54 protein-coding genes, 2 pseudogenes and 1 riboswitch (1 of these 57 running past the window's edge) are annotated in these 43,343 nt (G+C 51.8%); of the genes and pseudogenes, 24 read left to right on the top strand and 32 right to left on the bottom strand.

Annotated elements, in window-relative coordinates:
- The 3 genes from lysC to AC3RPL_RS26125 all read right to left on the bottom strand — a co-directional run.
- On the bottom strand, window positions 1-256 hold a 256-nt coding region (gene lysC / locus AC3RPL_RS26135), incomplete at its 3' end, for an Rz1-like lysis system protein LysC (RefSeq protein WP_490740821.1).
- A gap of 306 nt (window positions 257-562) precedes the next feature.
- The gene (locus AC3RPL_RS26130; protein WP_490740747.1) at window positions 563-979 is read right to left on the bottom strand and encodes a structural protein; all 417 of its coding nucleotides are present in this window, start codon (window positions 977-979) and stop codon (window positions 563-565) included.
- Entirely contained in the window at window positions 966-1,316 is a 351-nt protein-coding gene (locus tag AC3RPL_RS26125; RefSeq protein WP_261666908.1) for a phage holin, lambda family, read from the bottom strand. The genes AC3RPL_RS26130 and AC3RPL_RS26125 overlap by 14 nt, the downstream gene beginning before the upstream one ends.
- Before the next feature lie 194 nt (window positions 1,317-1,510).
- Here AC3RPL_RS26125 and AC3RPL_RS26120 point away from each other — a divergent pair, with 194 nt between their 5' ends.
- The 3 genes from AC3RPL_RS26120 to AC3RPL_RS26110 all read left to right on the top strand — a co-directional run bounded on the left by AC3RPL_RS26120 (window position 1,511) and on the right by AC3RPL_RS26110 (window position 3,723).
- Window positions 1,511-1,963, top strand: a complete 453-nt coding sequence (locus AC3RPL_RS26120; protein ID WP_490740746.1) for an AcrIF11 family anti-CRISPR ADP-ribosyltransferase — start codon at window positions 1,511-1,513, stop codon at window positions 1,961-1,963.
- A gap of 4 nt (window positions 1,964-1,967) precedes the next feature.
- A complete protein-coding gene (locus AC3RPL_RS26115) occupies window positions 1,968-2,126 on the top strand; it encodes a hypothetical protein (RefSeq protein WP_490740745.1) in 159 nt (52 codons plus the stop codon).
- Window positions 2,127-2,712: 586 nt separating this feature from the next.
- Window positions 2,713-3,723, top strand: coding sequence for a hypothetical protein (locus tag AC3RPL_RS26110; RefSeq protein WP_490740744.1), 1,011 nt, complete (start codon window positions 2,713-2,715; stop codon window positions 3,721-3,723).
- Between the two features lie 410 nt (window positions 3,724-4,133).
- On the opposite strand, the gene AC3RPL_RS26105 is transcribed toward AC3RPL_RS26110, so the two are convergent.
- The 14 genes from AC3RPL_RS26105 to AC3RPL_RS26040 form a co-directional block, all read right to left on the bottom strand.
- Window positions 4,134-4,505, bottom strand: a complete 372-nt coding sequence (locus AC3RPL_RS26105) for an antiterminator Q family protein (RefSeq protein WP_490740742.1) — start codon at window positions 4,503-4,505, stop codon at window positions 4,134-4,136.
- Entirely contained in the window at window positions 4,498-5,523 is a 1,026-nt protein-coding gene (locus AC3RPL_RS26100; protein WP_490740741.1) for a DUF968 domain-containing protein, read from the bottom strand. Before AC3RPL_RS26100 ends, AC3RPL_RS26105 begins: the two co-directional genes overlap by 8 nt.
- Before the next feature lie 9 nt (window positions 5,524-5,532).
- The gene (locus AC3RPL_RS26095) at window positions 5,533-6,336 is read right to left on the bottom strand and encodes a KilA-N domain-containing protein (RefSeq protein WP_490740740.1); all 804 of its coding nucleotides are present in this window, start codon (window positions 6,334-6,336) and stop codon (window positions 5,533-5,535) included.
- 80 nt (window positions 6,337-6,416) lie between these two features.
- Window positions 6,417-6,797, bottom strand: coding sequence for a RusA family crossover junction endodeoxyribonuclease (locus AC3RPL_RS26090; RefSeq protein ID WP_490740739.1), 381 nt, complete (start codon window positions 6,795-6,797; stop codon window positions 6,417-6,419).
- Window positions 6,794-7,420 (bottom strand): MT-A70 family methyltransferase, encoded by a 627-nt coding sequence (locus AC3RPL_RS26085; RefSeq protein WP_490740738.1) that lies wholly within the window; start codon window positions 7,418-7,420, stop codon window positions 6,794-6,796. Before AC3RPL_RS26085 ends, AC3RPL_RS26090 begins: the two co-directional genes overlap by 4 nt.
- A complete protein-coding gene (locus AC3RPL_RS26080) occupies window positions 7,417-8,244 on the bottom strand; it encodes a ParB/RepB/Spo0J family partition protein (protein WP_490740737.1) in 828 nt (275 codons plus the stop codon). The genes AC3RPL_RS26085 and AC3RPL_RS26080 overlap by 4 nt, the downstream gene beginning before the upstream one ends.
- Window positions 8,241-8,363, bottom strand: a complete 123-nt coding sequence (locus AC3RPL_RS26075) for a hypothetical protein (protein ID WP_490740736.1) — start codon at window positions 8,361-8,363, stop codon at window positions 8,241-8,243. Before AC3RPL_RS26075 ends, AC3RPL_RS26080 begins: the two co-directional genes overlap by 4 nt.
- The gene (locus AC3RPL_RS26070) at window positions 8,363-8,806 is read right to left on the bottom strand and encodes a PerC family transcriptional regulator (RefSeq protein ID WP_490740735.1); all 444 of its coding nucleotides are present in this window, start codon (window positions 8,804-8,806) and stop codon (window positions 8,363-8,365) included. Before AC3RPL_RS26070 ends, AC3RPL_RS26075 begins: the two co-directional genes overlap by 1 nt.
- On the bottom strand, window positions 8,803-9,864 hold the full coding sequence (locus tag AC3RPL_RS26065) for a conserved phage C-terminal domain-containing protein (RefSeq protein WP_490740734.1): 1,062 nt from the start codon (window positions 9,862-9,864) through the stop codon (window positions 8,803-8,805). Before AC3RPL_RS26065 ends, AC3RPL_RS26070 begins: the two co-directional genes overlap by 4 nt.
- Window positions 9,861-10,043 carry a DUF4222 domain-containing protein gene (locus AC3RPL_RS26060; protein WP_490740733.1) on the bottom strand — a complete coding sequence of 61 codons (183 nt, stop codon included), beginning with the start codon at window positions 10,041-10,043 and terminating at the stop codon, window positions 9,861-9,863. Before AC3RPL_RS26060 ends, AC3RPL_RS26065 begins: the two co-directional genes overlap by 4 nt.
- Complete coding sequence (locus AC3RPL_RS26055) at window positions 10,036-10,305, bottom strand: hypothetical protein (protein WP_490740732.1); 270 nt, start codon at window positions 10,303-10,305, stop codon at window positions 10,036-10,038. The genes AC3RPL_RS26060 and AC3RPL_RS26055 overlap by 8 nt, the downstream gene beginning before the upstream one ends.
- Window positions 10,302-10,487, bottom strand: a complete 186-nt coding sequence (locus AC3RPL_RS26050; protein ID WP_490740731.1) for a hypothetical protein — start codon at window positions 10,485-10,487, stop codon at window positions 10,302-10,304. The genes AC3RPL_RS26055 and AC3RPL_RS26050 overlap by 4 nt, the downstream gene beginning before the upstream one ends.
- 23 nt (window positions 10,488-10,510) lie before the next feature.
- Window positions 10,511-11,035, bottom strand: a complete 525-nt coding sequence (locus tag AC3RPL_RS26045; RefSeq protein WP_490740730.1) for a YmfL family putative regulatory protein — start codon at window positions 11,033-11,035, stop codon at window positions 10,511-10,513.
- A 22-nt stretch (window positions 11,036-11,057) separates the two neighbouring features.
- Window positions 11,058-11,261, bottom strand: coding sequence for a Cro/CI family transcriptional regulator (locus AC3RPL_RS26040; RefSeq protein ID WP_490740729.1), 204 nt, complete (start codon window positions 11,259-11,261; stop codon window positions 11,058-11,060).
- A gap of 92 nt (window positions 11,262-11,353) precedes the next feature.
- Between AC3RPL_RS26040 and AC3RPL_RS26035 the strand changes: the two genes are divergently transcribed.
- The 13 genes from AC3RPL_RS26035 to AC3RPL_RS25975 all read left to right on the top strand — a co-directional run bounded on the left by AC3RPL_RS26035 (window position 11,354) and on the right by AC3RPL_RS25975 (window position 18,709).
- The gene (locus AC3RPL_RS26035; RefSeq protein WP_490740776.1) at window positions 11,354-12,013 is read left to right on the top strand and encodes a LexA family protein; all 660 of its coding nucleotides are present in this window, start codon (window positions 11,354-11,356) and stop codon (window positions 12,011-12,013) included.
- A 479-nt stretch (window positions 12,014-12,492) separates the two neighbouring features.
- On the top strand, window positions 12,493-13,080 hold the full coding sequence (locus AC3RPL_RS26030; protein WP_490740728.1) for a 3'-5' exonuclease: 588 nt from the start codon (window positions 12,493-12,495) through the stop codon (window positions 13,078-13,080).
- The gene (locus AC3RPL_RS26025; RefSeq protein ID WP_490740727.1) at window positions 13,077-13,508 is read left to right on the top strand and encodes a LysR family transcriptional regulator; all 432 of its coding nucleotides are present in this window, start codon (window positions 13,077-13,079) and stop codon (window positions 13,506-13,508) included. Before AC3RPL_RS26030 ends, AC3RPL_RS26025 begins: the two co-directional genes overlap by 4 nt.
- Window positions 13,509-13,768: 260 nt before the next feature.
- Complete coding sequence (locus tag AC3RPL_RS26020) at window positions 13,769-14,206, top strand: hypothetical protein (protein WP_490740726.1); 438 nt, start codon at window positions 13,769-13,771, stop codon at window positions 14,204-14,206.
- Window positions 14,199-14,855, top strand: coding sequence for a hypothetical protein (locus AC3RPL_RS26015; RefSeq protein ID WP_490740725.1), 657 nt, complete (start codon window positions 14,199-14,201; stop codon window positions 14,853-14,855). Before AC3RPL_RS26020 ends, AC3RPL_RS26015 begins: the two co-directional genes overlap by 8 nt.
- Entirely contained in the window at window positions 14,852-15,043 is a 192-nt protein-coding gene (locus AC3RPL_RS26010) for a diguanylate phosphodiesterase (protein WP_490740724.1), read from the top strand. The genes AC3RPL_RS26015 and AC3RPL_RS26010 overlap by 4 nt, the downstream gene beginning before the upstream one ends.
- The gene (locus tag AC3RPL_RS26005; RefSeq protein WP_490740723.1) at window positions 15,040-15,522 is read left to right on the top strand and encodes a class I SAM-dependent methyltransferase; all 483 of its coding nucleotides are present in this window, start codon (window positions 15,040-15,042) and stop codon (window positions 15,520-15,522) included. The genes AC3RPL_RS26010 and AC3RPL_RS26005 overlap by 4 nt, the downstream gene beginning before the upstream one ends.
- Before the next feature lie 76 nt (window positions 15,523-15,598).
- Entirely contained in the window at window positions 15,599-16,147 is a 549-nt protein-coding gene (locus AC3RPL_RS26000; protein WP_490740722.1) for a YfdS family phage-associated protein, read from the top strand.
- Window positions 16,137-16,547: a hypothetical protein gene (locus tag AC3RPL_RS25995; RefSeq protein ID WP_490740721.1), complete on the top strand. Its 411-nt coding sequence runs from the start codon at window positions 16,137-16,139 to the stop codon at window positions 16,545-16,547. The genes AC3RPL_RS26000 and AC3RPL_RS25995 overlap by 11 nt, the downstream gene beginning before the upstream one ends.
- Window positions 16,540-16,956: a hypothetical protein gene (locus AC3RPL_RS25990; protein ID WP_490740720.1), complete on the top strand. Its 417-nt coding sequence runs from the start codon at window positions 16,540-16,542 to the stop codon at window positions 16,954-16,956. The genes AC3RPL_RS25995 and AC3RPL_RS25990 overlap by 8 nt, the downstream gene beginning before the upstream one ends.
- Window positions 16,949-17,287 (top strand): hypothetical protein, encoded by a 339-nt coding sequence (locus tag AC3RPL_RS25985; RefSeq protein ID WP_490740719.1) that lies wholly within the window; start codon window positions 16,949-16,951, stop codon window positions 17,285-17,287. The genes AC3RPL_RS25990 and AC3RPL_RS25985 overlap by 8 nt, the downstream gene beginning before the upstream one ends.
- Window positions 17,288-17,337: 50 nt before the next feature.
- Window positions 17,338-17,589, top strand: a complete 252-nt coding sequence (locus tag AC3RPL_RS25980) for a pyocin activator PrtN family protein (protein WP_490740718.1) — start codon at window positions 17,338-17,340, stop codon at window positions 17,587-17,589.
- A 79-nt stretch (window positions 17,590-17,668) separates the two neighbouring features.
- Complete coding sequence (locus tag AC3RPL_RS25975; protein WP_490742141.1) at window positions 17,669-18,709, top strand: sugar porter family MFS transporter; 1,041 nt, start codon at window positions 17,669-17,671, stop codon at window positions 18,707-18,709.
- A gap of 117 nt (window positions 18,710-18,826) precedes the next feature.
- On the opposite strand, the gene crcB is transcribed toward AC3RPL_RS25975, so the two are convergent.
- Entirely contained in the window at window positions 18,827-19,207 is a 381-nt protein-coding gene (gene crcB / locus AC3RPL_RS25970; RefSeq protein ID WP_490742066.1) for a fluoride efflux transporter CrcB, read from the bottom strand.
- An 81-nt stretch (window positions 19,208-19,288) separates the two neighbouring features.
- A riboswitch (Fluoride riboswitch) is annotated at window positions 19,289-19,361 on the bottom strand.
- A 233-nt stretch (window positions 19,362-19,594) separates the two neighbouring features.
- On the opposite strand from crcB, the gene AC3RPL_RS25965 reads away from it, so the two are divergent.
- The gene (locus AC3RPL_RS25965; RefSeq protein ID WP_490742065.1) at window positions 19,595-20,623 is read left to right on the top strand and encodes an FUSC family protein; all 1,029 of its coding nucleotides are present in this window, start codon (window positions 19,595-19,597) and stop codon (window positions 20,621-20,623) included.
- Window positions 20,624-20,656: 33 nt separating this feature from the next.
- Here AC3RPL_RS25965 and mdtI read toward each other — a convergent pair whose 3' ends face one another.
- From mdtI to AC3RPL_RS25950, 3 genes are all read right to left on the bottom strand, one after another.
- Window positions 20,657-20,986, bottom strand: a complete 330-nt coding sequence (gene mdtI / locus AC3RPL_RS25960) for a multidrug/spermidine efflux SMR transporter subunit MdtI (protein ID WP_034933745.1) — start codon at window positions 20,984-20,986, stop codon at window positions 20,657-20,659.
- The gene (gene mdtJ, locus AC3RPL_RS25955; RefSeq protein WP_490742064.1) at window positions 20,973-21,341 is read right to left on the bottom strand and encodes a multidrug/spermidine efflux SMR transporter subunit MdtJ; all 369 of its coding nucleotides are present in this window, start codon (window positions 21,339-21,341) and stop codon (window positions 20,973-20,975) included. The genes mdtI and mdtJ overlap by 14 nt, the downstream gene beginning before the upstream one ends.
- Before the next feature lie 401 nt (window positions 21,342-21,742).
- Complete coding sequence (locus tag AC3RPL_RS25950; RefSeq protein ID WP_490742063.1) at window positions 21,743-23,035, bottom strand: MFS transporter; 1,293 nt, start codon at window positions 23,033-23,035, stop codon at window positions 21,743-21,745.
- A gap of 722 nt (window positions 23,036-23,757) precedes the next feature.
- Here AC3RPL_RS25950 and AC3RPL_RS25945 point away from each other — a divergent pair.
- Window positions 23,758-24,587: pseudogene (locus AC3RPL_RS25945) on the top strand (aldo/keto reductase); the annotation flags it as partial.
- Here the strand turns inward: AC3RPL_RS25945 and AC3RPL_RS25940 are convergent.
- Together AC3RPL_RS25940 and uraH are read right to left on the bottom strand one after the other, a co-directional pair.
- A pseudogene (locus AC3RPL_RS25940) lies at window positions 24,566-24,670 on the bottom strand (LysR family transcriptional regulator); the annotation flags it as partial. The pseudogenes AC3RPL_RS25945 and AC3RPL_RS25940 sit on opposite strands and share 22 nt — an antisense overlap.
- A gap of 266 nt (window positions 24,671-24,936) precedes the next feature.
- Window positions 24,937-25,347: a hydroxyisourate hydrolase gene (uraH, locus tag AC3RPL_RS25935; RefSeq protein WP_490742062.1), complete on the bottom strand. Its 411-nt coding sequence runs from the start codon at window positions 25,345-25,347 to the stop codon at window positions 24,937-24,939.
- Window positions 25,348-25,773: 426 nt separating this feature from the next.
- On the opposite strand from uraH, the gene AC3RPL_RS25930 reads away from it, so the two are divergent.
- Both AC3RPL_RS25930 and dcuR read left to right on the top strand, forming a co-directional pair.
- Window positions 25,774-27,396 carry a sensor histidine kinase gene (locus tag AC3RPL_RS25930; RefSeq protein WP_490742061.1) on the top strand — a complete coding sequence of 541 codons (1,623 nt, stop codon included), beginning with the start codon at window positions 25,774-25,776 and terminating at the stop codon, window positions 27,394-27,396.
- Window positions 27,393-28,112, top strand: coding sequence for a two-component system response regulator DcuR (gene dcuR / locus AC3RPL_RS25925; protein WP_034933781.1), 720 nt, complete (start codon window positions 27,393-27,395; stop codon window positions 28,110-28,112). The genes AC3RPL_RS25930 and dcuR overlap by 4 nt, the downstream gene beginning before the upstream one ends.
- On the opposite strand, the gene AC3RPL_RS25920 is transcribed toward dcuR, so the two are convergent.
- Window positions 28,093-29,061, bottom strand: coding sequence for an FAD:protein FMN transferase (locus tag AC3RPL_RS25920; protein WP_490742060.1), 969 nt, complete (start codon window positions 29,059-29,061; stop codon window positions 28,093-28,095). The genes dcuR and AC3RPL_RS25920 overlap by 20 nt on opposite strands.
- 51 nt (window positions 29,062-29,112) lie before the next feature.
- On the bottom strand, window positions 29,113-31,890 hold the full coding sequence (locus AC3RPL_RS25915) for a flavocytochrome c (protein WP_490742059.1): 2,778 nt from the start codon (window positions 31,888-31,890) through the stop codon (window positions 29,113-29,115).
- A gap of 691 nt (window positions 31,891-32,581) precedes the next feature.
- Here AC3RPL_RS25915 and AC3RPL_RS25910 point away from each other — a divergent pair.
- Window positions 32,582-34,090, top strand: a complete 1,509-nt coding sequence (locus tag AC3RPL_RS25910; RefSeq protein ID WP_490742058.1) for a DASS family sodium-coupled anion symporter — start codon at window positions 32,582-32,584, stop codon at window positions 34,088-34,090.
- 55 nt (window positions 34,091-34,145) lie between these two features.
- Window positions 34,146-35,792, top strand: coding sequence for a class I fumarate hydratase FumA (fumA, locus tag AC3RPL_RS25905; protein ID WP_490742057.1), 1,647 nt, complete (start codon window positions 34,146-34,148; stop codon window positions 35,790-35,792).
- Window positions 35,793-35,956: 164 nt separating this feature from the next.
- Here fumA and AC3RPL_RS25900 read toward each other — a convergent pair whose 3' ends face one another.
- From AC3RPL_RS25900 to proB, 4 genes are all read right to left on the bottom strand, one after another.
- The gene (locus tag AC3RPL_RS25900) at window positions 35,957-36,142 is read right to left on the bottom strand and encodes a PIN domain-containing protein (protein ID WP_490742056.1); all 186 of its coding nucleotides are present in this window, start codon (window positions 36,140-36,142) and stop codon (window positions 35,957-35,959) included.
- A 64-nt stretch (window positions 36,143-36,206) separates the two neighbouring features.
- The gene (locus tag AC3RPL_RS25895; RefSeq protein WP_490742055.1) at window positions 36,207-36,836 is read right to left on the bottom strand and encodes a LysE family translocator; all 630 of its coding nucleotides are present in this window, start codon (window positions 36,834-36,836) and stop codon (window positions 36,207-36,209) included.
- An 87-nt stretch (window positions 36,837-36,923) separates the two neighbouring features.
- A complete protein-coding gene (proA, locus tag AC3RPL_RS25890) occupies window positions 36,924-38,177 on the bottom strand; it encodes a glutamate-5-semialdehyde dehydrogenase (protein WP_490742140.1) in 1,254 nt (417 codons plus the stop codon).
- A gap of 15 nt (window positions 38,178-38,192) precedes the next feature.
- The gene (gene proB, locus AC3RPL_RS25885; protein ID WP_034933803.1) at window positions 38,193-39,296 is read right to left on the bottom strand and encodes a glutamate 5-kinase; all 1,104 of its coding nucleotides are present in this window, start codon (window positions 39,294-39,296) and stop codon (window positions 38,193-38,195) included.
- A 243-nt stretch (window positions 39,297-39,539) separates the two neighbouring features.
- Here proB and ompC point away from each other — a divergent pair, with 243 nt between their 5' ends.
- Window positions 39,540-40,655 (top strand): porin OmpC, encoded by a 1,116-nt coding sequence (ompC, locus tag AC3RPL_RS25880; RefSeq protein WP_490742054.1) that lies wholly within the window; start codon window positions 39,540-39,542, stop codon window positions 40,653-40,655.
- 92 nt (window positions 40,656-40,747) lie between these two features.
- On the opposite strand, the gene crl is transcribed toward ompC, so the two are convergent.
- From crl to gpt, 3 genes are all read right to left on the bottom strand, one after another.
- Window positions 40,748-41,149 carry a sigma factor-binding protein Crl gene (crl, locus tag AC3RPL_RS25875; RefSeq protein ID WP_034933809.1) on the bottom strand — a complete coding sequence of 134 codons (402 nt, stop codon included), beginning with the start codon at window positions 41,147-41,149 and terminating at the stop codon, window positions 40,748-40,750.
- 98 nt (window positions 41,150-41,247) lie between these two features.
- Window positions 41,248-42,495: an esterase FrsA gene (frsA, locus tag AC3RPL_RS25870; RefSeq protein WP_490742053.1), complete on the bottom strand. Its 1,248-nt coding sequence runs from the start codon at window positions 42,493-42,495 to the stop codon at window positions 41,248-41,250.
- A gap of 116 nt (window positions 42,496-42,611) precedes the next feature.
- Window positions 42,612-43,070, bottom strand: a complete 459-nt coding sequence (gene gpt / locus AC3RPL_RS25865; protein WP_490742052.1) for a xanthine phosphoribosyltransferase — start codon at window positions 43,068-43,070, stop codon at window positions 42,612-42,614.
- Window positions 43,071-43,323: 253 nt separating this feature from the next.
- Between gpt and pepD the strand changes: the two genes are divergently transcribed.
- Window positions 43,324-43,343, top strand: the 5' portion of a protein-coding gene (gene pepD, locus AC3RPL_RS25860) for a beta-Ala-His dipeptidase (RefSeq protein ID WP_490742051.1). The gene runs 1,438 nt beyond the window's last position; the window shows 20 of its 1,458 coding nt (coding positions 1-20); its start codon is at window positions 43,324-43,326; the stop codon falls past the right edge of the window.

Here is a 43,343-nt window from a genome sequence, read left to right as displayed (position 1 = left end):
CCCTGTCAATATTGCACTGGCCCACCAGCGCGATCAGGTCAGCATTCAGTGCAACGCTGTCGCCGTATGTCAGGACGGGCGCAATCTCCGGTAAATCAATTGGGCTTGTCAGCTGGGCTGGCAGGCTGAGATGCGGCTGCTTTATTGTCCTGTACTCCACCTGCGGCTTTTGCTGCGTCCCGCAACCTGTCAACAGCATCAGCGGGAACAGGAGCAACAGCGCACTTGTCAGCCGCGAGATAACGCTTGATTTCATTCTGGAGCTTCCTGTTCTGCTGTGCTGTGACAGCCCGTTGTTCTGCAACCTGAGACATAACCCCGTTTTGCTGCTGCACTGCTTTGGCGAGGTCGTTGACGCTGTCGGCCAAACCGTCATTCTTTGAGCGCAGATCGTTTATCTGGTTGTCTTTACTGTCCGTCAGTTGTTCAAGCCTGTGATTTGTTGCCTCAAGCTGGAGATTTCTGGCATTCAGCATCCAGAGCGCTCCGCAGATAAGCGCTATAACAATGAGGTGTGAATAGTTTCTGAAGAAGTTGATAACAGCCATGACGCCTCCTGTTTTCAGACGAGGTCGAGCGCCCGCACAAATACGTCAAATGCGTAGGGCTGACTGCCGTTCTCGTGTTTGATAATCGCCTGTAAAAGCGGAAAGAGTTTTCGTGAGTCGGTCAGGTCGATTGGTTTATCAGCATCAGTGCCTGTCGCCGTAGCCACGCTTTTGATATAAGCCGGAGTGTCATTCTCATTCGGTGGTGCCCAGCGCGTAATGATGCCAGTGATAGTTTTCAGACCGTATTTGCTCTGGTAATTTCGCAAAATGATAATCATCGCCCTGATACCGTACTCAGGCTTTGTAAACTGGCAGAACGACTTATCTGTGCGCTGAGCCTGTGGGACTAAACCTTTCCAGTCATCGCCCCAGCGAATATTTCCTGGATTGTTGTTGCGGATCCCGCGAGTTTTATCACTGCCCGTCATTAGCATCTCCTGATTTGCGGCTGATCCAGCCACGCAATTTTTCACTGATATAGTCATTACCCACGTAGCCGATATACACAGCGAAAACCTGTGCGGCAGCGTCGGGAATTGTCCAGTTCATGAGAGCACCGATAACCTGAAGTGTTGGCGCTGCGAAAAAGGCAAGTGCGCTGCATGACACAGCGTCGAGAACTCGTTTTGACCAGGGGCTTTTTGCATAGGCACTGCGCAGTAATGAAAACATACCGGCTACTCCCGCATATCCCCATTCTGTTTTATGGGCATAGAGCCACAACACCACGCTGGCCCAAAAGCCCGGATCGTTATCTGAAGACATGCTGTTACCCCGCCACCGGGATGATGGCGGCTTGCTGTTGGAAAGAAATTGCGCCGTCCCGAAAAATGACAGGAGATATCTGAGTGTGATTCGGGGGCGCAAAAGAAAAAAATAAAGAATATATAGTAAAATGCTTTACACTAAGCATAAAGCGTTTTACTATACATACATCGACGACAAACTGGATAATCAACATGAAACTCTTTCACGGCTCACACAGCAAAGCAGCACCGGTTATCAAAGTTGGCGCTTTCGCAATGACTGGCGATAATGTTTTTGACGGCGTGTTTGCATCACAGGATAGTGAAATTGCTGGCTCTCACGGAGAGCATGTGCATTCTTATGATGTTTCGAGCATTGCTGACAACTCATCTCTCAACGAGCGAATTAATGATGTTGTTGAATTCCTGCGCACTGAATTAGAAATTGATGAGGTTGAAGATCTGGCTGAAGCCATCGTTGACGATAAATGCGACGATTCTTTTGCTGATATCCTTTCCCCTCGCTCTTGCACAAATGATGCAAGCTGGGAAATGCAGCGCTTACGCGGTCGTGTAGCTGCTCATCTCGGATTTGATGCGGTCGAAATGGAAGACGAACACGGCAGTTCATATCTGATCGTAAACCCAAAAATTATTGCGGAGTAATCCCATGCCGTTACTGCAATACATTGAAGAGAAGTTTGACGGCAATCAAGCCGAATTTGCCCGGCATGCAGGCGTAATGAGCCAGCAAGTTACGCAGTGGATCAAGAAAGGATTCATCGTCGTAAACGGTACGCTGTATAGCCCCCGTAGGGATATAAGCTAATAAAACACCCCGCGCCTTAAGCTAATTTCCGCATTTGTCGATGCCGGGGTGAATTAGATGTCCGCAACGTGACAACCACGTACAGACGAGTTGACAGTTATGGTTGCGGCTCAATCATGGTGCTCAGTACGAGGAATCGAACCCCGGTCTATCCTGCTTACCGAGCTGATTAATGTGTGGCGGCCAGTGCTGATCTCCGGCTTTGTGCGGAACTCCTGAGGGTCGCATAATCCCGCATCTCATCGTAGTAAATCAGTGACCCATCTGGTTTGAAATACGCCCTTCACGACAAACGCATCAGTCTACGCATTCACCACAACGAAAAGCCGCCTTTTTCACAACACGAGTACATCGCACCGCGATACCACGTCAGGCAGCTTATCTGTTGTGCAGAAAGCAAAAACCCCGCCGATTGGCGAGGTTTCAATGTTAAGCGGTGTGTCAAAGTAACCACTCTTAGCAGGTTACAACACTTTTTGCGTAACGCAGTAGAATTATTTATATTTATCGCGGTTTTTTGACAAATCTGGTACTGCCCCTTGTGGCAATCATCATGTCCAGTTAACAACGAACGGAGAATGGAATCATGGCGCGTAATATAGCCCCCGGATATTGTGTGGTGGAAAGGCCCGGTACGCTGGATTACCAGGCGCGGGAACTGTTCAGGGATATTCGCTCCCCTGCTACCCAGCTTTTTATGAAACTCAATGCGGATACACAGTATCTGAAGCCCGGACAAATACTGATTGTGGCTGATCCTGATACACCTACTCAGCTCACAATGCATATGCTCAACACGCTTCGGCAGGCAAAGAATCAAACCAATTCCGCATTTATTGGTGTGGACACAGAGGCCGCCAGTTTTATGCATAAACATTATGGGATGATTGCCGCGCTGACCGGTGCCGGAGACAAGATTTTCAGCACCGCAGGTGATGCGGGTGAACGCTATTTCAGGGCCATTGAGCAGACACTGAAAAAAATTGAGGTCAGCTATCAGAATCAGTTCCGCACTCAGGGGACGCTTATCAGCCAGCAGTTTTTTGTCGAGCGCAATCAGCTGTTGAATCAGCTAAAGGAGCTGGTCAACAAGCCGCTGTTAAAATCGCTGGCCCGCTATACAGTTAAATTCCGCCAGTATGAAAATCTGAAGCGGGCGTTAAACCTGTCGAGTAAATCCATTGTGCATGAGTGGTCAACGTCAGGGCTGAGTGGTATTCCCGGTTATTCCTATTATGTGGGTAATGCGGCCAGAGCAGCGCGTTACATGAAAAATGGAGGGCTAATTGGGATTGGATTCGGTTTCGCCGGAACGACAAATGATATAGCAGAAGCCTGCGCGAAAGGGCGTGAAGGCGATTGTGGTAAAATCGCAGTGAGAGACTATTCAAAATTTGCTCTTACTACAGGCGGCGGAATGCTGGGTGGTGCATGGGGTAGCTCTGCCGCGTTAGCTGGTTGTGCTGCTATTGGAATAGTGACAGCAGGCACCGGGGGTGTCGCATGTGCTGTTGTGGGGTCAGTTGCAGGGGGATATGCTGGTAGCTCAGGCGTAGAGACAATAGTTAACAAAGTAATTGAATATTATGATAACTAACAAATTATTGGCTGGTACATCGTTATTTTTCGGGGGGATGGGCTGCTGTCTTCTTATTGTGTCACTTATAATTTATGCATTAAAACGATACGATTATTACGAATTAGTATCTGCCTATAGAGAAAAATACGATTTTCCCGGCCCCTGCATCTTTTTTTATACGACTGGATTCTTTGGGTATTTCCGGTCTTAAGGTTCTTCATAAAATTAAGTCACAGAAAAAAAATAAGCTTCATGGCAAACAACGATCCCGGATATGCTTTCTTTGATGATAAGAACATAAAAATACATAACTGGATGAAGGTTTATTCTTTCCTGTGGTTTGCTGCTACAGCATGCTATCTCTTATTTGCTTTTTTCGGTCTGCTTTTACCATAATTATTAGAGTGGCCCTTATGTGGGCCACATTTTCAGAACGAGTGATCCATCTCCAGCTCAACATCCAGCATTGACAGACACCCGTCGATAAATCCCTCAGCCATCTGAAACTTTATGCGGATCATGCCCTCTGACAGCTTCAGCTTTCTGCCCAACGCCCGCTTTGAAATATCCCTTATGTAATGGTCCACCAGCAACGCATATTCATCAGGGCGCTTTTGTTTCAGTCTGCCCACACAGGTATCAACAATCATCGCATCATTGTCTGTGCAACTAATGCTGCTGGCATTCTCAGGCAGCAATCCTTTGAATCCACCCGCTATCGCTGAGTACCCAACCTCGCTCTCAATCCGATGTTTTGACCAGTTTCCCCAGCGCTCAAGCACAAGCTGAATATTACGCATCCTTACCTCCTGAATTCTTTCTACCCGTAGCGATAACCCCGATAGCCAGCGCTCTGTCGAGAATGCGCAGCAGCAATTCTGGCTGAGTACCATAACGCCGTTCGAATGCGTTAGTATCAGCATGCAATTCATCGTGGTGTTTTCTGCACAGCGGCAGTGTGAAAAGGTCATGGGTTTTGGTTGCCATTCCGCCCTGCCCGTATCCGATCAGGTGATGAGGATCGTCAGCCTGCTTCCCGCAACATAAACAGGGCTGAGCCTTAACCCAACGGGTGTACGGCTCATTTACCCATCGCCTGCGTTTGGGACGCAACATGAACGATTCAGGTGTTTCCGGGTCAATGGCTAATTCAACAACCTGTTTAGCCACTTCCTGCAAAATATCGCTGGCAGGTCTGTATGGTGCTATTGCAGACTCTTTCAAAACACCCACTAACGGTGCAGGCTTCGGCAGTTTCAGCACCCGCCGTGCCGGGGATTCTGGCATCAAATCAATAACGTTGTTGAGCGTTGCCCACCAGCAGAGTTCGGGCAGCGATAACTGATGACCTTCCGGCAATGACAGAGCCAGTCGTACTGTATGCATCACCCACTCAGCAGCATTCTTCCTGGAAAGCTTTACCACGCCATCAGCAGAAACCATCTCGCGGAGCTGGTTATCATGATGGAAACACAAACGCACAACGCCATGTTGTGTAATCAGGGAGGTATCATCTTTGCTGTGATAATCATCTTTCCACTGACAACCCCGCTGAGTCATCAACCAGAATTCCATAGCTGATTTACTACCCGCAGCCAGTATCACTTTTTCATTGCACAGAAATTCGAAAATCGCGGGATCATCCATCAGCGGCTGGTCAGCATCAGAAACAGCACCTACCGGCAGGTCCGCCATAAATTCTGGTACGGAACTGACCAGAATGCGACGATGGCTGAACACCGGCCACAAATCCCGGCCAGGCTTCAGCAGAACCATCCCCAATTCATTCACACGAAACGGGGTTAATATTGCTCTCATGCCTACCCCTTAAACAGCTGTCGAAGTAAGCATCAGACGGATAAGTTCATCCGATTTCGATGTGTAAAAATGCGGCTGTGTTTCACGCGGGCTTTTCGGATTGGTCACGTTCTTCGCGTAAAGCAAACCTCTGGCAGTGACACACCAGAAACTTTTTTGCCCGTTGCTGGCGTTGCGAGAATTGCTTGGCCGCGTCAGACGTTCTACCAGTCCAAGACGTTCGAGCCGCCGATACGCTTCACTGGTGGTTACATCCAGGCGCTTATCACGAAGGAGAGTGGTTAACGAGGTTGTTGGCCTGCTGGAGCCATCCTGTGATCCTGCTGGTGCATCGATGGCGTACACAGGCATCATATCTGGCAGACCGGCAAAATCCTGAAGTTTCTGGTATGCGCCAAGTTTGGAAGAGTTTGAGAAGTTAAGCATGCGGGCTGCTGATTCGAGCAGAATGACGCCAGCCTGAACCTGGTCTGTTTTTTGACTGATAGCCTGACCAGATGCAACAGCGTCAAATGTCCGGATGACTTTCAGATTGAATGATGGGCTGATCCACATAGCGTAGGCAAAGACCAGTTCTTTACATACGTATGTACCCTGACCTGCCCCACCACGAATTGACTCTACCGAAGCGATGCTCATATCTGAGCAACGGTCAATTTCTGCACAAAGCTCTTTAATATTGTCCTGGCGAAAGAAGTTTCCGGGCTTATGCCGTTCCTCTCCTCCTGAAGCGCGGTGTAAATCATTCAGGCAATAGCGACCTGATTTATCCAGACGGACAGAAACGCCGTCAATTACGAGTAACTGATGCATTGTTTTCTCCCTTGTTTTCAGACTGCCACCGTCTGCAAACGAGTGGCAATTCACTGATCAAATGTACATGTTGTGTTCTGTCAGAGCAACCCTGGCGACTCCTGTTGTTGATGAAATTCGTTGATCGTTACTTCCACCTTGCCGTGACATGTCACGCTGCCCCACTCCACCAGCATCCGCTTGATTTGACTGTCGTCAGCCCACACGCCAGCGTGGGTCAGACCATCAAACAGCGCCTTCTGAAAATTATCTAAATCACGTTTAGCGCGGGTCGGCGGGTACAGGATGACATGAACATCAATATCGTGGGTTATTGGCTGTGGACGACGCTTTAGCTGTGCATACACTGATGCTATCGCATTCGTTCGGTATGTGCGCCCTCTTGCGCTGATTAGCGTTCCCTTCCCTGTGGAACGCCAGTAACCATTTACGCTGGGCGGGAATGGTAAAGTCAGCTTCAAACCACTCTCCCAGGCACCAGTTGAATGCTGTTATCACACTCATTACCCCATATGTGCCAGCCATCAGCAGGACGGCGGGCGAACAGTTCAATGCGTGGAACATCCCCGTAAAGCTGCTCAAGCCTGAATCTGGCCTCTGCCGGTTTAGTGCTGTGTTCACCCTGGCAGGAATAGATCACCTGCTTTACCGATTTGCTGGCACGTTCCAGACCATTTCCGCAGACGGCCACCAGCGCAGATTCCTGATTTCCCCGCGTATAATTTCCGGGATTCATGCGGGTTTCTGCGTTGAGCATATCAAGCAGTTCTGTGAAGTCGTAAACCGTTTGCTCATTCAACGCTTTGTTGAAACGCTCCTCTGCCCTTGCGTTAAACTTTACCCAGGTGAAAAGGAACATCTGACGGACGTCAAACCCCCATGCCTCGGCAAGTTCTCTTGCCTCCTCATCATGTGTGCCGGTATACCACATAACCAGCACTGCGTTTTCTGCTGACAGCTCCCACACAGGGAGCCGCTTCAGTTCAGTCAGTGTCATCGTGCTGTAATGGTTATCTGCCGCGCCACGGCTTACCGTGTTGCCATACTGCCAGGGAGGATCGGCGTATATCACGCTGTATTTCATGATTCAGCCCCTTCCGCTTTTTCCGACTTCCCCTGAAAATCACGGAATTCGGCAATAATCCCCATAGCCTCCAGATAAATATCATCAGCCGCAGTGTAACCATCATCATCAAATTCGAATGCAGCCATCAGCTCCACCAGTCGCCTCGCCTTAATGGCGTTAAACTGAGGAATAGCAGAAGCTCTGGTGAGCCTCTTTTTCCCTGCGGCTTTAGCTTTTGCCAGTTCGTGTGTGGCGACCGTTCCCGCCTTAACCCCAAACTCTCGCGACATTGATACCGCTGTGGTTGCGGCCACCTCTCCTGTCCTGACCATGCTGATTAGTTCGTCACCACATTCCAGCAGCTGCAAATGATGCTCAACATCAGCTACAGACCGCTTGACCTTTTTCGCCACTTCCCCTTCAGTAAAGCCCTGATTCATCAGGCGCTGATAAGCCGCTGCGCGTTCCAGTGGGGACAAGGCCTTCCCTTGTGAACTTGTCACCATCAGTGCAATGCGATCAGCCTCCGTGCCTTTCGCATCTTTACACTCAAGCCTCGCCACTTCATGGCCCCTTTCGGTTGCCATAACTGCACCGTAGTAACGGTGGTGACCATCAATGATTTTCAGTCCCTTTTCCGTTACCTGGACAACCAGCGCAGGAATTTCTTCACCCGCAATAAATGCCTCGCAAAACTCCTGAACGTGCTGTTGGTCAATCTCTCGGACGTTGTAACCCGGCTCCACATAAAATTCTTTCAACCCGGCAAAATAAGTTTTACGTGGAACAATATCGGTATTTGAGTCATCGCGATTTTTATGAACTATTGACAGTGAACTCATGCGATTACCATCTCCATAGCCAGGGTAAATACCACCAGCGCGATCAGCACTATTGAAGTGCGAATGCTGTGATAAAAAATTTCGTTTCTGAGGAAATGCGCTTTCAGTTTCTGTTGCATCAGTCCCTCCACATATCTGTTACCGGGGCGCTGTAAACACGCACCCCTGACGTCTCATAGCTGACGCCATAGTGACCACGCATGATGCAGTGTTCACGGCGGGCTGTTGCCTTGTCCCTCGCTGCCTCATCCTTCGTCGCGTCCATCGCCATCAGCCACTCACGCGCAGCACGACGCCACAGATTCCTCTTTTCCAGGTCTTCAGCGATACAGCGATGCTGCCGGTATTTCTCGCCCAGGGTCGCGCGGTCAGATTCTTCAGCCAGCCGGTAGAAAAACGGATGCGTTTTAAAAACGCTACGAACCACAACTTCCTCAACGGATAATTCACTCATCAGCGGCTGAACCAGACGACGCGGCACACCCGATCCATCAGCAATTTGTGCAGAGGTACAACCAGGGTTTAAACGAATAAATTCGATAACCTTCTCACGAATATTCACGCGGCATTCCCTCCATTCAGGCGCTGGGAGCAGTCTTTCCATATGCTGTTCCAGCGGCTTACCGCGAAACTGGTATTCATGCTGCGTACACCGGCCTTGCTGGCCTCAGCTTTGACGGTCTGCTCCAGATTGCTGGGATTTCTCAATGGCTTTGCGCTACCGATGAAACGACGCCAGGCGGCATCACGTTCTGTGTGATCCTCGCGTCTGCCACTGATGCTTTCACCATTTCCCCGCACCCATTCCCCGTTTACGCAGGCTGGGCGACCGGCTGATTGCCAGTTTTTTGCCCCGGTCAGATATCCCTGAAATTTTGTCGGCTGGAACATTGTCACCGGCCTGAGATACTCAGCCATTTGCAGATCGCCGCGCCACTTCGCGTTGAGATAATCTGTCGTCAGGATCAGTTCATCAGCGGTAAAACCTTCTGCCAGCCTGGCCCGCATATTTTCCAGCGATGTCCTGCTGACCTGATAACGCTGACCTGTTACCTGATTCAGATGGGCCAGAACCTGTTTAGCCATGTCAGTCAAAATCACTTCAGGGTCGGACTGCGCAGCAGGCTGACAAATAGTTTTTTTATCTGATGGATCATGTTTTGAATTTACTGACGGATCGTATCCAGATTCTGGAGGGTCAAAACGGGTTTTATCTGCGTTTTCTGACGGGTCAAAATTTGATGCATCAGATTTTGATGCTTCGGAATCTGAATAGTCAGAATTTGATACGTCAGATTTTGATGCTTCAGAATCTGGAGTGTGAGATAAAGCCGCATCTCTCAACTTTTTGACGTTCAGCTGATACATGTTTGATGCATTACGGTTGCCCTTTCTTCGTGCCGTTCGGATCAACCATCCATCCTGCTCAAGACCTGCAATAGCCTTGCTGACAGTGCTGGAACCAGCGCCAATCTGACGCGCAATTGTGGCTACAGACGGCCAGCACAGCCCCTCATCACTGGAAAAATCAGCAAGCCGCGCCATAATCGCCACGCTGGTGATCTTCATCCCTGATGACGCGCAGCCATCCCATACGTAAGCAGATAACTTAACGCTCATAGCACCCTCTCAAATTTCTTCTTCCAGTCCCTGCGAGGGCATACACATTCATACTCATAACCTTTCCGGCGATAGATAACGCGCTGGTTAACCGTATCAATGCCAATAGTTTCAACGATGGTGCCGTGATAGCGCTCACGATAGGTTGCCTGCCAGGGTTCGATGTGTTCCTCATCCAATCAAGCCCCCTGCCTGCTTTTTGCGGCTGCGAGTTGTCTTCACTGGCTTGCTGACCTGATCACGTTTAACTGTGTGCATATAGGCATATTGTCGGGCCATATACAGACAATCGTCATACATCGCGCCCTTTCTTGACGCCTGCGAACAGGTACGGTAATGATCGACGCCTTTTCTGGCTCCGATGACGGCTAAATCCTTTGGATAACCATCATTGATAAGCTGCTTTTCGATGTTTTGATGAATAAATTCAGTGGGGTTCATTGCTGCCCCCCCAGCTTGTTAAATTCGCTCCAACGGGACTCGACATCTACCCTGGGCAGATCGCGCTGGTAGTTGTTAGGCAGCGGCGAACCGGGTATATTTTCTACATAGACAAACGCGCCGCCAGGCAACACAAAGACGCGCAATTGCGGAATACCAGCTTTTACGAGTAAACTGTTCAAGTGTTGATTCTCCCTAAGTTTCATCACAACCCACGAGGGCCAGAGGCTGCAACCTGCTGGCCCTCAACTTTTCTGTTAGCTACCAAATCAATCGCATCTGCCTGAACGCCATGTAATGCAGCCCACGCCAGAAAACCCTTTATCGTGTAGCGGACAGAATTCATTACCTGCTGACTGATGTGCTTCAGCTCCTGCTTATCAATAACGCCATCTTCCTCCGCATCGATTTTTGCCTGTGCAACCTTCCCTTGTGCAGCGTCAGCTCTTAACTGAATGCTAAACAGTTCAACGTTGTCGATTTCTTCAGGTATCGGATTGTTGACCACCAGCATTCCAAATTGCCCTGCAAAATAATCCGCCAGGAACGGATAGCCAACGATAAGCTGCAAAGCGGACATATGCTGAATATCAAAAAACCTGGTGCCATTTTTCATGTGCAGACGGTTATTGAACTCCGAGAAAGTCATTCCCAACTGATCTGCAATTTGCGTATTCGTGAATTGACTATCTCTGCACACACGGATAACTAATTTTTTTAGATCCACCATTTTAATCACCAGCTGGTAGTTATCAGGCTTTAACTGATCGTTTATGGTGTTCAGCGTAAAGCTTAGGCTCATAACGCAACACACCCTTTGTAATGCGCTCAAGACGCATCGCCTGCTTTTCTGGGATTACGACACCCCACCGAGAAATTGCGGGGTGCCTGATACCCAAAGCTTCGGCAGTTTTTACAACTCCACCGAAGTACTTAATGACAAGGTCTTTATACATTTATGGTTCCTCTTTTAGAATTGAATGAAGGTAACAAAAGTTACATCATTACGCAAACATCTTTTACTCTAGATTCGCGTAACATTGGTTACATGAAAACAGATATGAAAGACCGTATAAGACAACGGCGAATCCAAATGGAATACAGCCAACAAGCGCTAGCTAATCTGCTTAGTGTTAGCCGTGTATCTGTAACCAAATGGGAGAGCGGGGCTGTTAAACCGGCTGGTGAAAATCTGCACCATCTGGCTAAAGCCCTTTCATGTACTCCTGAGTGGCTGCTCTACGGTACAGGTGATCGTGTCCAGGATGACACAAAGCTAAAACCTATTACCCCCCCCATAATAACGGTTCCTGTCATATCGTCAGTTCAAGCTGGGGGGTGGACTGATTCATATGCCGCTGCAAGGCTAGTTGATGTAATAAGATGGTGCTCTACTACTGTGAAGGTTACTGAAGAAGCGTTTGCACTGGATGTAAGAGGCGAATCTATGACAAACCCAAACGGATACCCAAGTATCCCAGAAGGGTCAACCGTTATAGTTGAACCGAGTTATGGGTCTTTTGATGATTTAAACGGGAAAATAGTTGTGGCTGTCATTGATGGCAGTTCTGACGCCACTGTAAAAAAAATGGTCGTTGACGGTCCCTACCGTTATTTAATGCCTCTAAACCCTCAATTTAAGCCAATTCAGTGTGATAACACTTGCCGCATTCTTGGCAAAGTAGTACAGGTACTTCAAGAGCTTTAATCCCACCCCCCTTGTTCTAAGGGGTTATACCCCTAAATCCTTTCTGTAACTTTTGTTACCACGCCTATTGACACCAAAGGTAACTTTTATTACATTTCAATTGTGAGTTACAGATAAAAAAGTTTACACCTATAACCCACGAAACGAATGCTGTGTTGTCTTGACGGTTACAGGGTACGCCTCACCAGGGAGATCAATAGCCCTGCTAACCGTCCTTTTTCATATCAGGTAAGAGCGCTTGTCGGGTGTGTCTGGCGCACCAAAGAGGCGATGAACGCTCTTACCGATGTGAACGTATCCGGTGATAGTCAGGTCCGATCCCCCTGATGCAGGTTCGACTCCTGCCGCTCCTTCAGTCTGAAGGGAGAGTCTGGCTGTGGTGCGTTGCAGCGCCCACCAGCCAATTTAATACGCTTGAGCTGAACGAATTATTACCAATTCTGGTAAGGGATTCGTGCAGCCTGAAAACAGGAAATTATATGCACAACGTGATGATTGACTTAGAAACATTGGGCAATAAACCAACCGCCCCCATTGTAGCCATTGGAGCTGCTTTCTTTGACCCGGCAACCGGTAATGTCGGTGCAACTTTCTCAGTAATTGTTCTTCTCAATAGCGAAATGGCCCTCGGTGCCGTTCCTGATGCATCCACAATAATTTGGTGGATGATGCAGAGTACTGAAGCCCGCGCAGCTATATGTGACAGCGAAGCCAAAAGTATTCTGGTAGCCCTGCACGAATTGAATGCTTTCATTAAAGCTAACCGCGTGGGTAAGTCGGTCAAGGTATGGGGTAACGGAGCTTCATTCGATAACGTCATTCTCCGCGCTGCATATCATCGCGCCAATATCCAACCATTCTGGAATTTTTACGACGATTTAGACGTCAGAACCATTGTTGAAATCGGTCGCCGTTTAGGTATTGACCCTAAGCGAGAAATCCCCTTTACCGGTGAACGGCACAATGCCCTTGCAGATGCGCTTCATCAGGTCCAATACGTTTCCACGATTTTCCAACACATTGATGCTATGGAACTTTCTCAACTCAATGAAGGTGCTGCGAAATGAACATTGATACCAGTGTTTTGCGGGGGCTTCTGCTCATCCACAAAAGGGGAACTTTCCTTGCTGCTGCAACTGAACTCAATCGCACACAGTCCGCACTGTCACAGCAGATGGCGCTATTTGAAGAACAGCTTGGTAAGCCTCTCTTTATCAGAAAAGGACGGAATAAGGTTCTGAATGATGAAGGGCTGCGGGTATACAAAATTGCGGAAGCGATTATTGACCTGGCAGACGAAATTAAAAACCCCAGCACTGACTCAATGCAACGACAGTGGATGGCTGAAGGTGCCCGCAATGTAGTGGTGGCGCTTAAGGCTTGCGAAGATGAATTCCCTCAAGAGTCAATTGATATCGTTCACGAATGCGAACTTATTGCAGAAGGTGTAGCCGCCCAACTCCGCGCCGGTGAGCAGGGAGGCGACCATGCATAAGTGTCAACAATGCGGTAAATACGCCGGAGAGCCGAAGCCTGTCGCTATCGGTGATAAATGTAACTTCACAATCACAACAACCAATGGGCGCAGTACACGCCACCGTGTGGCAACAGGACGATTATTGCAAACAGGTGATTGGGGTTATTCAGTTAGCTACCGTAAAAATGTTTATCGGTGTGATGTGATCGCCCATCCAGATGACCCCAGCCCGATTAGCCTGGCGATGTGCGGTCTGTGCGAGTGCGTGGGAGGCGACCATGCGTGATTCAATAGCCATCCCAACAGAGTTTTACCAGATAGCCAAACACCTGCGTGAGCAGGATAACCGCTGTACTGAACAGCCAATGTTTGTCGTCTTCCAAAAACAGGAAATCATCGGCAGTGATGAGCATTCGCCTAGCCGCATTGCATGGGTCTGGGAAGGCGAAGAGGTTGCCCCCCTCAAAGCCCTTAGACTGGAACTGCTTTATCAAGATGGGCGGGATACTCGCGGATATGACCGGTACGCAATGCAGGAAATCGACGTGTTTGTCACGGCATGTTTTACAGAGTCAGGGTGCAAGGAATATCTGCGACGCAATGGGCACAACCTGAGACTTCCGTTCATCTATGCCGATGGTTCGTATCGTAATGATGAATATCGCGTTATCCGAAACTGGTTAATGTCATTGATCGCGGGAGGCGACCATGCGTGAGCGCCCTATTATCTTCAACGCTGAAATGGTCCGTGCAGTTCTTGACGGTCGAAAGACGCAGACGCGCCGGATCGTCAAAGGTGTCCCATCAGCCCATGATTTCCAAGGCTGGGTTTTAAGTAGCACCTGCCCGAAAGATGAAAGTAAGGCCTGCTGGGCCATTGGTAAATCACCGATCCTGAATAAGCCAATCCGTGTTCGTTGCCCGTTCGGTGCAGTAGGTGATCGCCTATGGGTGCGTGAGACTTTCCGTGTGCACAGCCGGGCAACTGACGTGGCCACACTGGTTTATAAAGCCAGTGAGCAGCAAAGTTGGACCCAGCAGACGCACCGTGTGCCAATTGAGAAATGCCATAAACCAGCTGTGGTCGATAAGTGGACGCCATCAATCCACATGCCGCGCTGGGCATCCCGTATAAAGCTGGAGATTACTGGTGTTCGTGTGGAGCGGCTAAACAGCATGACGGAGCGAGATGCTATTGCCGAGGGCTGCATTGGAGGCCACAACTCGATACCCGGATATCATTACAGCGCCACGCCACATGAGCACTTTCATCATGTCTGGCAATCCATCTATGGGGCTGACAGCTGGGTGGCTAACCCGTGGGTATGGGTGGTTGAATTCCGGCGCACGGAAGGTGATTCATGAATATGGGTGAGCAAATGCAACCTGTTGTCGATGAGGTTAACCATATCACGGGCGGTAATCCAGACGAGTCGATCAAACTCCTGGCACTGGTTATTGCTGAATATATGCTCGGCATTGAGTGCACAGAAGGCCAGATTTCGACACCCGATTTCAACATATCTATTCAAATAAGTGGCGGTGCCTCATGAACCAGCGCCCTATTCTCGACATGTGCTGCGGTAGTCGAATGTTTTGGCTTAATAAAACGGATCCTCGCACCGTTTTTGCTGACATTCGCAGTGAGTCACACACTCTTTGCGACGGACGTCCGCTACATATTACGCCGGACGTTATTGCTGATTTTCGCGCTCTGCCATTCCCTGACGATTCATTCTCTCAGGTTGTTTTTGACCCTCCTCATCTCGTTCGAGTCGGTGAAAACGCCTGGATGGGTAAAAAATATGGACGCCTGAACCGCTCGACATGGCAGGAAGATATCAGACAAGGATTTGTTGAGGCGTTTCGTGTACTGCGGCCACAAGGAACTCTCATCTTTAAGTGGAACGAAACGCAGATACCAGCCAGCCAGATAATTGCCCTGACGGACCAAGAGCCGACAGTCTGGCAACGTACCGGCAAGGCCGACAAAACTCACTGGATTCTATTTCTGAAGGGGTCAGATTCATGAACCAGCGCCCATACGACAAAACACTACCGCTCAGCCAGCAGCCGTGGCTGTTCAGTAACCCGGGGAGGAAGCCAGCATGACAATTACAGCTAATGAAATGCGCGGGATTTTGAAGGGTAAATGCCTGCCGGGTGACCTGCGTGTGAATGAGGAAATACCAGATTATCTGGCCCGTAAGTTTGCTATACAGGCGGCGCGAATTGCTGAGCAGCAGGCGGTTATCGACCAACGCAATGGAGAGTGCGCCAGACTTATAACGGAACTAAGTGTCGCAACTGAGCGTGTCGGGATCAATTTTGACAGGGCCATAACAGCAGAGAACGAGCTGGCGGCGCTGCGGGAACAGGAGGCAGTTTTTCAAATAGAGGTCTCAGGCAATCACTGGCTAAACGCTGGTCCAGTTGACGACGCTGATTTCACAGGTCTTCCAGATGGAGTTAATAAACTATATGCCAACCCCATGCCCGCCCGGGTTGCTGTGCCGGGTAGTGTCGCTGACATTACTGAAGCAAATAAGCACACAGCAGGAAATGCCTATGAACTCCATGCATGGATGCGAGGCGCTAACTGGATGCGCGCTGAAGTGCTGCGCCTCAACAGCGGGAGTAAGAGCGATGACGAATGAAGAACGGCTGGCGCTGATCGGACTTTGCCGCATTGAGATTGAACGCTGGAAGGTTGCCTCTGAATCTGTGCCAGAGAAGGTATACATGGTTGAGCTAATGGAGATAGCTCTCGCCTCGCTGCAGGCTGAGCCAGTTGATCGCATTGTTGATGATGGATGCCAACAGCAAATAGGTGATGTCCAGGTCAGCGACCATGTTAATTGCGTTTGGCCGATCGGCTTGCAATTCTACACCACCCCGCCCACGCCAGCAGATAGCGATCTGATATGTGCCATAAACAGGCTGCTTGATAGCGATGGCTCTTGCGGTACTTTCAGCGCGATTGAATGTTCAGATGCGCGGCAAGAAGTTGAGCGGTTGCTGGCAGCAGCGCCGGAGCCGGGAGGTGATGATGAGTGATGTTGATGCACCAGATGATTCAGAAAACGTACTGGCGTTTACAAAGAGGTTCGATAGCAATTCAGATATCAGGGAAATGCGTAATTTTGTCAGAGAACCCAATCCAGCAAACTTGCCACGCCATTGTAGCCACATGAATATTTTAGTTGATGATCCCCATCGAATGCTGACTTGCCGCAGGTGTGGTGCAGTGGTAGATGCCTTTGACTGGATTAGCAAGGTTACGGATGGTGAGGATAAGGTTGATTGGGAGCTGAAAAGTCTTAGGCAAGAAATTAAGGACCACAGGGAAGGCCTGGAAAAACTAAAAAGGGAAGATATTAATTGTCGTGCACGTATAAAAAACGCTCAGTTCAAGCTAAATGATATCAACACTGCAATCTACCGTGCGGAGAAAGACAATGACTAAATCACCCGCAGAAAGAAAAGCCGCACAACGGGCCAGACAAACCGCTGCCGGTGAATATAAGTTAGAGGTCATGCTCGACTCTCAGGAACTGGCAATGCTTGATTATGACTGTGTGGCCAGACGCCCTGGACGTGAACCTTATGACAGGACGGAATTAATCGCATTAATGATCCGTAAATATCATGCCGAATTACTGAATTCTCATGAGGAACTAAGCAAACGGAAATGCAAAAAATGTAATGAATCATTACCCGTTCAGGATTGTTGCTTTAAAAAAGAGTCAGAATGCTGGGTAACTCTGGGTTGGCACGAAACCAAATTATCTGTGTGACACGTCACGATATAAATACCGTTGCAGCGGTGAAACTTAGGGTAAAACGAATGAATACAATCTTTCTTCTCATGGCCGAATTCGAAACATCAACCATTCCGCTTGCAGTTGTGGCTGAGCGCTATCTTGGAATGAAACCTGCGACAGCAGATAAAAAGGCCGGATGCGGTGATTTGCCACTTCCAACTTTCCGCATAGGTGATAGCCAAAAATCCCCACGCATGGTTCACGTCAGTGATCTGGCAGATTTCATTGATATAAAGAGGAAAGAGGCAAAGCAAGAACTTAAAAGGATGCAATAAGTTTAGCTGCCCGGCACCCCAATAGCACCCCTAAAAAATATAACTTATTGATTTTTATTTGTAGTATGCCCCATCGAGCATTGCAGAGATTGTTCCGGCCAATCGTCGCTGGCAGTTTGTCACGCTTCAGGAACTGATGATTGTCTCCGGCCAGCTGATCGCCTACACCAGCAACGCAGCGATCAATGAAGTCTGGGGCGGAGAAACCACCTGGCGCTGGATGCTGGGGGTCGCCTGCGTCCCGGCGGTGATTTTATGGGTGGGTATGCTGTTTCTGCCGGATACGCCACGCTGGTACGCGATGCACGGGCGCTACCGCGAAGCCCGTGACGTGTTGGAACGCACGCGTCATTCCCGCATGGTTGAGCGTGAAATGAATGAAATCCGTAAATCGATGGATCCGAAAAGCCAGAAAAATGCCCGGCGGCAGAAAACCATTTCCGTGTGGATTAAGCGGCTGGTGGCGCTGGGAATTGGTATTGCGATGCTGCAACAGCTGTCGGGGGTGAATACCATTATGTTTTACGCGCCGACCATGTTGCAGGCCACCGGGCTGGGCACCAACGCCTCACTGCTGGCAACCATCGCTAACGGCGTCATTTCAGTCATCATGACCTTTGTGGGCATTATGCTGCTCAGCCGGTTTGGCCGCCGACCGCTGCTGCTGGTCGGCCAGATTGGCTGTACCTGTACGCTGCTGGCGATTGGTCTGATTACCTGGCTGATGCCAGAAACGGTCGATGGTCATCCTGATGTGCTGCGCAGTTATCTGGTGCTGGCCGGGATGCTGGTATTCCTCTGCTTTCAGCAGGGTGCCCTCTCCCCGGTCACCTGGCTGCTGCTGTCAGAGATGTTTCCGATGCGTATTCGCGGCATGGCAAACGGAATCTCGGTGTTTGCCATGCAGATGACCAATTTCTCCATTGCCTTTATGTTCCCGATCCTGCTGGAAACCTTTGGCCTGACCATGACATTCTTTGCCTTCACAGCAATTGGTATTGCAGGCGGGATTTTTGCCATCCTCTTTGCGCCAGAGACCAGAGGTAAAACGCTGGAACAGATCGAAAAACACTTCAAAAAACACCTTCAGGATGATCCTGCGCCCCAGACGATTGTTTGAGTAGCACAACGCGCCACGGATGGCGCATCCTGCCGCTGATGTCCCTGCCGTCAGGCAGTTGCCCGGTTGACAGACATCCTTCCAGAGCGGGAGAAGCCAATGGGTTTAGCCGTGGTTTTATCCCAGCAGCAACGTCATCAGCCAGAACCCGGCAAAGGTCATCAACAGCGACCCCACCACATGGGTAAAAACAGAGATCATTGCCCACAGCATCTTGCCGGTCTGTATCAGCGTGACAATTTCCAGCGAGAATGTAGAGAAGGTGGTCATGCCACCGCACAATCCGGTGGTAATCAGCAGCTTCCAGGCCGGATCGATCTGCGGATTGCGCAGAAACCAGGCCATCGCCGCACCGATAATAAAGCCGCCCACCAGATTGACCAGCAGCGTACCCGGCGGCAGTTCAGGAAACAACGCATTCAACCGGATCCCCAGCAGCCAGCGGACCACACAGCCCGCAGATCCCCCAATAACGACGGCAATTAAAGATTTGATCATCATGTCCTCAAGACGTTTACAGAGAGGGGTGTCAGGCAGGCGACAGGCACCTGAACCCCATCCTCTTCATAGTGAAAAGATGCGATATCAGGCGTCATCAGCCCCGGCCGGGCGGGGCGGTTGGGAAAGGTGGAACACCATCACCTTGCGCAACAGCCTAAACAGCACTTCAGCGTTTTGCAAACCTTCTGTGCCTGATGCCCGAAAACGCGGGCCGGAGTGAGGTCGAACGGCATGAAGGTCGCTGATTCTTTGCGCCATGCGCTTTCCTGCACCTTTTAAGGGCGATCGCGCTGTTCGTTTCGACACCCTCAGTCGCGCGTCTTGCCAAAAACCATTTACCTCTGCAAGATCGCTTTTTTCCGCCGCCGGAGATGCTGTTAATTAATGCGCCCTGCTCCTCAGTTACGACACGATATCCTGCTGGGCCTGTGCTGCCTGCCAGCCATCATCGCCATCTGCCTGGCCGGTTTTCTGTTAAATCAGGTCTCCGCCGCCAGCGTGATTGCCAGCGGTGCTTTGACGCAGGCCTTCGGCGCAAACAAAACCTGGGGTGACTCGTCGCTGTCGCTGCTGCTGGTGACCACCTCAGGGCTGGCGTTCTCCTGCTGGCTTGGCTGTCTGGCTGGCAACCTGTTGCCGCTCTATATCGCCGGAGCCATGCTGTATGCCGGACTTTATGTCGCGATGGCGGATGTCGACAGCAGCGCCTGGTGGATGCTGTTGCAGTGGTCCATCGCTTATCTGGTATCAGGTTACTATGCGGGCGGGCTGGAACATGCGGCCATGCGTGCTGCAATGACCGGTGCAGGCGGCCTCGTCCAGATGCTGTTTCTGGCGCTGCTGTTTCGTCGTTTCAACTTTCAACGACACGACTTTAACCCGCGTTACTGGCTGAGCTTTTTACGCGCCACCACTCATGACTATCACCATAAGATCCATCTGCAATGCTCGGTTATTTTTGCCTTGCTGACCATGTGCCTGGTCCTGACCACGGTGGAACTTTTGCATCTGAAAAATGGCTACTGGGCGGGAATGACGCTGCTGTTCTGCCTGCGCAATCACTATCAGGATACGCTTTCACGCGTGCGGGCAAGAGTGTCGGGGACCCTGATCGGCAGTGTGGTAGCCGCGATACTGATCCACTTCTGGCATACGCCATTATTGCTGACCTGTGGATTTATCCTCTGCGGGTTTATCGCGTTTACCTTCTCTTACTCGCTGATTTCAAAATCTTATTTTGTCTTCAGTTTTTTTGTCACCCTGATGGTGGTGTTTATGATTGCCAGCCTGGGGATGTCGCAAACGGCGGTCGCGGCTCACCGTCTGGAAAATACCGCCCTTGGCGGTGCTTTTGCTTTATTTGCCATTATCCTCACCCGCCTGTTTACCCGCAGGTCGCTGAATGACGACTGAACGGCCTTGCCACATGGCAGGCCGTCCGCTTTTTCATGCCAGCTTCAACATCACCATTCCCAACAGCAGCAAGGCCAGTCCTGCCCAGCCTTTGGCATTCAGCTTTTGCCCAAACAGGATCCAGCCTGCTGAAATCGTCATGGCGACACCGAAACCGCCCCACAGCGCATACGCTACGGAGAGATCGATACCCTTTACTGCCTGCCCCAACGCACTGAAGGCGGCTAATACGCAGAGGATTGAACCGACCCCATAAACCGGCCGCCGGAAACCTTCAGACCATTTCAGGGCAATATTCGCAATAATCTCCAGCACAATGGCGAGCGCCAGCCAGAGCAAATGGACAACATCACCGGCTGGCATGACTGACCTCCTGAGCGTGGCCGGCCTTTTCCGGCGCAGGGGAACCCGATTTAATCAGCCAGATACCGCCGATCATCACCGCCAGGCCAGCCAGTTTTAACGGGCTGAGCACCTCTTCAAATACCAGAACGCTGCCAAGGGTGATCAGCACAATACCAACCCCTTCCCACAGGGCATAAGCCACGCCGAGGGCAATGCGTCTGACCGCCAGTGAAAGAAAAATATAGGAAAGGGTGATCATCAAATACATTGCGGCGTGACCTGATAAGTTACCGCTGACGCTGGCGTATTTCATCGACAGCGTGCCAGTCACTTCCGCCAGAATGGCAAAAGTTAAAAACAACCAGTATTTCATTTTCTCTCCGGAAAAAATGATGAATTCAGAAAACAGCGACAGAGTTGCGGCACGAACAGATCGCCACAAAAAAGTCTGTTGAAGAAATAACGTGGGAGAGAATGCCTAAAGGCCACTACACCAGTGATGTTCACTGGAAAGAATGGCTGACAAAAACAGCCGGGAGGAGGAAGAGTTAATACGGGCTTTATTCATAATCATCATGATTACCAGTCAGCGGTCCGTTGAGATCCTTACGGAGCGGGATATGTCCTCTGTGTATTTGGCTAAAAGAAAAGTAAAATGTCGCATGATAGTAATCAAACCGGGCAAACATCGTCAAACAGTTCTTTCAACGAAAGAATGTTTCATCAGGCTCTGGCTTGAGTGCCGGGCCTGATGAGACGCATTTACCGTCGGGCTTATTTTTCCGCGACTTCCGGTTGCTCCTCTTCGGTATTCACCATCGTCGCCTGAATCTCCTCTTCGGCAATGGTAGGATTCAGTGCGGCAGCGAGCGGCGAGCTGGTCAGGCTGTCTGGCATCGCGACATGCGGAATGGCCGCATCACTCGTCTCCGGTTGCACTCTGGCATGAAGCTGACTGATTACGGCAATGCCGATCCCGCAGAGACAAAAGAAGCCATAAAGCAGATTGCCGCCCAATGGTTGCATCAGCGCACCGGTTACCAACGGACCGATACAGGCTCCGACACCAAAGGCCATCAGCAGGCAGGCGGTCAGCGAAACACGGCGTTCCGCCATCACACTGTCGTTTGCCATCGCCACAATCAGTGGATAGAGAGAAAACTGCATCATGCTGGTGATGAAGGCGGCCAGCACCACCCACCAGAAATCAAACCGAAAGGGCAGCATCAGTGGCAGCGCAGCCAGCGCATACAGTAACGCCGTACACAGTAACAGCCGGTGCCGGTCCGTTTGGTCCGAAAGCCAGCTGAGAGGAAACTGCGAGATCAAGCCGGCAAAAATGGTGATCCCCATAAACAGGCCAGTTTGCTGGGTGCTGAAGCCCAACAGGCTGGTGTAGACCGGCGTCATACCGTAGAACGCGCCGACGGCCATGCCAGTGATCAGAATGATCAGCAGAATTTTAGGGATGGTGCGGAAAAAATAGCCCAGCTCCATAGGAGCAGGCGTCATGGGCTGCGCATTGGTGCGGGTGGTCAGGGCGATGGGAACCAGACAGAGCGCAAAACAGAGAGCCACAATCAGCAAACTGCTGCTGCCGGAGCCAATCTCCGTCATCAGGATAATCTGTCCAAAGGAGAGCCCCAGATAGGTTGCGGCCATGTAGAAACCAAAAATCATTCCACGCTGTTCGGTTTCCGCCTGATCGTTCAACCAGCTTTCCAGCACCATATAATGGCACATCATGCACAAACCGATAATCAGGCGCAGAAAAATCCACATCGGCAGATAGTCGGTAATGCCATGCCCCAGTACCGAGGCGGTGACAATTCCGGCACAGGCCACATAGGCACGGATATGCCCGACACGGGCAATCAGGTTGTGCCCGACTTTGCCGCCGATCACCAGCCCTATGTAATGGGCGGCGGTGATGCCGCCAATCAGGCCGCCGCTGACCTGCTGGTGGGCCAGCCGCAATGAGACGTAAGTCGTCAGCAGGCCGGAACCAAGCAACATCAACAGGGTGGTGGTATACAACGGTAAAAAAGTGCCAAGGACTTTTTTCATTATGGCTCCCTGTCGTCTGCGTTCCGGGAAAAGATCTTTCGAACCAGAACTGTAGTCGTTCTTTCCGGTCAGGGGCAAGGTTGCCTGACGGCTTGCGGAGTATTCTCAGGTGAACAGCCGTCACATCGACGAAGATCCTTGCAGGCCGCTATCGCCCGGCCTCTCTTCTTGCTGTCATGTTCACCGCGCTGGCGGTGATAAGGTCGGCGTATCGACAGGGTGCATCCGCCGGGCGTCATTCACTGGTATGCAGGCTCTCTGCTGATGAGTGCAGCGAAGCAGTCGGCGCATGATAGCGGCTGGCTTAGCTCTTTTTTTAATAAATACAAGTAACAGGCCACTTTCGGTTAAAGTTTTTGACAGCCGGACCGATGTATTGAGTACTTAACCAAAACCGCCAGTGAAAACCATGACGCTTATTAAACCTGTAGAGCTTATATTGCTTTCTATTACAATAGTTTACTGTTGCGCCATGTGCTCGTGGTTCTGGTAAACAGGGCGATTTGTCAGCATTTCATTTGCTCAGTGCCGCTGACAGATTGCCTGCCATGCAGCGTGATCTCCCCACTCTTTCTTCTTCGAATCCGCTTACTTCCCTGCCAGCAGCAGCCGCTCCGGGCTGATTGATGAGCTGAGCTGATAGCCCCTTGCAGATTACGCCACTGAAAAAATCCGTTCCCCTGCGCTAAGGTTACCTCCCTGTGCAGCGTAAGAATGACATTATGCAAACTGTAAAACTGAATAATGGCGTAAACATGCCCCTGCTCGGCTTTGGCGTCTTCCAGATGACCGATGCTGCGGAATGTGAACGCGCGGTTCTGGACGCAATGGAGGTTGGCTACCGGCTGATTGATACCGCCGCGCCCTATCAGAATGAAACGCAGGGGGGAAATGCGCTCAGGCAGAGCGGCATTGCCCGCAACGAGCTGTTTGTCACCACCAAACTGTTGCTTCAGGACACCCATTATCAGGGGGCAAAAGCCCAGTTCGTGCGCTCCCTGAATCGCCTGCAACTGGACTATGTTGATCTCTATCTCATCCACCAGCCCTATGGCGATGTACATGGCGCATGGCGGGCGATGGAAGAATTGCACCATGCCGGAAAAATTCGCGCTATTGGCGTCAGCAATTTTCATCCGGACCGGCTGGCCGATCTGATGGCTTTTAATAAGGTGGTTCCGGCGGTGAATCAGATTGAAGTCAACCCATTTAACCAGCAATTGCATCCCGTCCCTTGGATGCAGAGCCGGGGTATTCAGCCTGGGGCCCGGGCCCCCTTCGCTGAGGGTAAAAACGGCTTATTTCAGCATCCGCTGCTGACTACCATTGGTGAGAAATATGGCAAAAGCGTCGGTCATGTTGTGTTGCGCTGGATCTTCCAGCGTGGAATCGTCTCTCTGGCAAAAACCGTACGCAAAGCCCGCATGGAAGAAAACATGCATATTCTGGATTTTCAGCTCAGCGAGGCGGAAATGGGGCAAATTACCGCGATGGACAGCGCCACCACGCCTTTTTCTCGCATCGCGACCCCGCCAGAGTGGAGTGGCTTACTGCGCTTGCGGCGGCTCGGGTAAAACTTCGTTCCCGTGCAACGACCAGAAAGATCTGCAATTCGTTGAAATTCTCTTTCAGCATTCACTCTTTCCTTTTTAACGCGACCATCTGAAAGTCCGGCTGCCTCCCGAACGATAGCGAAATACAGCAGGGCGAGACACTTTACCAGAGTCGCTGATAAAGGGGATAAAGAGGCGAGGCTGAACAGAATAATGGTCGTCTGATCAGAAGCGTTCGCACAGTGGCAATCCAACAGGCGATGTGGAACAGCAAGAATAAATGCGCGGCCAGGGGCGATTAATAAGGCAGCAAGCGCTCCCGGCCACCCGCCGGGAACGCGGTGGCGGTTAACTCCCTTTGTAGGTTGAATAGCCAAACTGGCTGAGTAACAACGGAATATGCAGTTTTTCATTTTTTTCCGTCACCGTGAACAGTACCGGGACTTCAGGAAAAAAAGAGGCCATCTTTTGCTGATGAAAATAGTCACCCGTTTTAAAGGTGACTTTATAATTTCCGGGCTGCATATCCTGATCGGACGGAAAAAGCGATTTAATGCGCCCGTCATTATCGGTTTTGCCATCAGCCAGCGGGACCCACTGGTTATTCTGTTGTTTTTCCAGGATGACATTAACGTTTGCCGAAGGAAGCCCGGTTTGCTGATTCAGAATATGTACGCTGAGCGTACCCTGCGGAGCACTGAATACCACCGGAGCGAAAGCCAGAGAAGCAATTAAAATGACGCCAGATAGTTTCTGCATTTTATTTTCCTTAACAGTGTGTGTAGACCACCGAAAAATATAGCAGGTATTTTTATGCTGGCTGGTGCGAAACGACACTAAATATAATTAATTCCGGACGGGCCGCTCAGTCATATTCGATTATTACGATCCCCCAATATGCACAAGCAATATATTTTCAATTTTTACATCGGTAAAAATTGAAAGGGACCGTCCTGTGACTTCTTTTTTCCGTGATGAATAATTCCTGCTCCGGATATTTCGTCCCTCGTTTATTTCCTGAAAAAGCGTTTGACTTAATGCCTCCACCACCTGAGGAATATGCTGTTATTAACATCGTCAGGGGTGACATCTGCTGTACAGTACACCAGGTGAATGGCCTGCACCGCTTTATCAATGCCGGGCCATCAGCGATAATCACGGTTTGCGCTTTGCAATGGGAAAATAATGGCTGACACACAACCCCATAAGCCTGCACCCAGGCGACCATTGAAACTCAGTACCTCGGTGTCACTGATGGTAGGCTGCGTGATTGTCCCGATGCTGGTGGTGATTTTTGCATTGTACTTTGTCCATATCAGCAATCTCACCCGCGATGGTGTGAAAGCTGCCGCCTTTGCCGTAGCCCGCACGCTAGCGGACGATCCCGAAGTAAAACAGAGCCTGACTTTGCCGCCCGATAGTTATCGCATCCAGACCGTGGCAAATCGCGTTCAGCAGCGCAACGGACTGATGTTCGTGGTGATAACCAATATGCAGGGTATCCGCTACTCCCATCCTAACCCTGCCACCATCGGCGCACGATTTATTGGCGATGATATCAATCCCGCCCTCGCCGGACATGAAAATGCGGCGGTAAACCGGGGGACGCTCGGCGAAGCTATGCGCGTATTCACGCCTGTCTGGGACGATCGGCACCAGCAAATCGGCGTGGTTTCCGTTGGCATCTCCCTCAGTAAGGTGGCGGACCAAATCAGCCGCAGCCGCTGGAACGTGCTGTGGACCGTCTTGTTCAGTGCGCTGATTGGCGCACTGGGGACAGGCGTGCTGGTACGAATGCTTAAGCGAATCCTTTTTGGCCTTGAACCGCATGAAATTTCATCCCTTTTTGAACAACGACAGGCCATGCTGCAATCCCTTAAAGAGGGTGTCATCGCCATCGACAGCCAGGAGCGGGTGACGCTGATTAACCATGCCGCCCGTAAAATGTTGTTGTCGCCGGATGAATTCCAGCAGGGCAAACGCGTCGAGCCAGGCCCGCTGGTGGCCGCGCTGGGTGAGGTACTGCGCAGCGGCAAACCGGTACAGGATCGGGAAATTCGCAGCTATGGCCGCCTGTTTCTGTGCAATATTCTGCCAGTGCGCAACAATAATCAGGTGATTGGCGCAATCAGTACCTTTCGTGACAAAACGGAAATCCAGATGCTGATGCAGCGGCTGGACGGTATGGTCAGCTATGTCGATGCGCTGCGCGAACGGTCGCACGAATTTATGAATAAACTGCATGTGATCCTCGGCCTGCTGCATATGAAAAATTACAGCAAGCTGGAAGATTACATTCTGCAAACCGCCAATAACTATCAGGAAGAGATTGGCTCTTTGCAGCACAAGCTGCGATCGCCGGTCATTGCCGGTTTTATGCTGGGTAAAATGAACCGTGCGCGCGAGGCAGGCCATATACTGACGCTGGCAGAAGAGTGTCTGGTACCGGATAATCCAAATGAACAGCAGGTTGCAGTGCTGATTACGGTGCTCGGTAATCTTATCGAAAATGCGCTTGAAGCCCTGTCAGGGCAGCCCGCAGGCGAAGTCAGCGTGCTGCTGCACTATCAGAATGGCTGGCTGGGTTGCGAAGTCAGCGACGACGGTCCGGGTATTCCCCCTGAACAGGTCCCGCTGATTTTCGATAAGGGATTTTCCACCAAAGGTGGTGAACACGGCGTCGGACTGGCTCTCGCCAGGCAGCAGGTTGAACAGCTTGGCGGCACGATTACCGTAGAATCCGAACCTGGCGTCTTTACCCAGTTTTTTGTTCAGTTACCCTGGGACAGTGAAAGGAAAAATAAGTGATAAATGTATTGATCGTTGACGACGATGCCATGGTTGCAGAGCTGAACCGCGTTTATGTCAGCCAGGTGCCCGGCTTTGCCTGCTGCGGTCACGCAGCCACCCTGCGTCAGGCCGAAGAGATGATCAACAATCCGTCGTTGCATATCGATTTGATCCTGCTGGATGTCTATCTGCAACAGGACAACGGGCTGGATCTGCTGCCCGTGCTGCGTGCGGCCCTCAGCCCGATTGATGTGATTGTGATCTCATCCGCCTCTGACGCCGCGACTATTCAGAAATCGATGCATTACGGAGTGGTGGATTACCTGCTGAAACCCTTCCAGTTTCCTCGCTTCGAAGAGGCCCTGACCGGCTGGCGTGAGAAGAAAAAGCTGATGGTGTCACATCAGTATTACGAACAGGCTGATGTTGACCGTCTGATGCACAGCGGGACGCCCGTTGTTGCCGATGCCCGCAAATTACCGAAAGGTCTGACCCAGCAAACCCTGCGAACCCTGTGTCAGTGGATTGATGCTCACCCGGCGAACGAGTTTTCCACCGACGAGCTGGCGAGCGCGGTGAATATTTCGCGGGTTTCATGTCGTAAATATCTGATCTGGCTGGCGCAAATTGACATCCTTTATACCAGCGTCCATTACGGACTGACCGGACGTCCTGTTTATCATTACCGCCTGAAAGCAGAGCACCACGAGCTGCTTAAACAGTACTGCCAGTAATCAGCCGGTACGCTTTGTCCAGCAGGGTAAAGGAAAACTGACGAGCAGAAGAGAGGATCACCTCATGCTGTCTGGTCACAAAGATCGCCTCAATTCCCGGCTGCTGGCGCAGTGCCGCGCATCCCTTTTCCACACCCATACCAAAAATCAGCGTGGTCCAGATATCGCCGTCGAGTGAATCCGCAGAGACAATGGTGACGCTCTCCAGCTCATTCTCCAGTGGGTAGCCGGTGCGCGGATCAAGGATATGATGATAGCGGCGTCCATCCTGCTCAAAGTAGCGTTCATATATTCCGGACGTGACCACAGATTTATCGGTGACCTTAATTGCGCCAAGCAGTGCATCGGCAGCCGCAAAAGGCTTTTTCAGTCCGACAGACCAGCCGTCGGGTGGTGCGCCCAATGTCTGGACATTGCCTCCAAGGTTGATCAGCGCACGCTCCGTGCCCTGCGCCAGGAGATAATCCCGAACCCGGTCAGCAATAAACCCTTTTGCTATCGCCCCCAGGTCAATTTCCATTCCGGGCCGGGTCAAAAACACCGTGCCAGCGGACTCATCCAGCACCACCTGTTGCGGACGGGTGCGCGGTAATAGCCCGGCTATCTCGTCGGCAGGCGGCACGCTGTCGCCTTTAAAACCAATACGCCAGCGCTTGACCAGTGGACCAATGGTCAGATTAAAGCAGCTCTCCTCCAGCAGGCTGGCCGCCAGCGCACATTTGATTAAGGCAAAAACCGGCGCGCTGACCGCCACCGGATGACGTCCCGCCGCCAGGTTGATATCCATCACCTCAGAGCGGGCGCGGTTGACGGTCAGCAGGTCTTCGTACTGTTTAATCAGACGAAATACCTGAAAAGCCAGCGTTTGGTTATCTTCGAACAATTTTAACAGGATGGGAGAACCCATTAAGACGGCTGAGTAGCCATATATGCGGTAGTCAGACGACATCACAGGCTCCTTATTATGACGCGCCCCGTTGGCTGGCGGGGCGCAGATGACTTAATTTTTTGCCCGGCTTGCCGCCTGATGGCCCGCCAGGGTGCCAAATATAATGATATCAGCGACGGCATTGCCGCCAATGCGGTTCCCGCCGTGGAGGCCACCGACCACTTCACCGGCAGCAAAGGCACCGGGGATCACCAGCCCCTGCTTATCCAGCACCGCCGTGTCCGGATTGATGGTGACACCGCCCATAGTATGGTGCACGCCGGGGGCGATTTGTATCGCGTAGAAAGGCCCCGCTTTCAGCGGATTACGCATTGCCGTTTTACGTCCAAAATCAGTGTCATTCTGCTGCTCAACAAAACCGTTATAGCGTTCCAGCGTGGCGAGTAACTGATGATGACTCATCCCCAGCTTGTCAGCCAGTTGGCGAGGCGAATCCGCGCTGACCACAAAACCCCGTGCAATGTATTCATCTGCGGCTTTGTTTTTTATCCGTACATTTTCATCAAAGACGATCCAGGCGTTCTTCTCTGGCAGGGCGATAATCTGCGCCGATACTTTATCTCTGGTTTCCATCTCATTACAGAAGCGGCTGCCCTGCTGATTAACCAGAATAGCGCCCCCGCCGCGGATAGATTCCGAAATCAGATAGGAGCTGTTCTGTTCTACCGTTGGATGGATCTGGATCTCGCCCATGTCCACCGTACCTGCACCAATGTGTTCCAGCAGAGCAATTCCCCCGCCGGTTGTCCCCTTATGATTGGTGGTGACAAAACCGTCCAAATCCGGACGGTATTTCACCACCATCTGGCTGTTGGCGCTGAATCCCCCGGTGGCAATAATAATGTTGCGGGTGCGAATAATCAGCTGTTCGTTTTCTTCATTTAACAGATACAGACCGCAGACCTCGCCCTGCTCTGACTGAATTTCGGTCACCGTGGTATCGGTCATTACGGTGATTTCACGACGGGCTGTATTGCGCATTAATCCGCTGATTAGATAGCTGCCTACTGCCGACCCGTCCCTTGGCCGATGGGTGCGATCTGTGCTCATGCCGCCGGTGGTGGTGATGTCATTGAGCATAATCCCGTGACCGGCCAGCCATTCAATGGCCTGGGGGGCATTTTCAACAAAGCGGTGCAGCAATGCCGGGTTGTTGAGGTTTCTGCCGCCTTTCAGCGTTTCCGCATAGAAGTTTGCTTTGCTGTCCCGGATGCCTTTCACCCGCTGGAAGCGGGTTTCTGCCGCATTCATCCCGGCAGAGGCTTTAATGGTATTACCGCCCAGGGTCGGCATTTTTTCCACAATCAGTACCCGCGCCCCCTCATCATGGGCCTGGATGGCCGCCGCCAGACCGGCTCCGCCACTGCCTACCACCACGACGTCATACTCTTCTGCTGCCCCGGTGCTTCCGCCCTCCTCCATCATCCGTTCCTTGCTGGATTTCACCATCGCTTTGGAGACGGCTTTTTTCACCGCCTCACTTTGCGAGGTGGCACCGGAAATGGCATCCACATGCGGGCTGTTGGCGGTAAGAATACGCTGGCGGATTTCGCTAAAGCTGGTGATGAAGTTGACATCGTCGGCCGGTCCGTCGGCCAGCTCGATCGCCGCGATCCGATCGCTTTCAAGCTGGATGCTGAACGTCAGTTGATGGGCATCATCCTGCACTTTCTCAACGAAGGTGCCCGCTTTAAACTTCGCGCTGGCCATGCTCATGTCACGAATCATCGCTTCAACCAGCGAAAAACGCCACAGCGGTTCAGGTATATGCTTTGCTTCGCGTTGGGTACTGTCGATGTACAGTTCCGGTTCTTCCCCGCTGGCAATGCGAGCGGCCCAGTCCGGATAAGCGATGCACGCCCGCCCCACGGCCACCAGATCGTAACCGTGCGCCAGCGCCTGACTGACATCCGCCTCATTTACCACGCCGCCGACGCCCATTACCGGGACCGCTGCCAGGGCCGCAGAGCGTTGTGCCAGATACTTACTGATTAACGGCGTCGGATCGCGGGTATCAACAATCGACGATCGCAGCGCATAGCCCAGTGAAAAGTGCAGATAGTCCAGGCCACACGCCGCCAGTTTTTCCAGCAGCCAGAGTGTGTCGTCAAAACGAATACCAGGAACTTCCATCTCTTCCGGGGAAAAACGGTAGCCGATAATAAAAGCATCATCAGCGTACTGGCGGACCATCTGGTGGGTGATATCCAGCACCGCTAACGGAAATCTGGCACGATTATCGCGGCTGCCGCCCCATTCGTCGTCGCGCTGGTTGGAGTTTGGCGAGTAGAACTGCTGGATAAGATAGGTGTTGGCACCGTGTATTTCCACGCCGTCGAAACCAGCCTGAATCGCACGCCGGACACCTTCACCAAATTTCACTACCATTGCAGCCACTTCTTCGGTGGTCAGCGCGACCGGTGTTGCGGCACCTTCTCGCGGTGCCGCCAGCGCACTGGGTGCAACCGGCGTCCGTCCGCCGATAAGTTTTGGGTCGACCATGCGACCACCATGATAAATTTGCAGAATCGCCCTGGAGCCTTCAGCTTTGATTGCCTGCGCTATTTTTGCCAGACCGGCTATTTTTTCGTCGTTATCGATACCGATAGCGCCAGGAAAAGCCAGCCCGAGACTGTCGATAAAACAGCACTCCACCACGATGGTTCCGATGCTACCCGCGCGCGCCCGGTAATATTCCACCAGTTCACTACTCACCGTGCCATCAAAATAGCCGGTACAGGTGGTCATTGGTGCCATCAGCAGGCGATTTTTAAGTTCAGTACCATTCGGCAGGGTAAACGGGCTGAAGATAAGCGATTGGTTGCTCATAATTGTCAACTCCAGAATTTTTAAAACAAGAAATTAATATTCGATTGCCGGAATTATTTTTCGTTTTGATTATTTATCGATGGCATGCATGCAATATAATCCTATTTTTAATTACTAAATCGATTACATTAGTTAAAAAACTATTGAAGCACTGTGTTGCTCTGAAAATACAACGAATGAAATTCTACATAAAATAAAAAAATTACAATATTACCCATTAATTTAACCTCTCATTTACTTTTTAATTTCGATTTAAATTGTTAATTTTAATTGAATTACATCAAAAAAACGTGTATATATCACACACAATCACTCTCATCAGAACAATCGCAGATTTTTTAAATTACACATCTGTTAAAAATAAACCTTATAAACAAGTCAGGTATTCGAAAAATTAAATCAGCGAATGGTAAAGGTGGTTTATTGATCTTGATCAATTATCATCACATCAAAAGGCGCAGAATATAAATATTCAGTTAATGTCATTTACTTTCATTTTATTAATACATATTAAAAATAATGCGACAGGTCATTTTTCTTTTCATGAAGATGACTATTCCTGCATAAGTTAACGTGCTGAAAGCGACTGAATGACCGCTCGCCGTTAGTCGGAAAATGACAGGAAAATAAGAAAAAGTGACAGGTAGCGAATGGACTGAACCCAATTCTAAACTACTGGCAGATCTGAACTATGACTGATAAATCAATCTCTATGCCGCTGAACAAAGCGGGCAACGCAAAGGACGGTAGCAAACGCCTGCTGATGCTGGCGCTCCCTGTTTTCGTCAGCCTTTTGCTGCTATTGGTGCCGGTTCCGCAGGGACTGGAACCTCACGCATGGCACTTCTTCGCCGTATTTGTGGGGGTAATCGTTGGCCTGATTTTCGAACCCCTGCCCGGCGCGGTTATTGGCCTTACCGGCGTGGTGGTCATCGCGCTGGGCAGCCAGTGGCTGTTGTTCAGCCCGGAACAGTTGGCCGACCCGAAATTTAAGCTGGCGGGCCAGTCATTCAAATGGGCGGTGAGCGGCTTTGGTAACTCCACCGTCTGGTTAATCTTCGGTGCCTTTATGTTTGCTGCTGGTTACGACAAAACGCAGTTTGGCCGACGTCTGGCGCTGATTCTGGTTAAATACCTTGGCCGTCGCAGCCTGACGCTGGGCTATGCCATTACGCTGGCTGACCTGCTGCTGGCACCGTTTACGCCATCGAATACCGCGCGCAGTGGGGGCACCATTTTCCCGATTATTTCTAACCTGCCGCCGCCCTATGGTTCTAAACCGAACGATCCCAGCGCGCGCAAAATTGGCTCTTACCTGATGTGGGTTGCGATTACCGCGGCCTGTATTACCAGCTCAATGTTTCTTTCTGCGCTGGCACCCAATCTGCTGGCACTGGCTCTGGTGAAAAGCATCGTTGGCATCAACATCTCCTGGGGTACCTGGTTTATCGCCTTCCTGCCGCTGGGATTGTTACTGATCCTGACCATGCCGCTACTGGCTTACTGGTTCTATCCGCCCGAAGTCAAAGTCAACGATGAGGTTCCGCTGTGGGCAAGCCGTGAGCTGAAAAAACTGGGTAAGATGTCACGTAATGAGATTCTGTTACTGGTGCTGGTCTGTGCTGCGCTGGTGATGTGGATTTTCGCCGCAAGCTTTATTGAACCGGCAATGGCCGCGCTGTTAGTGATTGTGTTGATGCTGTGGACCGGCGTGCTGGAATGGAGCGATATCACCGGCAATAAAGCAGCCTGGAATACCTTCGCCTGGTTCGCCACGCTGGTTGCTCTGGCAGATGGTCTCTCTTCCACCGGCTTTATCGCCTGGCTGGGTAAAGAAGGCGGTGCGATGATGGGGGGTATCTCTCCCGGCATCGCCACCATTGTGCTGCTGCTGGCGTTTTATCTGCTGCACTATCTGTTTGCCAGCACCACCGCGCACACCACCGCGCTGTTGCCTGCCATGCTGACCATCGCATCGACCATTCCCGGCATGAATATGGAAGTGTTCTGCCTGCTGATGGTGACCTCGCTGGGTATCATGGGGATCATTACTCCGTACGGCACCGGCCCAAGCCCTATATACTATGGCAGTGGCTATCTGCCGACCAAAGACTACTGGCGGCTGGGGACTATCTTCGGGGCGATTTTCCTTGCCGCCCTGCTGGTAATTGGTTACCCGTGGATGGCAATGATGTTCTGATTAACAACCGCCGGAGAGAGCCCTCCGGCGGTTAAATTTTAGGAGTAAGCGAGCGATGTCAAATAAACCGTTTTATTACCAGAACCCTTTCCCGCTGGCGCACGATGATACCGACTACTATCTGCTCACCCGTGATCATGTCTCCGTCGCTGAATTCGATGGTCAGCCCGTACTGAAAGTGGAGCCAGAAGCCCTGACGCTGCTGGCAAAACAGGCGTTCCACGATGCTTCCTTTATGCTGCGCCCTGGCCATCAACAGCAGGTGGCGGATATTCTGGATGATCCGCAAGCCAGCGAAAACGATAAGTATGTGGCGCTGCAATTTCTGCGTAACTCAGAGATCGCCGCCAAAGGCATCCTGCCCACCTGTCAGGATACCGGTACGGCGATTATCATGGGTAAAAAAGGCCAGCGGGTATGGACCGGCGGCGGTGACGAAGCGGCGCTGTCGCAGGGGGTCTACCAGACCTATATCGAAGATAACCTGCGCTATTCGCAAAATGCCGCGCTGGATATGTACAAAGAGGTGAATACCGGCACCAATCTGCCAGCGCAGATCGACCTCTACAGCGTTGACGGCGACGAGTATAAGTTCCTCTGCGTGGCCAAAGGCGGCGGCTCAGCCAACAAAACCTATCTGTATCAGGAAACCAAAGCGCTGCTGGCCCCGGGAAAACTTCAGGCTTATCTGGTGGATAAAATGCGGACTCTCGGCACGGCGGCCTGCCCGCCTTACCATGTCGCCTTTGTCATTGGCGGCACTTCAGCAGAGGCGACACTAAAAACCGTTAAGCTGGCTTCCACTCACTACTACGATAACCTTCCCACCGAAGGAAATGAGCATGGCCAGGCCTTCCGTGATATTCAGCTGGAGCAGGCGTTGCTGAAAGAGGCGCAGAATCTGGGTCTGGGCGCGCAGTTTGGTGGCAAATATTTCGCCCATGATATTCGGGTGGTCCGACTGCCGCGTCACGGTGCCTCCTGTCCGGTGGGAATGGGCGTTTCCTGTTCCGCCGACCGCAATATCAAAGCGAAAATTAATCGTGACGGCATCTGGATTGAGAAGCTGGAAGATAACCCGGGCAAATTTATTCCTGAACGTCTGCGTCAGGCAGGAGAAGGCGAAGCGGTGCAGGTTAATCTCAATCGTCCGATGAAGGAGATCCTGGCGCAGCTTTCAGACTTCCCGGTTTCCACCCGGCTGTCTCTCAGCGGCACCATTATTGTGGCGCGTGATATTGCCCATGCGAAGCTGAAAGAACGTATTGATAACGGTGAGGGGCTGCCGCAGTACGTGAAGGATCATCCGGTTTATTATGCAGGCCCGGCAAAAACGCCGGAAGGCTATGCTTCAGGTTCACTGGGTCCAACCACCGCCGGAAGAATGGATTCCTATGTCGATCTGTTGCAGTCGCACGGCGGCAGCATGATCATGCTGGCAAAAGGTAATCGCAGCCAGCAGGTGACCGATGCCTGTCACAAACATGGTGGCTTCTATCTTGGCAGTATTGGCGGGCCAGCCGCCGTCCTCGCGCAACAAAGCATTAAAAGCCTGGAGTGCGTGGAGTACCCGGAACTGGGAATGGAAGCGATCTGGAAAATTGAAGTGGAGAATTTCCCGGCGTTTATTCTGGTGGATGACAAAGGCAATGATTTCTTCCAGCAGATTCAGAGCGGCCAGTGCAGCAGCTGTCTTAAGTAAGCTGCGACAGTGAAAACAAGCGGGCGTCTGAGGCGTCCGTTTTTTTATGCCTGATAACCCGTCTGGCTATAAATTTCTGCCCTGACTTTTGCAACGCTGGGATGGGCAGTGCATTATTTTCCACACCCGCAGAAAGCCGTGTGAAAGGTAATGACAACCTTGCTCTATAGAGGTGGAGTTTTACGCTGGTCAGCCAGCCAGGGATTAACCAGCTGCACTCCCAGGTGATCAAAATCCTGGGTATTACGTGTCACCAGAATCATGTCATGCCAGTACGCCGTAGAGGCGATCAGCGCATCCGTTTCCGAACGTTTATCGGGGATATGCAATCCGGCGCAGTGCAGCGCCACATCAGCATCAACCGGCAGGCACCACCTGAAAAACCACAGCCTGATGAAAATTTAATCACCAGACTTATTTCCGTCCGTCTAACACCATTTTCAACGCCAGGCCGGTTAACACCGTACCCATCAGCCAGCGCTGTACTTTCTGCCAGACAGGGCGCTCAGCCATCAGGCTCGCAATGGTGCCTGCGGCATAGATAATCAGCGCGTTGACCAGCAGGCTGATGGCGATCTGTACCGTACCGAGCGTCAGCGATTGTGCCAGTGCATCACCCTGTTCAGGCCTGATAAACTGCGGCAGCAGAGTAAGATAAACCAGTGCGACTTTCGGATTAAGAAGATTGGTCAGTAAGCCCATAGTGAACAATTTGCGGTTACTGTCAGCAGGCAGATGACGTAACTGAAAAGGTGATTTTCCGCCGAAGATGACCTGCCAGGCCATGTATAACAGGTAAAGCGCCCCCGCGATGCGCAGCGCATCATAGGCAAGTGGCACCGCCATAATCAGCGCGGTGATGCCCATTGCCGCACACAGCATATAGAAAATGAAACCCATCGCCACGCCTGCCAGCGAGATCCAGCCCGCCTTACGGCCCTGGCAAAGGGATCGCGAAACCAGGTAAATCATATTGGGACCAGGGGTCAGCACCAACCCTGCGGCGATGGCAGCAAACGGCAATATCTGGGAGAGAGTAACCATCAAAGCACACCTGTTAATTTTGCACAGCGAGAACTTATCCTGAAAGGCGCAACGGCACATCCCTGTGGCACATGAATGAAAACTGGCCTAGCGGCGCAGGGTGTCGTTACCAAAAGCGATCCATTTATAGGTAGTCAGTGCCTCCAGACCCATCGGGCCACGGGCATGTAACTTTTGGGTACTAACCGCGACTTCTGCTCCCAGACCAAACTCGGCACCATCGGTAAAGCGGGTACTGGCGTTAACGTATACCGCCGATGAATCCACCTCATTAATAAAACGGTTCGAGTTCATGATGCTGCGGGTGAGGATGGCATCAGAATGCTGCGTGCCATATTCACGAATATGAGCGATGCCTTCATCAAGGGAGTCCACCAGCTTAACATTGAGGTCCAGCGCCAGCCATTCGTCGCGATACTGTGCGTCGGTCACCGCGCTCACCTCTGCCGGCCCCTGTTGTAACAGGGTCATCGCGCGAGGATCGGCGTGTAATCTGATCCCTTCTTCTTTCATCCGCTGGCTTAAAGCAGGCAGGAAACTGTCGGCGATGGCAGCGTGGACCAGCAGGGTTTCCAGCGAGTTACAGGCGCTGGGTCGCTGTTTTTTGGCATTGACGATCACCGCCAGCGCCGCGTTCTGATCGGCATCAGCATCGACAAAGGTATGACATACGCCAATACCACCGGTGATCACCGGGATGGTCGACTGCTCACGGCAAAGCTTGTGCAGACCCGCCCCTCCACGAGGGATCAGCATATCCACATAACGATCCAGCTTCAGCAACTGGTTGACCTGCTCGCGATCGGGGCTTTCAATCGCCTGCACGGCAGCGGCAGGCAAACCATGCTGTTTTAACGCATCCTGGATCACACGCACGGTGGCACCATTGGTGCGATAAGTCTCTTTGCCGCCACGCAGGATCACCGCATTACCGGTTTTCAGGCACAGCGAGGCAACATCCAGCGTCACATTGGGTCGCGCTTCGTAAATCACCCCGACCACGCCCAGTGGCACGCGGCGACGCTCAATACGTAGGCCGCTGTCCAGCAGGCCGCCATCAATCACCACGCCCACCGGGTCGGCCAGATGGCAGACCTGACGCACATCATCGGCAATGCCTTTCAGGCGCGCCGGGTTGAGCATCAGGCGGTCCAGCAGCGCTTCACTCAGACCATTTTTGCGCGCATCCGCCAGGTCGAGTTCATTGGCGGTGAGGATCTGATCACTTTGTGCTTCGAGACGATCGGCAAGGGTCATCAGCACCTGATTTTTTTGCCCGGTGGAGAGCACCGACAACCGGTAAGACGCGGCCTTTGCGGCCTTACCCATTTCTTCAAGCATCATAAGCCTTGCTCCTTAACTGACAATCATATCGTCGCGATGCACGGCAACCGGGCCATACTCGTAACCCAGAATGTCGTTGATCTGCTGGGAGTGATGCCCGGCAATCATTCGCATAGCATCGCTGTTATAACGGCAGACACCGTGGGCGACATCGCGACCTTCGAGGCTGCGAATACGGATCACTTCGCCGCGTGAGAAATTGCCGCTGATTTCGCGGATCCCCTTCGGTAACAGTGAGCTGCCGCGCTCCAGAATTGCAGAGAGTGCGCCATCATCCACGGTTATCTCTCCCGCAGGCGGCGCACCAAAAATCCAGCGTTTACGGTTTTCCAGCGGCGTCTGCATGGCATGAAAACGCGTGCCCACCGGTTTGCTGTCGATAACATCAGCAATGACTCCGGCACGGCTGCCTGCTGCGATAATCGTATCAATCCCGGCGCGGCAGGCTACATCAGCGGCCTGCAACTTGGTGGTCATGCCGCCCGTTCCAAGCCCGGAGACGCTGTCACCGGCCAGCGCACGCAGCGCGTCATCGATACCCCGGACGTCCTGAATCAGTTCCGCCTGCGGATTATGGCGGGGATCGGCAGTAAACAGGCCCGCCTGATCGGTCAACAGCAGCAGTTTATCCGCGCCGGCCAGAATCGCCGCCAGTGCTGAAAGGTTATCGTTGTCGCCCACTTTGATTTCCGCCGTCGCCACCGCGTCATTTTCATTGATCACCGGCACGATGTGGTTATCCAGTAAAGCCCGCAGCGTATCCCGCGCATTGAGGAAACGTTCACGATCTTCCAGGTCGGCACGGGTCAGCAGCATCTGACCGATATGGATACCATAAATGGAGAACAGCTGCTCCCACAGCTGGATTAAGCGGCTTTGCCCCACCGCAGCCAGCAGCTGCTTTGAGGCGATGGTCGGCGGCAGTTCCGGGTAGCCCAGATGCTCACGTCCGGCGGCCATCGCGCCAGAGGTGACGATCACAATTCGGTGGCCTGCCGCATGTTGCTGCGCACACTGACGCACCAATTCGACAATGTGTGCCCGGTTCAGCCGACGCGATCCGCCGGTTAATACGCTGGTACCCAGTTTCACTACCAGGGTCTGGCTGCTGCTCATTATTTCCTGCCGTAACTGAAAAAAAGGTAAGGGAGTCTTTGTATCAGGTGTGCCTGCGGAAGCCAACAGGCGCGGCAGGAAAAGGGGGTAATAAAAGTACGTGACAGTGACCTGCAGAAAAAGTTCACAATTCACCAGCTCATATGTAATAAATCTGCAATATTCGCAGGGTAAAACGTTTCTTCTTTCAGAACTTTCTGAAGGTCACTATAAAAAATTTACTTATTCGGGATTGATAGCAAAATGAAGAAAAGCGCACTGGCCATTATTATCGCCGCCCTGGCTCTCTCAACCGCTGCCCAGGCCGCAGAAATTTATAATAAAGACGGCAACAAGCTGGATCTGTATGGCAAAGTTAAAGGTCTGCACTATTTCAGCGACAATGACGCGGCAAACGGGGACAAATCTTACGTGCGGATAGGCTTTAAAGGCCAGACGCAGATTAACGATCTGATGACCGGCTATGGTCAGTGGGAATATGAATTCAGAGCGAATAATTCCGAAGGAAGCGATGCTAACCTCAATAACAAAACCCGTCTTGGCTTTGCCGGTCTGAAGTTTGGCGACTATGGCTCATTCGACTACGGCCGTAACTACGGCGTGCTGTACGACGTGGAAGCCTGGACCGATATGTTTCCTGAATTTGGCGGTGATGGCACGGTACGTACCGATAACTTCATGGCGCAGCGCGCCACCGGCGTTGCCACCTGGCGTAATACTAACTTCTTCGGCCTGGTTGACGGTCTGAAGTTCGCCCTGCAATACCAGGGTAAAAACGACGCGGATTCTGCCAATGCGCGCAGCACCATCAGCAGACAAAATGGTGACGGCTACGGCGCGTCCGCAGTCTATGCCTTTGGTAATTCAGGCGTCAGCATCAGCGGAGCTTACACCAGCTCAGACCGGACTAATGCGCAGCAGGCACAGGCCTGGGGCAAAGGCGAAAAAGCCGATTCGTGGGGAACGGGTCTGAAGTATGACGCTAACAGTGTTTATCTGGCAGCCATCTACACCGAAACTCGTAATATGACCCCGATCAGCGGCACGGCAGTCATCAACAATACCGCCACCCCCGTGACTGGCGCGGCGAACAAAGCGCAGAACCTGGAACTGGTTGCCCAGTATCAGTTTGACTTCGGCCTGCGTCCGTCTCTGGGCTATGTGCAGACCAAAGGTAAAGATATCGAAGGTATTGGCGACGTTGACCTGGTTAAATATATCGACGTTGGCGCGACTTACTACTTCAACAAGAACATGAACACCTATGTTGATTACAAGATCAACCAGCTGAGCGACAGCAATAAATTGTCACTCAACAACGATGATATCGTGGCTGTAGGTCTGGTATATCAGTTCTGAGTTGAACCCGGTCAGATTCAGGTAATTTGTCTGTAATAAAGGCTGGCGATTGCCAGCCTTTTTCGTTCTTCTGCCCGGTTATCTGGCTGCTGTCAGGCGGTCAGTCTGACCGGTTCATCGGCAAAGTCGGCGGCAGGCTTCAGCCCCAATGACATCTCTTCCAGTTGGGCTTTCAGGCGGGTGTGAAAGTTACGCAGCGTCTCTTCCAGCCGCTCGTTGTTTTCCTTTCCTTTGACCGTTGAAGGTTTCCAGTTGCCTTCTTTATCAAACAACCCGAAATGATACTCATAGGTGAAATGATCGTCCTGCGCTGCCAGCTCCATCCACCATCCCCAGAATTCACGCAGTTCAGGAGCCGGTTTCACATTGACGCAAACGGCAAGACAGTCAAAAAAGAAGCGATCGTCCACGCATTTGGCTTCGCGGATATAGGGTCCAAGAGAACCAAAACGCTTCATTAAGCGGCTCCTGGGATGTCCACCTGGTAACGCCATTGTCTAACCTCCAGAATTAAGCTTGGTTTTCTCCTGATTACAGAGGCACTGCGGCCATCTGAAGCTATTGGTATAGCAGAGTATTCCGTTTTTACCAGTCAGCAACGCAACGCTTTTGCAAACCAGCTGACGATATTCTCTAAAGCTCTGTCAAAGCTGCCAAAAACAGGCGTTCCTTCTATCCGCAGCGACTTACCTTGCGCAGACGAACGCGCGATCAGCAAGGATTCTTCTTCCGGGCTGAACGGGTCCGCCGGCCAGTAAGCTGAAAACATCGGTATCGGGCAACGCCGGCCTAACAATCCCTGCGTTTTCAGTGAATAGCTGTTGAGCTCGGCGCGCAGCGCAGCATCCGTTGCGGTTGCCATCCCCAGGCGGCTGGCCAGCACATCCATATACATTAACGGCACGTTATCCTGCAATGACCTCTCACACAGCAGGCTGTGGACGACTGGCCCCAGGCAGGCCACGCCGCACAGTCGGGGGGCTTCCAGATACGCCAGCCGCACTGCCACATTGGCACCAAACCGCAGGCCAAGTGCCGCCACCCGGGTATGATCAACCCAGGGAACGGTTGCCAGTTGCTGCAACACCTGCTGGTGCAGAAAACTGGTGTCCTGGGTCAGTTTCCATTTTGCGGAAAACCCGATGGAAGGCATATCAATGGTCAGCAATGCGATACCACGCGGGGCCAGATAGCGTTGAAACAGGCGATAGTGGTCGGTCTGCAAAGTATCCAGACTGCCGCAAAGTAGCACGGTGGGATAGGGTGGGCTGGCAGTGGCAGGCATATGCAGGAAACCGCACACCGGACCACCGCCGGGCAAGGCAAACTCCAGCTTTTTGAGCTCACCCGAAAGCCGCGAGGTTGCCTGCTCAAATGCCCGGTTGGCCATCAGCTGCGCCTGTCCGGCCAGTTCGTCACCACTCAGATGGGGATAACCAGCAATGCTGAACAGATACGCCGCCTGCAACCAGTGGTTTCCTGCCAGCCTGTCATCTTCTTCCGCTGCCGCCCGGTCCTGCCACAGCGCCGCCTGTTTTGACCATTCATAAATCCAGTTGCCGCCCCGGTAACCCATCACGGTATCCAGCAGCCGATCGTCAGTGCGTTCTGCCTGGCTGACGGCGATGCGGGACAGCACCTCCTCCGTTTCCAGCGGTGCTACTCCGCGCCAGGCCCACAGCAGGCGGTTGATTGTCCGATACCAGCCGGTGTGACTTTCACCTTCCAGCGCAGAACAAAGCTCCGATTGATGGCGATTGAGACGACGAACCAGGGATGAGGTTTCAGGATGCCTGAATCGCGGTTTGAATAACTCTTCGCTCAGGTTTTTGTTGGTCATGGGGGCAATTCTCCGGCGCAGTGAGTGCCGGGTAGTCTAGCCTGGCTGCCGGTGGGCTGCGAACCGTAAAAAGCACAACGCCCGGCTGAACCGGGCGTTGCAATGATACAGGTCAATCAGCCTTTCACAATCGGCGGAATGTAAACCACGCCCATATCCCAGGGCTGTTCAATCCAGGTATTCTGCGGAATATCAACCACATAATCATCAACCAGCGGGCGACCAGCCGGTTTGGCGAAAATGGTGACAAAACGCGCCTTAGGATACATGTCACGGATAGCCTGCGCGGTGCCGCCGGTATCCACCAGGTCGTCAATGACGATAAAGCCTTCGCCGTCACCTTCAGCACGTTTCAGCACTTTCATTTCGCGCTGATTATCGTGATCGTAGCTGGATATGCACACGGTATCGACATAAGGGATGCACAGCTCACGCGCCAGTAAGGAAGCAGGAACCAGTCCACCACGGCTGACCGCGATGATACCTTTCCACTGTTCGACAGGAAGCAGGCGCTGAGCCAGTTTGCGGGCATGAATTTGCAGCATATCCCAGGTGACGACGTATTTTTCACTCATATAAAAGAAGTCCCGGCCAGGCTGACTGGCTTAAAAATGTACCAGGAGAGGGGTTGCGCAGGATTATAAAGATCCGTGCCACTAAAAACCAGCACCGGGCTGGCTTTTCCCCTTCATCAGATAAGCATCACGGTGGAAACGATGATATTCTCCTTCGCAACCGGTCAGATCTGCTGACGGAAACCCGCTTACTGGCCCATATTCACCCTGCACCGTTGCCTTATCCTGATGGTGCCGACACAGGAGATTTGTCGTGTCTGAATTGTCTCAACT

It is taken from the genome of Erwinia papayae (genome assembly GCF_058241465.1).
This window is presented reverse-complemented; position numbering and strand designations above follow the sequence as displayed.

Bases quoted from the DNA above. Each gene is read 5' to 3' on its own strand.
- AC3RPL_RS25895 (WP_490742055.1), bottom strand. From the start codon at position 36,836: ATGGTTACTCTCTCCCAGATATTGCCGTTTGCTGCCATCGCCGCAGGG.
- AC3RPL_RS26115 (WP_490740745.1), top strand. From the start codon at position 1,968: ATGCCGTTACTGCAATACATTGAAGAGAAGTTTGACGGCAATCAAGCC.
- AC3RPL_RS26095 (WP_490740740.1), bottom strand. From the start codon at position 6,336: ATGCATCAGTTACTCGTAATTGACGGCGTTTCTGTCCGTCTGGATAAA.
- AC3RPL_RS26120 (WP_490740746.1), top strand. From the start codon at position 1,511: ATGAAACTCTTTCACGGCTCACACAGCAAAGCAGCACCGGTTATCAAA.
- AC3RPL_RS26105 (WP_490740742.1), bottom strand. From the start codon at position 4,505: ATGCGTAATATTCAGCTTGTGCTTGAGCGCTGGGGAAACTGGTCAAAA.
- AC3RPL_RS25980 (WP_490740718.1), top strand. From the start codon at position 17,338: ATGAATACAATCTTTCTTCTCATGGCCGAATTCGAAACATCAACCATT.
- AC3RPL_RS25915 (WP_490742059.1), bottom strand. From the start codon at position 31,890: ATGAGCAACCAATCGCTTATCTTCAGCCCGTTTACCCTGCCGAATGGT.
- AC3RPL_RS25930 (WP_490742061.1), top strand. From the start codon at position 25,774: ATGGCTGACACACAACCCCATAAGCCTGCACCCAGGCGACCATTGAAA.
- AC3RPL_RS26015 (WP_490740725.1), top strand. From the start codon at position 14,199: ATGCGTGAGCGCCCTATTATCTTCAACGCTGAAATGGTCCGTGCAGTT.
- AC3RPL_RS25990 (WP_490740720.1), top strand. From the start codon at position 16,540: ATGAGTGATGTTGATGCACCAGATGATTCAGAAAACGTACTGGCGTTT.
- AC3RPL_RS26040 (WP_490740729.1), bottom strand. From the start codon at position 11,261: ATGTATAAAGACCTTGTCATTAAGTACTTCGGTGGAGTTGTAAAAACT.
- crcB (WP_490742066.1), bottom strand. From the start codon at position 19,207: ATGATCAAATCTTTAATTGCCGTCGTTATTGGGGGATCTGCGGGCTGT.
- AC3RPL_RS26085 (WP_490740738.1), bottom strand. From the start codon at position 7,420: ATGAAATACAGCGTGATATACGCCGATCCTCCCTGGCAGTATGGCAAC.
- mdtJ (WP_490742064.1), bottom strand. From the start codon at position 21,341: ATGAAATACTGGTTGTTTTTAACTTTTGCCATTCTGGCGGAAGTGACT.
- AC3RPL_RS26025 (WP_490740727.1), top strand. From the start codon at position 13,077: ATGAACATTGATACCAGTGTTTTGCGGGGGCTTCTGCTCATCCACAAA.
- proA (WP_490742140.1), bottom strand. From the start codon at position 38,177: ATGCTTGAAGAAATGGGTAAGGCCGCAAAGGCCGCGTCTTACCGGTTG.
- AC3RPL_RS25950 (WP_490742063.1), bottom strand. From the start codon at position 23,035: ATGAAAAAAGTCCTTGGCACTTTTTTACCGTTGTATACCACCACCCTG.
- frsA (WP_490742053.1), bottom strand. From the start codon at position 42,495: ATGACCAACAAAAACCTGAGCGAAGAGTTATTCAAACCGCGATTCAGG.
- AC3RPL_RS25910 (WP_490742058.1), top strand. From the start codon at position 32,582: ATGACTGATAAATCAATCTCTATGCCGCTGAACAAAGCGGGCAACGCA.
- AC3RPL_RS26005 (WP_490740723.1), top strand. From the start codon at position 15,040: ATGAACCAGCGCCCTATTCTCGACATGTGCTGCGGTAGTCGAATGTTT.
- proB (WP_034933803.1), bottom strand. From the start codon at position 39,296: ATGAGCAGCAGCCAGACCCTGGTAGTGAAACTGGGTACCAGCGTATTA.
- uraH (WP_490742062.1), bottom strand. From the start codon at position 25,347: ATGCAGAAACTATCTGGCGTCATTTTAATTGCTTCTCTGGCTTTCGCT.
- AC3RPL_RS26010 (WP_490740724.1), top strand. From the start codon at position 14,852: ATGAATATGGGTGAGCAAATGCAACCTGTTGTCGATGAGGTTAACCAT.
- AC3RPL_RS26080 (WP_490740737.1), bottom strand. From the start codon at position 8,244: ATGAGTTCACTGTCAATAGTTCATAAAAATCGCGATGACTCAAATACC.
- AC3RPL_RS25995 (WP_490740721.1), top strand. From the start codon at position 16,137: ATGACGAATGAAGAACGGCTGGCGCTGATCGGACTTTGCCGCATTGAG.
- mdtI (WP_034933745.1), bottom strand. From the start codon at position 20,986: ATGCCAGCCGGTGATGTTGTCCATTTGCTCTGGCTGGCGCTCGCCATT.
- ompC (WP_490742054.1), top strand. From the start codon at position 39,540: ATGAAGAAAAGCGCACTGGCCATTATTATCGCCGCCCTGGCTCTCTCA.
- crl (WP_034933809.1), bottom strand. From the start codon at position 41,149: ATGGCGTTACCAGGTGGACATCCCAGGAGCCGCTTAATGAAGCGTTTT.
- AC3RPL_RS26055 (WP_490740732.1), bottom strand. From the start codon at position 10,305: ATGAACCCCACTGAATTTATTCATCAAAACATCGAAAAGCAGCTTATC.
- AC3RPL_RS25920 (WP_490742060.1), bottom strand. From the start codon at position 29,061: ATGTCGTCTGACTACCGCATATATGGCTACTCAGCCGTCTTAATGGGT.
- AC3RPL_RS26030 (WP_490740728.1), top strand. From the start codon at position 12,493: ATGCACAACGTGATGATTGACTTAGAAACATTGGGCAATAAACCAACC.
- AC3RPL_RS25965 (WP_490742065.1), top strand. From the start codon at position 19,595: ATGCGCCCTGCTCCTCAGTTACGACACGATATCCTGCTGGGCCTGTGC.
- AC3RPL_RS26125 (WP_261666908.1), bottom strand. From the start codon at position 1,316: ATGTCTTCAGATAACGATCCGGGCTTTTGGGCCAGCGTGGTGTTGTGG.
- AC3RPL_RS26065 (WP_490740734.1), bottom strand. From the start codon at position 9,864: ATGAGCGTTAAGTTATCTGCTTACGTATGGGATGGCTGCGCGTCATCA.
- AC3RPL_RS26020 (WP_490740726.1), top strand. From the start codon at position 13,769: ATGCGTGATTCAATAGCCATCCCAACAGAGTTTTACCAGATAGCCAAA.
- AC3RPL_RS26110 (WP_490740744.1), top strand. From the start codon at position 2,713: ATGGCGCGTAATATAGCCCCCGGATATTGTGTGGTGGAAAGGCCCGGT.
- AC3RPL_RS26130 (WP_490740747.1), bottom strand. From the start codon at position 979: ATGACGGGCAGTGATAAAACTCGCGGGATCCGCAACAACAATCCAGGA.
- AC3RPL_RS26100 (WP_490740741.1), bottom strand. From the start codon at position 5,523: ATGAGAGCAATATTAACCCCGTTTCGTGTGAATGAATTGGGGATGGTT.
- fumA (WP_490742057.1), top strand. From the start codon at position 34,146: ATGTCAAATAAACCGTTTTATTACCAGAACCCTTTCCCGCTGGCGCAC.
- AC3RPL_RS26075 (WP_490740736.1), bottom strand. From the start codon at position 8,363: ATGCAACAGAAACTGAAAGCGCATTTCCTCAGAAACGAAATTTTTTAT.
- AC3RPL_RS26035 (WP_490740776.1), top strand. From the start codon at position 11,354: ATGAAAACAGATATGAAAGACCGTATAAGACAACGGCGAATCCAAATG.
- AC3RPL_RS26045 (WP_490740730.1), bottom strand. From the start codon at position 11,035: ATGGTGGATCTAAAAAAATTAGTTATCCGTGTGTGCAGAGATAGTCAA.
- AC3RPL_RS25985 (WP_490740719.1), top strand. From the start codon at position 16,949: ATGACTAAATCACCCGCAGAAAGAAAAGCCGCACAACGGGCCAGACAA.
- AC3RPL_RS26000 (WP_490740722.1), top strand. From the start codon at position 15,599: ATGACAATTACAGCTAATGAAATGCGCGGGATTTTGAAGGGTAAATGC.
- gpt (WP_490742052.1), bottom strand. From the start codon at position 43,070: ATGAGTGAAAAATACGTCGTCACCTGGGATATGCTGCAAATTCATGCC.